Here is a 55,731-nt window from a genome sequence, read left to right as displayed (position 1 = left end):
TGGCGCCACTGAGGCCATTCAAGAGCGGCCCGTTGATCGTTTCGCATTGGATTCGGCGCCCGTCAATGCGCCAAAAATCATGCCAAATGTTGCAAAACCGCCCGCTGCGCCGCACCTGCCAGCCATTGACGCGGTTGCTGTTGCGCATGGGCTGGCAGAGCACTCGCAAACTTTGGAGGATTTGGCCGCCGCGCTTGGTGGGTTTGAGCTTTGTGATTTGCGAAAAGGCGCGCGCAATCTGGTGTTTGGTGAGGGACAAACCGGATGTGATGTGATGATTATAGGGGATGTTCCCGGGCGCGAAGACGATCTGCAAGGAAAGCCCTTTTTGGGGCCATCCGGGCAGCTATTAGATAAAATGCTTGGGGCGATAGGCCTATCGCGGCCATCGGCGGGAAAGCCCTCTCACGTTTACCTTGCGCCATTTTTGCCTTGGCGGCCGCCGCAAAGCCGGCGCCCCAGCCCTTCCGAGATAGCGATGATGGCACCGTTTATGCGCCGGCACATCGCTTTGGCGGCTCCGAAAACTCTGGTTTTGATGGGGGGAATTGCTTGTGATGGGCTTTTGGGCAAATCCAACCTCACCGATCTGCGCGGGCAATGGTTTGAGTTCGAGGGCATTCCGCTGCTTCCCATGCTGTCTCCTGATTATTTACTGCGCATGCCATCGGCGAAAAAATTAGCGTGGAAAGATCTTTTGGCGCTTAAAAAAAGGTTGGAATTGGAATGAGCCGAATTGATAACACCGCACCGTTTATTCCTGTGCGCATCGCAGTGTTGACAGTTTCAGATAGCCGCAGCCTTGAAACGGATAAATCGGGCCAAACCTTGGTGGATCGGCTGTGTGAGGCCGGCCATCATTTGGCAGATCGCATGATCTTACCCGATGAGCGCGATCAAATCGTAGCGCAGCTACGCGCCTGGATCGCGCGCCAGGATGTGGATGTGGTGATTTCAACCGGTGGAACTGGGTTAACCGGCCGCGACGTGACGGTTGAGGCGCATAAAGATGTGTATGAAAAAGAAATTCAGGCTTTTGGCATCGTGTTCACGATGATCAGCATGCAAAAGATTGGTACATCGGCGGTGCAAAGCCGCGCGACAGCAGGCGTGTCGGGGGGAACCTATCTATTTGCTCTGCCGGGAAGCCCCGGCGCTTGCCGCGATGCGTGGGATGAAATTTTGGCAAAGCAGCTCGATTTTCGACATCGGCCCTGCAATTTCGTTGAAATCATGCCAAGGCTTGATGAACATTTGCGCCGTAAATAGGCAGCGGTTTATGCTGCCGAATTAGGTATGCGTGCTTTGTTGAGCTAGTACATGCTCTGCGAGGCGGGAAACTAGCTATAAAACAAACGCCACAACAGATTTGCATAAGACGAAAAACAAGACCCACTATGAGTGGTGACGTTTTTGGGCCTTGGCGCGGCGGAATGTCACGCTATTTATAGAGTAACCTCTTAAAAGCTGTGGAGCCGCGATGCGATTTTTTCGAAAAAGTTTGATTGGCCTTTTGTTGTTATCCATTAGCCTTGGGTTGATCGCCTATGCGGGGCACATGGTGTCAACGGCGTTGGATGAGCGCATGGCAAAACCGGCGCGCAAGGCCAAGCAGCGCGAGCGCATCTTTACTGTGAACGTGGTCGCGGCCGAGGCGAAAACAGAAACGCCTATGTTGAGCGCGTTTGGTGAAATTCAAAGCCGTCGTACCTTGGATCTGCGGATGGGTACGGCGGGGCAAGTTGCTTATGTATCGGATAATTTCGTAGAGGGCGGTCAGGTGCAGGCGGGCGAGCTGTTGCTGCGGTTGGATGAAGCGAATGCCCGCTCTGAATTGGCGCGGGCTGAGGCCGATTTGCAGGATGCGCGGATTGAAGCAGATCAGGCGCTTAGGGCATTGGGCTTGGTGCAAGATGAACTGACCGCGGCAGTTGATCAGGCTGATCTACGTCGACGCGCCTTTGAGCGTCAAGCAGATCTGAAACAGCGCGGCGTGGGCACTGCATCCGCCGTTGAATCGGCCGAAATTGCCAGTTCATCAGCGAGTCAATCTGTATTAAGTCGCCGCAGCGCGCTGGATCAAGCAGAATTGCGCCGCGACCAAGCCACCACACGGCTTGCCCGGGCACAATTGATGTTGGAAGATGCCCAAAGGCGTTTGCAAGATACCAGTTTATTCGCCGAGTTTCCCGGCACATTGAGCGGGATTCGCCTTGTGCAAGGTGGGTTGGTCAGCCCGAATGAAAAATTGGGTAGTTTGATTGATCCCGGCCGGCTCGAAGTGGCGTTCCGCATCTCGACCGCGCAATATGCGCGTTTGATTGATGATGATGGGCGCTTGTTGGCCGCGCCGGTTCTGGTTTCGTTAAGCAGCTCTGGGGGGATCTTACGTCAAAAGCCGTGTTGAGCCGCGATAGCGGGTCGGTGGGTGATGGGCTCACCGGGCGTGTGGTGTTTGCCACGCTCGCGGATCCGCGCGGTTTAAAACCCGGCGATTTTGTGACCATTGAAGTGGAAGAGCCAGAATTGCCCTATGTGATCAGGTTACCTGCCTCTGCCGTGGATGCGGCAGGGCGCGTTCTTGTTTTGGAAGAGGATGACCGTCTTGACTCGCTTGAAGTGCGGGTGCTGCGCCGTCAGGGCGATGATGTTCTTGTCCGTTCGCGGGCTTTATCGGGGCGCGAGGTTGTTGCGCAGCGCAGCCCGGTTCTGGGCGCAGGTATCAAAGTAAAGCCCCTGCGCGCCGCCGATGGTAGGCAAATAGAAGAGCCAGCTTTGGTTGAGTTAACCTCTGACCGGCGGGCCAAGCTTATGGCTTATATTGAGGGCAATGGTTATATCCCGGCCGATGCCAAGAAGCGCATTCTAACCCAATTGCAGCAAGAAAAAGTACCCGCGCAGGTGGTTGAGCGGATTGAAAGCAGGATGGGAGGTTAAAGGATGGTGCGCGATCTTCCCAAAGCGGCTGGTGGCATTCTGGTCTATTTTACGCGGCATAAAACGGCTGCAAATCTTTTATTGGTGATTTTGATTGTGGCTGGCTTGGTGAGCATGCCGCGAATGCGATCGCAGTTTTTTCCTGATGTTGTCGTCGACAACATTGCTGTGGATGTCAAATGGCAAGGCGCTGGTGCCGAAGATGTTGACGATGGGATTGTGCAAATTTTAGAGCCGGCGCTTTTGTCGATCGAAGGCGTGACCGAGGTCAGCAGCCTGTCACGCGAAGGGCGCGCCAGCATCAGTTTGGAATTTGAACCCGGTTGGGATATGGCGCGCGCCTCGAGCGATGTTGAAACCGTTTTGGACCAGGTCAATACATTGCCCGAAGACGCGGATGATCCGAAGGTTCGCCGCGGCTCCTGGCGCGATCGCGTTACCGATTTAATCATTTCTGGCCCGTTAGAGATCGATCAATTGGCGTTGTTCGCCGATGAGCTGGTGTTGCGTTTATTTGCCGAAGGCGTCACCCGCACGACCATTCGTGGAATTGCGGCACCGCAAACGATGATTGAAGTGCCCTCGATCAATTTGATCGCCTTTGATGTCACCATGGCGCAGATCGCCGCGGCGGTTGCAGGAGAGGTCAATGCGGATCCGGCTGGCGATGTAGCCGGCGCCAATGCGCGCGTGCGCACCGGCGTTGAAAAGCGCACAGCCGCCGATATTGGCAATGTTATTTTACGGGTTAATCCGGACGGGTCAAAGCTTATGATCGGTGATGTGGCAGAGGTGCGGGTGGAAGGCACCGATCGCGAGCTTGGATATTTTGTTGGCAACAATCAGGCAATTTCAATCCGCGTTGACCGGTCTGAAAAAGGCGATGCAATCGAAATTCAAGAAACGGTTCAAAGAATATCGGACAGTCTGGCGCTAACCCTGCCAGAGGGGGCGCAGATCGAGCTTATTAGGGCGCGGGCAGATTACATATCTGGGCGTTTGAAAATTCTTCTGGAAAACGGGTTAAGCGGTCTTGGTTTGGTTTTAATTCTGTTATTTTTGTTTTTGAATGCGCGCACCGCCTTTTGGGTGGCGGCCGGCATTCCTACCGCGATGCTGGCCGCTTTGGCGATGATGTATGCTGCGGGGATCACGATTAATATGATTTCCCTATTTGCGCTGATCATCACGCTTGGCATCGTTGTGGATGATGCGATCGTGGTTGGCGAACATGCGGATCAACAGGCCCGTAAAGGCTTGGGCGCCGTGGCCGCCGCAGAAACCGCCGCCCGCCGTATGGCCTTGCCGGTTTTTGCCGCAACCACCACAACGATTATTGCTTTTTTTGGGCTGGTGGTGGTGGGAGGCCGGTTTGGAGACTTAATCGCCGATATACCCTTTACGGTTGCGGTGGTGCTTGCGGCCTCTTTTGTAGAGTGTTTTTTAATCTTGCCCAACCATATGGCGCATTCCTTAAAGCATGGCGATAAACAGCATTGGTATGATCTGCCCAGCCGGGTTGTGAATAGGGGGTTTGAATGGGTGCGTGAACACCTGTTTCGCCGGCTCATGGCTTTGGTTTTAAAGGCGCGCTATGCTATTTTGGCGGGCGCGGTTGTGTTGCTGGCCTCGCAAATTACCCTGTTTCTCTCAGGCGAGGTAAAATGGCGGTTTTTCAATGCGCCCGAGCGCTCTTCGGTCAGTGGCAATTTTTCAATGGTATCCTCGGCATCGCGCGAAGATTCATTGGCCATGATGCGCGAGATGCAGCGTGCCACGGAAGAACTGGGGCGCGAATATGAGGAGCGCCACGGGCTTAACCCTCTGGCCTATGTTGTGTCGCAAATCGGCGCCAATTCGGGCTATCCGCTCGCTAGCGCGGATACCAAAACGCCGGATCAGCTTGGGGGCATTTCAATCGAGTTGATCGATCCTGACTTGCGCTCTTATTCAAGCTTTGCCTTCGTGGGCGAGCTTCAGGATAAGGTGCGCCGGCATCCTTTGGTGGAAGAGGTGTCGTTTCGCGGGTGGCGCTCTGGTCCTGGGGGGGATGCGCTGGATGTTCAGTTTTACGGAGCTGATGCGGACACATTAAAATCAGCCGCAGAAGATTTAAAAACCGCGCTGTTGCGGTTTCCGGCCGTCTCCGCTGTCGAGGATGATTTGTCCTACGATAAAGAAGAGTTGATTCTGGAACTGACGCCGCAGGGGCAAGCGTTGGGCTTTACCATCGATGGCCTTGGACAAGTGATGCGCGGGCGGCTCAATGGGATTGAGGCGGCAAGTTATCCAATGGGCCCCCGCAGCGCCACGATACGCGTCGAGCTGCCCGAAAATGAGCTTACTGCAGATTTTATCGAACGTATGCAATTGCGTGCAAGCAGCGGCGCTTATGTGCCTTTGGCGGATATTGTCAGCGTGGTACGTCGATCGGGCTTTTCAACGGTTCGCCGTGAAAACGGCATTCGCTTGGTGTCGGTGACAGGGGATGTTTCAGAAGATAATCCTGCCGATGCACAAGAGGTTATGAGCCGCTTGGAAGCAGAGATTTTGCCAGAGATTGCCAGCTTGCGCCAAGTGGAATGGCGTCTGTCGGGCTTGGCCGAGCAAGAAGAACAGTTTTTAAATGATGCGCGTACGGGGTTGATCCTTTGCCTTACGGGGATCTACCTTGTCTTAACCTGGATCTTTTCCAGCTGGACGCGGCCAATCGTGGTGATGTCGATCATTCCGTTCGGGTTGGTTGGCACGATTTACGGGCACTATGTTTGGGATGTGCCGCTCTCAATGTTCAGCGTTGTTGGGCTGCTTGGTATGACGGGTATTATTATCAATGACTCGATCGTTTTAATAACCTCAATCGATGAATATGCAAAAGACCGTGGGCTTATTCCTTCTGTGATTGATGGGGCTGCAGACCGGCTGCGACCGGTTATGTTGACCACATTGACAACGGTATTGGGCCTCTCGCCGCTGCTTTATGAGCGATCCTCACAAGCGCAGTTTTTGAAGCCCACGGTGATCACATTGGTGTATGGGCTTGGCTTTGGCATGGTGTTGGTTTTGCTGGTTGTGCCGGCTTTGATTGCCGTTCAGCATGATATCAAACGTCATTTTGGATCGCTTTGGCGCGGTATTTCAGGGCGCGCTTTGGGTTTGAGGCGGGCCTTGCAAGGCCTAACGGCGCTGATTGTGGTTTGGTTCGGGCTCACGATGGGGGCTACTTTTCAGGGAAAAAAATTACCCGCATTTATACCCGACACCCCGCAATTCTTGTATAATTTGCCACCGGTGTTGGGGGCCTTGCTGCTGTTTTTATTGGGAACCATTTCCTTGATTGCGGTCGCATTTTTCGCCAGCTATTTGCGCGGTAACCGGCGGGGAAGTTCGGTTTAGCCGATTATTTGGGTTGCGCGGTGCAATCGCCAAGATCTGCCGCGCCCAGGCTGCCAATCACGGTGATCTGGATTTTTTGTCGGCTAATGCTGAGGGGCGCGGCGCCGGTTTCATCCGTCAGATAGCCCAGCGCCTGCAGTAGCGGGCCTTCTCGCCGCGTTGGTTCCATCATTACCCAATGATTTTGCTGCTTATATTCTATTATCAGCGTTTCACGCGCGCCCAATGAGGGGATCGCAGCGCCGATGGTGATCAAAATTGCATCTTCATGGGGTGTGAAGGCGCAGTCTAAATGTTGCAGATTTGACTGAGCCCGCGGGACGGGCTGATTTTCCAATGCAAGCAGGGTTGCCGGATCAGCGCTTCGCTGTACAGGGTCAAGCTGTTGGCTGAGGGACAAGAAGATTGGCACGCAAATATCTAGGCAAATGCCCAGCTGCGCCGAAAGTTCAAGCTTGATCGGGTGTGCGGCGTCAACAGGTGTTAATTTGATTGGCAAAACAAGATGTTCTGCATAGCCAATGGTCTCCATGTTCTCTGAGCCAAAGACAATTGGCGCGGGCCAAATCGGTTCGGCTTTTTGCAGGTTTGTTGACCCGTTGTATTCAATTTTGGGCGGATATCCATATTCGCCGGGGGCCCGCCAATAGGTTTTCCAGCCTTTGCTGAGCGTTAAATCTAAAGCTATGTAATAGTTGCCGTCACTGGCCAGCCAGCCTGGGCGCAACATCGCATTGCGCAGCCCCTCTGCCTGTGCGGGGGCAATCGAGGCAAAACATAATATAGCGGTCAAAACCGTAGACGCTATTGCCAAGTGCACATATCGTTTTAGGTATTTCATACGCTGTGCATGAAGGAAAAAATCGAATTTGCCAAGTCACGTTACGGCGAGCTATTGTGGTACAACGATCTAATAGAGTTGTTTTAGGCGGTGCGGCAAAAACGGGAAAACTGGGTTAAATGGTGAGTGTTACACAAACTTTTGACTTAACGGGCAAATTGCTCATCGCCATGCCAGGGATGGGTGATAAGCGGTTTGACAATTCCGTGATCTACCTATGTTCATATTCTGCGCAGGGCACGATGGGCTTGATATTGAACCAGCCGATGGCGCAAGCCTCTTTTGGTGGCCTATGCAAGCAGCTCTCAATTGAAAATAGCGCGCAGCGAGATATTCCGGTGCTGTGCGGTGGGCCGGTGGAGGCCAATCGTGGATTCGTGTTGCATTCGCGTGATTATCACTCGGCTGAATCGACCCAGCATCTGGGCGCGCAACTGGCCTTAACTTCTACGCGGGATGTGATTGAGGCTTTGGCCCAGGAAATAGCTCCTAATCAGGCCAGTTTGTTCATGGGATATGCAGGATGGGGTGCCGGCCAGCTTGATGCGGAAATAGCCCGCAATTCTTGGCTTTTGGCCGATGCGGAGGAAGATAAAATCCTGCATGAAGAGTATGGAAATATGTGGCATGCGGCGCTTGAGTCGATTGGCATTGATGCGCGGCTTTTATCCACGCAAGGCGGGCGCGCATAGCCAGGCGCATTATCGCGGTGCGGCGGCTCTTCGCAAACGATCATTAATCGCTTGCCCCAAGCCAATTTCGGGAATCGGCGAGACAGCGATAATTGTTTCAGGGCCTGAATCTAGGAGATGTAAGCAATGAAACAGATTGCAGGCCGCCTCGGTCAAGTTTCCGCTGGTGGATAAATTCAAGTCGCAGGCAACATCGCCGAACCCCAGCCGATTTTCATCGCCAGTCCAATCCGTTGCGTTCAGGCGCAGGCGCGCTTTTGGCGCATAATGAGAGGCCAATTGCCCGGGCGCTGAAATTAGCCCAGGCGTTTGATAGGTTTCCAAAGCTACGCCCAGATGCTGCTCAATGTCTTCGCGCGTCAGCCCGCCGGGGCGCAGCAACCGCAGCGTTGATCCTGCATTTTCAATCCCAACAATCGTGCTTTCCAAACCAACGTCGCAGGGCCCCCCATCCAAAACTGCAGAAACTGTGTTCCCCAACCCTTCAATCACATGCGCGGCGCGGGTGGGGCTGATCTGTCCTGAGGGGTTGGCAGAGGGGGCCGCAATGGCCCCGTCAAACTGTTTTAGCAAACGTTGCGCCACAGGATGGGCCGGCACACGAATGGCAACCGTTGCTGCGCCCGCCGTGACCAAAGATGAAAGAGAGGCGGCTGCAAGGCGCGGCAAAACCAAAGTCAGCGGCCCCGGCCAAAAAGCCTGTGCAAGATTTTCAGCTTGCGCATTCCACTCGGCATAGCGTTTAGCAGTGGTGATATCGCTGACATGCACGATTAAAGGGTTAAAGCTGGGGCGGCCCTTGGCTTCGAAAATATTAGCAACTGCATGCTTGTTGCTGGCATCAGCGCCCAAGCCATAAACCGTTTCGGTGGGAAAGGCCACCAGCGCGCCCTCGCGTAGCCTTTGGCTGGCGCGCGCGATGGCCGAGGGTGTGATCGGCAGTAATTCGGTTTGCGTGGATTTCATATTATGACGCCGCGTTTTCCCAAACGGTGGCTTCCTCCGCTCTGGCATTTAGGTTTTAAAATGCCCATAAAGCGAAATGCACTCTATGCCAAGCCTGCAATAAAGGAGAGATCATGCCCTATCGTGCCCCGCTCGAAGAATACCGGTTTTTACTTGATCACGTGGTGGATTATGCGCAGATCGCTGACGCGGATCGCTTTTGCGAGGCCTCAAGCGATGTGGTTGAGGCGGTGTTGAGCGAGGCCGGCCGCTTATGCGAAGAGGTGCTTGATCCGTTGCAGCGCAACGGTGACACAGATCCAGCGCGGCTGGAAAATGGCATCGTGCGCACTTCTAAAGGCTTTGCAGAAGGCTATCAGGCGATCGCAAATGGTGGCTGGGTATCGATATCTGCGAGCCCTGAATATGGCGGAATGGGGCTGCCCCTCACGGTGACCACAGCGGTGAATGAAATGATGGCCGGCGCTTGTTTGGCTTTGCAGCTCAATCCGCTGATGACGCAGGGTCAGATCGAGGCGCTTGAACATCATGCCAGCGCGCAGATTAAAGCGCTTTATCTGCCCAAATTGATTTCAGGCGAATGGTGTGGAACCATGAATCTAACCGAGCCGCAAGCCGGGTCGGATGTGGGGGCTTTACGCTGTCAAGCCAAAGATAATGGCGATGGGACCTATGCAGTCACCGGGCAGAAAATTTATATTTCTTGGGGGGATAATGATTTTTCTAAAAACGTGTGCCATTTGGTTTTGGCGCGGCTGCCGGATGGGCCCAGCGGCACGAAAGGGATTTCATTATTTTTAGTGCCCAAGTTCATTCCGGATGCTGCTGGGCAGCCCGGAGTGGCCAATAGCCTTAAAGTGATCAGTTTGGAACATAAAATGGGTTTGCATGGCAGCCCTACGGCGGTGATGCAATATGAGGGGGCACGGGGGTGGTTGATTGGGAAACCGCATGATGGCATGCGCGCCATGTTCACGATGATGAACAACGCCCGTTTGGGCGTTGGCGGGCAAGGCATTGGCGCTGCTGAGGGGGCCTACCAAAAAGCGCTATCCTACGCCAAAGAGCGCCGTCAGGGGCGCAGCATGCTGGAAAACGGCAGCGGTACGATCTTAGATCATGCCGATGTGCGCAGAATGCTCTTGACCATGCGCAGTGATATTTTTGCAGCCAGAGCGATTGCACTGGCCAATGCGGTTGCCCTTGATATGGCCTGCGCGAGCGATGATCCCGCTTGGGCGGCGCGCGCGGCTTTGTTAACGCCGATCTCTAAGGCCTTTGGTACGGAAACCGGCATCAATGTAGCGGATCTTGGTGTTCAAGTGCATGGAGGAATGGGATTTATTGAAGAAACCGGGGCCGCTCAATTCAGCCGTGATGTGCGGGTGACCGCGATATACGAGGGCACCAATGGCATTCAGTCTATGGATCTTGTGGCGCGCAAAATGATGGATGGCGGCAGAGCCGCTTATGCGCTTTTGGATGAAATCGCGGCGCATGCTGCCTTGGCAAACGCGCGGTTGCCGGATTTGGCGGCGCCGCTGGCCACTGCCTGCGAAGCGCTGCGCAGCAGCGTTGATTGGCTCGTCGAGCAACCCGATTTAAAGGATCGTTTTGCGGGCTCGGTTTCCTTCTTGAAAGCGTTTGCCCGCGTTTTGGGGGGGCATTATCATCTGAAAGCTGCCTTGGTTACGCCAGATCACGGGCCCAATTGTAAATTGGCGCGGTTTTACATGAACGCGTTATTGGGTGAATATATTGGCCTTTTGCAGCAAGCGCAGCAAGGCGCTGCAGATCTTTATGCGTTCAGTTTTGAAGAACTGACGGCGTGATGGCCAACTCTTTGCGCGCGCTTGTCACGCCTTGGGCGGAGCCGCCCGGTTTGGGAGACATGTTGGAAGTGGCACCGCGGGTGTTTTGGGCGCGGATGCCGCTGCCAATGACATTGGATCACGTGAATGTTTACGCGATAGATGATGCTAAGGGTTGGACGATCATCGACACGGGCATCAGCTCATCAAAATCGCGCGATATATGGAAAAGTTTATTGGCAGGGCCGATGGGCTCAAAACCGATAAAGCGGGTGATCGTCACGCATCATCACCCAGATCATGTGGGCCTTGCCGGATGGTTTCAAACGGAATTTGGAGCCGATTTATGGATGACGCGAACGGCATGGTTGATGGCGCGGATGCTGCGGCTTGATCCTCAGGAACGGCCCTCGCGCGAAACACTGCGCTTCTGGCAACGGGCAGGGATGCCGCAGGATATGTTTAACAGACGGGCAGCTGAACGCCCGTTTAACTTTTGCGATATGGTGTATCCGATGCCTTTGGGGTTTCGGCGGCTTCAAGATGGGGCAGAGATACAGGCCGGGGGCCGCCGCTGGCGCATTCATATCGGCCATGGTCATGCACCCGAGCATGCCACCCTCTGGAGCCAAGATGACGGTTTGATTTTGGCAGGAGATCAAATTATTTCGTCGATCAGCTCGAATTTGGGGGTGTATGCCACAGAGCCAGAGGCAGATACGGTGGGCGATTGGCTCGAGAGCTGCCAGCGTTTTAAAGAAATCGCCCGCGCGGATCATATGGTATTGTCGGGGCATAAACTGCCTTTCATTGGCTTGCCGACGCGATTGCAGCAATTGATCGACAATCATCATTCGGCCTTAAACCGTTTGCGGGCCTATCTCATTGCGCCAGCCAGCGCCCATGAGGTGTTAAAGCCCTTGTTCAAGCGCGCGATAAAAACATCTGAATATGGGTTGGCCCTAGGAGAAGCGGTTGGGCATCTAAACCATCTTTATCAGCTGGGAAAAGTCACCCGCCACCTTGGGCCGGATGGAGCCTATAGATTTCAAACGCTTGAGGAGCAGGGCTGAAACTTGGCTGCGACATTGCTACGCTTCTGCTGCGTGCGAAGAAGGGATGACACTGGCCCGTGAATCGTTTAAATGAAGAATAAATCGCGAAAGGGAAACGCAATGTCTGATCATGAACACGGTAGCATGGATACCAGCGAGCAAGAGAAAACCTTTGAAGGCTTTTTAAGCTTTTCAACCAAAACAGCAATTTATTGCATTCTGGCCCTTGTTGTTGTGGCTTTGGTAAACGGCTAAACCAGTTAAACGCTGAACGCCGTCACGGGGCCAGACAAACCCGTAAAGCGGCAGGCGCGTTGTGAACAGCCGGTGCTCTACCCCCAAAAAGATAGAATATAGAGCACGAAAAGGCCTGCCAACATCGATGCCAAAACTTTCTTGGTAAAATACGCCACAGCAAAAGTTGCCCCGGCAGCCACAAGCCGCACTGGGTCAATCGCTTCGCTTGAGGCAGGGGATATGAAAAGCATCGGTGCCACCAAGGCGGGCATGATGGAAACCGCGGTGTAACGCAGATGCCGCTTCAACCAATCGGGCAATCTGCGATCCCCAATCAAACCAAGAAATAGAAATCGCAGCGCAAAGCTGCCAAAGCCCAGCAAGATAATGACCGTCCAGATCTGAGAGCTGCTTAAAATCATGGCCGATTCGGTCTCGCAAGCAGATGGCGCTCGGTTGCAGCCCCCAGGCTCATTCCAACAAAACCTGCCATAATAAGCCCTAAATTGAAGGGCACGTCGTTAAAAACCACAGCGGCGATCGTGGCAGAGAGCGCAGCAGAAATATGCGCCGCGCTGCGCAATAACGGGGCAAAAAGCGCAATGAAGGTTAAGGGAATCGCAAAATCTAGCGGCAAATCAGCAGGAAAAGATTTCCCCAAAAACGCTCCGGCAAAGGTTGAAATATACCAAGTTGGGATAACGGGTGCAGCGGCGCCCAAGAAAAAGCGCATGCGCGCCTGCAAGGTCATTTGGGGTTCGGTCTCAAATTGCTGAAGGCTCAGCGCATAGCTTTGATCTAACGTGCTATAGGCCGCTAGGATGCGCTGTTTTAAAGGTGCTTCGCCAAGATAGGGGGTGAGCGAGGCAGAATACATCATCATTCGCAGGTTCACCGCCAAGGCCGAAAGCACAACGATAAGCGTTGGGCTGCCATCCAGCATCAATTGAAGCGCGGTCAATTGTGCAGAGCCTGCCATAACGAAAATACTAAAACTTAACGCCTCGATAACGCTGAGTCCGGCATTGCTGGCGATCGTTCCAAATACCAGGCCAAAAGGTCCGACGATGAAAATGAATGGCAGGGCTTGCTTAAGACCCAATTGGAAATAATTTTTTGCATGGGCCATGGACTTGCGCCGGATGTAAGGTCAACGTAGATATTGGACTTACCGCTTAACAGGCAGGGTTGCAATTGAGCGTCACGAAATCACAATCAGAGTATTTAATCGCCCCGCAGCAGGGCGGTAGCGGGCTCACCCGCGTGGTACGGGGCATTGATCATTTGGGAGCAGAGCAATCGCTTGAGGTTGTGGAAGAGCGGCCCTTAACCATCTTTTTGAATGCTCAGGAAATCGTGACGGCGATGACCATCGGCGATTATCCGCATTATTTGGCGTTGGGTTTTCTGCGCAATCAAGGCATGCTTTTGGCCGATGATACGGTCACTGACATCGCCTATGATGAGGATTTGGAAACTGTTGTAATACGCACTGCAAGGACCACGAATTATGAAGAAAAGTTGCGCAAGAAAACGCGTACCAGCGGCTGCGCGGTGGGCACTGTTTTTGGCGATATGATGGAAACGCTGCAGGGGATTGAGCTGGCAAGCTCAACCTTGCACACGTCGTGGCTTTATACGTTAAGCGCAAAAATAAACCGTACGCCCTCACTTTATCTATCGGCGGGCGCGATCCATGGCACTGTTTTATGCCATCAAGATAGACCGCTGGTGTATATGGAAGATGTGGGGCGTCATAATGCGGTGGATAAAATCGCCGGCTGGATGCTAAGCGAGGCGGTGAAACCGGATGATAAAATCTTATACACAACAGGGCGATTGACATCTGAGATGGTGATCAAAACAGCTGCAATGGGCATTCCCGTTTTAGCATCGCGATCTGGCTTTACGGCCTGGGGCGTTGAGCTTGCGCAGCAAGTTGGTTTGACGCTGATCGGGCGTTTGCGCGGCAAACGGTTTATATGTTTGTCTGGCGCCGAGCGTTTGATTTGGGACGCAGATCCAGAACAGGTTCCAGAAGAGCCTCATGCGGCCAAGCGCAAAGGCGGGCGATCATGATCCAAGCGGTTGGAGTGATTTTGGCCGGCGGGCAAGCCCGTCGTATGGGAGGGGGCGATAAAGGCCGTTTGCTGCTCGAGAAGAAAAGTCTGTTTCAACATGTGATCAACCGGCTTGCTCCGCAGGTGGACCGTATCGTTTTGAATGCGAATGGGAATCCAGACCGGTTTAAGGATCTGTCGTTGCCGGTTATTGCGGATAATTTTGGCGATCATGCGGGGCCTTTGGCCGGAGTTTTGGCCGGGCTGGATTGGGCCCAACAGCATGGCGCGCATCATATCGTTACGGTGGCTGCCGACACGCCATTTTTCCCAAAGGGGTTGGTTGAAGCCTTGTTTCATGCCAGCCAAGGGCAAAAGCATAAGCTGGTTTTGGCCGCCTCGCAACATGGCCAAGACGAACCCAAGCGCCATCCCACTTTTGGGCTATGGCCCGTAGCTTTAGCGGAGGATTTGCGCAAAGAATTAAGCGGGGGATTGCGAAAAGTTGTGCGCTGGAGCGATCAGCATGAAGGTCGCATAGCGCTTTTTTCTGCCATGCCATTTGATCCGTTTTTCAACATCAATACGCCGCAAGATTTGCAAAAAGCGGCTGATTTTATGCAGTATAGCTAATGCGGGTTTATGGAATCACCGGGTGGAAAAATTCGGGCAAAACAGGGCTGATGGAGCGCTTGGTCGAGGAATATTGCTACCGTGGTTTGACCGTCTCAACCATCAAACATGCCCATCACAGTTTTGACGTGGATCAACCGGGGCGCGACAGCTATCGCCATCGCGCGGCCGGCGCGCAGCAAGTCCTTTTGACATCCCGCAATCGCTACGTTTTGATGCATGAGTTGCGCGGGGCGGATGAGCCCAGCTTAGACGAGCTGCTGAGCAAGTTGGCGCCGGTTGATCTGGTTCTGATTGAAGGTTTCAAGGGCGCAGCGCATCCCAAAATAGAGGCGGTGCGCGCAGCAACAAACCAGCCGCTGCTGGCGCCGCAAAACCCAACGATCAAAGCCGTTGCCAGCGATGCGCCTTTATCGGTGCAGCAGCCGGTTTTTGATCTGAACGACACTGCGGGGATTGCGGATTTTATTGTGGAAGAGGTTGGATTGTGAGCTTTGATACGGTGATTGCCGTGGATTGGTCGGCGCGCTCTTCCTTATCGCCGCGGCGCCCTGTTGCAGATGCAATCTTCATATGTTGCAAACATCGCGCAGAGCAGCCCGAGCATCCCCTGTATTTTCGGGGGCGCGCCTCTGCTCTGGCCTATCTTTATGATCTGTTGGAGCGCGCGTTAAACCGGGCTGCGCGCGTTTTGATCGGGTTTGATTTTGGCTTTGGATATCCGCGTGGCTTTGCAAAAGCCCTGACCGGCTCAGACAGCGCATTGGCCGTTTGGAACTGGTTGGCCGAACGGATTGAGGATCGCCCTGATAATTCAAATAATCGATTTCAGGTGGCTGCGGAAATCAATAATCGGTTCCCAGGAATAGGGCCGTTTTGGGGTGCGCCTGCGGGGCAAACTTACGCCGGCCTTCCGCATCGCGGCAGCCTGCGGGTTGGGCATGGCTTGCCTGATTTGCGCCTTACAGAGCAAGCCTCGGGCAGTGCGCAAAGCGCGTGGAAGTTGTTCACCACCGGCGCGGTCGGATCGCAAACATTGCTGGGGATAAGCCATTTGGCAGGCTTGCGGCATTGGCTTGGCAAACGCGGGGGCGTTTGGCCTTTTGAAACGCAGGCAAAGCAAAGCTCAGCTTCCGTTATATTGACGGAAATTTATCCATCATTGCTCTCTATCCCCTCGGCTGAAAGCCTCACTGCCGCGTATCCCGATGAACCCTATCATGTGCTAGATGCCCGACAAGTTTGGGCCGCTTGCAATTTTATGAGCAGCCTAACCGATAGGTCCCAAAATGCGGCCTCCGCCCTGTCCGAAATGGTGGCGGCTGTGCCAAAGCCGGTTCTAAAAGAAGAGGGCTGGATTTTTGGCCTTTCGGCACAGGGGGCGATAGGATGTTAAGCCCTCCGCCCTTGCGCAATGATTGTTTTGCCCTGCCAGAGGGTGTTGATTGGATGCCTGTATCGCTTGCCTTGGAGCGGTTGAAAGAACGGATGCAATGCTGCGTTAAGGTTCAAACCTTACCCCTCGATCAAGCGCTCGGGGCGTTTCTAGTGCAGGAGGTCAGCGCTCCAAATGCCCATCCACCGCATGCTAATGCGGCGGTAGACGGGTATGGCTTTGATGGTCGGCTGAGCCAAGAGGCCGGCGCGCTGCACATGCCTTTGGCCCAAGGCCGCGCCGCTGCAGGGCACCCATTTGACGGCGCGCTGCCCTATGGCGAGGCCTTGCGGGTGTTGACTGGGGCGCCACTGCCCGCCGGCGTCGATACTGTTATCCTGCAAGAAGATGTGAGCAGCGATGGCGAAAGAATTGCCTTTAACGGCCCTTTGAAACGTGGCGCCAATACCCGCAATGCAGGAGAGGATGTGACGCAAGGCACGAAACTTTTCAGCGCTGGACACCGCCTCGAAGTAGGTGATTTGGCGCTTCTGGCCTCGGTTGGGGTGGGGCAGGTGCTGGTGTTTCAACGTTTGAAAATCGGTATTCTGTCCACCGGGGATGAGCTTCAAGAGATCGGGCAACCGCTTGCGCAGGGTCAAATCTTTGACGCCAATCGGCCGATGTTATTGGCGTTGATCGACCGGCTTGGCTATCAAGCGATTGATCTGGGGCGCGCCTCAGATGAGCGCGATCACTTGCGCGCTATTTTGGACGCGGCCGCCCAAAGCTGCGATGTTATGCTCAGCACGGGCGGCGCGTCAGATGGGGATGAAGATCATATGTCGGGCCTGTTAAATGAGGCAGATAGTCTGGCTATTTGGCGGGTCGCGGTAAAGCCAGGCCGGCCCATAGCAATGGGGGTTTGGAACGCGATGCCGGTGTTCGGTCTGCCGGGCAATCCGGTTGCGGCTTTGGTCTGTGCCTTGATTTTTGCTTCACCCGCGCTGCGGGTGCTTGCAGGGGGGGGCTGGGTGTCACCGCAGCCTTTTCTCGTGCCGGCCGGTTTTCGTAAAACCAAAAAACCGGGCCGGGTTGAATATCTTCGGGCCCGGATAGAAGCGGGGCGGGTTGTTATATTCCCATCCGAAGGTTCGGGGCGTGTAAGCGGTTTGAGTTGGGCGCAGGGTTTGGTCGAACTTGGCGCGGGCGCACAAGAGATTAACGCGGGAGACCCCGTGCGATATCTTCCTTTTTCGAGCTTTCGCGCCTAACGCGGCTTCCGATATGTTTCAAAAGGGCAGAGCAAGCGGCCGGGTTATTCAAAGGTTCCCGTGACGCTGCCCAGCACCATAAACGCCCGCGCGGTGCGCGTTTGGGCGAATGCAGCCAGTTCGTCTTCGCGGGCTTGCCGCTCAAACTCCATGAATGACTTGTCAAAGATACGTAAAAAATGATGGGCGGCATCACGAAAAATCAGATCTTCGCGCATGCGCTTTTGCGTCAGCTCTAATACCGATTCTTCTTGGATGGTTGCCAAGCCCGAGAGCGCTGCGCCGCGGGCACCTTGGGAAAACAGCCGCCAATCTTTTGTAGAACTGGGCTTGGGCGTTAAATCATCCATGTAAATACCATCTTGGCTGAGCAAGGTTAAAACATCCTCGGCGGCACGAATAAGCTGGCGCGTTGTGTGATCGCGCATAGCTTTTCTTAACGCGGTGAAGCCGAGCTTATCGGTTTCATTTTGTGGAAAGTTCAACGCGCGTATGTAATCAGCTTGCGGCAAAGGAGAAGGATCATTTTGCTCAGCTTTGGTGAGGGGCAGCATGGCTTGATCTTGATCGGATTTGGACGGCTGCCATGCCGTCACCGGCACTGGGCGCGGATCTTGCGCGATATCGGCTGTCGCGGCTGCGTGGCGGCTGAGCTGCTCAACCGTTTCAAGCAAAGCTTGGATGCGCGTATGCAAGAGTTCATGCGCCAAGTTGGATTGCTGAACCTGCTCTGAGAGCGCAGAAATCTGCTGACTTATAGCGGCGATGTCTCTTTCGCCCTCCCGCGTTGGTCTCACAGCGTCAACCGCGATCGGGCGCGAAATATGGTTCTGCAGATCTCCTAAAAGATCCAATACGTAAACAAAGCCCAAAACGCATAACCCGATTAGCGCAGTTAGGCTGAGCGCGATGCCGAAACTGACATCAGCTTCATTCTTGTTTCCCCACCAAAGCGCACCAGCGCATAAAACGGGCAGGGCGAGGCCAAGTAGAAGGAGCAAGCGCCGCCCTTGGATCAGCTTCGATTGAAGCCTGTTCAGATCTTTTGGATCACGTGACATGCGTTATGATCTCTTGAGAAAAGGTAACTGTGGTGGCGTCGTTTAAATGAATTTAACGTCGATCACTTCGTAGGATTTTCCACCGCCGGGAGTTTTTACATCGACGCTGTCGCCTTCTTCTTTGCCGATCAAGGCCCGTGCGATTGGAGATTTGATATTTAACAGACCATTTTCGATGCTCGCCTCATGTTCGCCTACAATTTGCCAAGTATGTTCTTCATCTGTGTCTTCATCGATCAAAGTGACGGTGGCCCCAAACTTAATCGTACCAGACATTTTGCTCGGGTCCAAAACCTCCGTCAAAGATAAAATGCCCTCGAGCTCTTTGATCCGGCCTTCGATAAAGCTCTGTTTTTCCCGCGCAGAATGGTATTCAGCGTTTTCAGATAGATCTCCGTGTTCGCGCGCCTCTGCGATGGCTTTCACGATGGCATGTCGCTCAACAGATTTTAACTGCTTCAATTCCGCCTCAAGCGCATCATAGCCCGCCCGGGTCATAGGTATCTTTTCCATAATCTTGTTCATCGCTTTTTAAGGTGCCGGATCGCATCGGCTTTTGTCCGTCGGCATGTGACCAAAGCCGCCCAAGAAATGCAAGCAAAACTATGCGATACGGCGTGTTTTTGCCGGAGAAATCTTTCTTATTAGGCAGTTCTTTCTAAGGTTTTAACACAAAGCACCGGCGCATAATGAATAATCACTCAAAGCGCATTGACGGCGGGCTTTTGCGCGGGTTAAGCGTTTGGGTAACAATATTTCAAGGCATGCAGCTGGAGAAGCAGATGAGCGAAATCGAACGCGAAACAATGGATTATGATGTTGTGATTGTCGGTGCCGGCCCGGCAGGTTTATCGGCGGCAATTCGCTTGAAACAGCTGGACAGTGAACTTGATATTGTTGTGCTTGAAAAAGGCTCTGAGGTTGGCGCACATATTTTATCGGGGGCCGTTTTAGATCCCAGCGGGCTAGTCCGCTTATTTCCAGATTGGAAGGCCAGAAATGCGCCTCTGACAGTGCCGGTAAAAGAAGATAATTTTTATGTTTTGGGTGAAGCGGGTCAAATTCGTTTGCCCAATGCGCTGATGCCGCCGCTGATGAACAATCATGGGAATTATATTGTTTCTATGGGAAATGTCTGTCGTTGGTTGGCCGAGCAAGCCGAGGCGCTTGGCGTAGAGATATTTCCGGGCATGGCCTGTTCCGAGTTGGTCTACGGCGCGCAGGGTGAGTTGCGCGGCGTGGTTGCCGGTGAATTTGGTAAATCGGGCGATGGGTCGATCTCTGAGGCTTACGAGCCGGGTATGGAGCTGTTGGGCAAATATGTTTTCTTATCCGAAGGGGTGCGCGGATCGCTTTCAAAGCAGGTGATTGAAAAATACGATTTGGCTGCAGGCTGCGATGTGCCAAAATTTGGCCTTGGCATGAAAGAAATTTGGGAAGTGGATCCCGAGCGCCATAATGAAGGCGAAGTCACGCATAGTTTGGGGTGGCCTTTGGGCTTTAAAAATTCGGGCGGCTCCTTCATTTATCATCTGGATAACAATCAGGTTTATGTGGGCTATATTGTCGATTTGAATTATAAGAATCCTTATCTTTCACCCTATATGGAATTCCAGCGCTTTAAGCATCATCCCAAAATTGCAAAATTGTTAGAAGGCGGCAAACGCATTGCTTACGGAGCTCGAGCCGTTACCAAAGGCGGTGCGCAATCTCTTCCCAAAGTCGCGTTTCCAGGCGGGGCGTTGTTGGGATGTTCTGCAGGGCTGGTGAATTTACCACGTATCAAGGGCAACCATAACGCGATGCATTCGGGGATTGAGGCTGCTGAAGCGGCCGCAGCGGCCATAAAAGCAGGGCGCTCGGGGATCAACTTGACGCCTATGATCATAGCTTGCGGACGGGCGTGGTTGGCAAAGATCTGAAGAAAGTGCGCAATGTTGCGCCTCTTAATGCGCGTTTTGGTCCTTTGGGCGGCCTGTCTCTTGGCGGTTTTGATATGTGGTGGCAAACCGTTTTTGGGTTTTCTTTATTCGGCACATTGTCGCATGGCAAAACGGATGCACAAGCCACTGAGCCCGCCGCGCAGCATGCCGAAATCACTTATCCAAAGCCCGATGGCAAACTCAGTTTTGATCGGCTGACCAATGTGGCATTTTCGATGACCAACCATGAAGAAAGCCAACCGGCGCATTTGCAACTTTCGAATCCTGATCTGCCGATTTCGGTGAATTTGCCGAAATTTGCGGAACCTGCGCAACGGTATTGTCCCGCGGGCGTTTATGAAGTGGTTCAGGAAGAGGCGAAAGATCCCCGGTTTGTGATTAATTTTCAAAACTGTGTGCATTGCAAAACCTGCGATATAAAAGATCCAAGCCAGAATATCACTTGGGTCACGCCTCAGGGGGGCGATGGTCCTAACTATCCCAATATGTAAGTTCTGCGCGCACCCTTCTTGAGAATATCAACCAACGCCTTACATTTGATTTATCAAATCTTGCGTTTTCACCAAGGCATTGCTTTGGCTGGGCACGCAGCCTAAGTTAACGGAAAACGGGTAGGTTTTTATTTTGCGGTTTATTTTAGGGTTTGCATGCATAGTAAGCATGTTTGGCGCCCCGTCTTTTGCGGAGGGGTTGGCCGGGCCGTATCTTGCGGGCCGTCAAGCCAGTTTGGATGGTCGGCTGGACGCGTCTGTTCAGTATTTCTCAAAAGTTGTTGCGCAGGATAGCGCTAATATAATGGCGCTTGAACAGCTGATTTTGGCGCAGGGTGCATTGGGGCGGTTTGAGCAGGCCTTACCCGCTGCTCAAGCCTTCATAAATCAAGGCGCCAATGGCCAATGGGCCAATTTGGTGGTGATTGCAAATACTGCCAAGTCTCAAAATTATTCAGCCCTGTCGAGGCTGTTGCAAGAAGAGCGCGGGATTGGTCATCCCCTTATTGATGATTTGATTGAAGCTTGGTCATTGGCCGGTAGCGAGGATTATGAAGCAGCGATCGCGAAGTTGAAAGTATTGTCTAAGCAGGATCAGGAACGCGGGCTCGCTAATTATCATCTGGCGTTGATTTATAAAGTGTCAGGCGATTATCAGGCTGCCGATGACCGCTTTGAAGCATTGTCAAAAGATGGCGCGCAAGTGACGCGCAGAGCGATTTTAATCAGGCTCGAGGCTTTGATGCAGGATGGTCAGTTTGATAAGGCTGGTACAATCTTTGACAGATTTTTCACCGAGCAATCTGACCCTGAGCTTGATCGGCTGAAAGCTGATATTGGGGGGAAACGATCGCCAAAACCTTTGCTGATGAAAACGGCTGAGGATGGGCTGGCTGAGGTCTTCTTTGCGGTTGCGCAAATCCTCAACCAAGAGCAAAAAGATGAATACAGCTTGTTTCACGCGCAATTGGCGCAGTTTCTCTCTGCTAAATACACCCCGGCCGCGCTGCTGAGCGCCGAAATTTTAGTGGCAATGCGGCAATATGATCTGGCGATAGAGGCCTATCGGACAATTGCCCCCGTTTCCGCGCTGTTTCCCTTGGCTGAGCTGGGGCGCGCGGATGCATTGCGCGACAGTGGAATGACCGAGGCGGCAATCGAGGTATTGCGCGGATTATCCCGTAGCCATGAAAGATTAGTGCCGGCCCATCAGGCGTTGGGCAATTTGCTGCGCAGTCAAGAACGCTATGATGAGGCGGTTATGGCCTATACGGCTGCCTTAGATCTTTTGAACCCCACCATGAAAAGCGCGTGGCGGCTGTTTTACGCGCGCGGCATGGCCAATGAGCGGATGGGCGATTGGCCCGCGGCCGAACAGGATTTCCGGCAAGCGCTGGCGTTACAGCCCGATCATCCTCAGGTTTTGAATTATCTTGGCTATTCGTTGGTGGAAAAGCGTCAAAAGCTTGATGAAGCTCTGGAGATGATCCAAACTGCGGTCGATAAGCAGCCAGAAAGTGGTTATATTGTCGATAGTTTGGGCTGGGTTTTTTATCGCCTTGGCCGCTTTGAGGAGGCCTTGCCGCATTTGGAAAGAGCGGCAGAATTGATGCCGATCGATCCGATCGTGAACGACCATCTTGGGGATGTATTTTGGGAGGTGGGGCGCAAGCGTGAGGCGGTGTTTCAATGGCGGCGGGCTTTGTCATTCGATCCTGAAGAAACAGATCGAAAACGGATTCTGCGCAAGTTAGAGGTCGGATTGGAGCGCGTTTTGGAAGAAGAGGCAGAGGCGTTGCTCTCGACGGCCAATCAAGATGGCTAAGGCCTTCGCAGCGGCCAAACTCAACTTGATTTTACACGTTACAGGTCAGCGTAGCGATGGCTATCATCTTTTGGATTCATACGTTGCTATGGCTGATATTGGCGATCGGATTACTGTTTCACCGGCGGATGAGCTGTCTTTAAACTGCACTGGCCCTTTTGCACCTGATATTTCTTCGGGGCCGGACAACTTAGTGATGCGGGCTGCTCATTTGTTTGATATCTCCAAGGGCGCGCATATTCAGTTGGAAAAAAACCTTCCCGCGTCGTCTGGAATTGGCGGCGGCTCAAGCGATGCCGCAGCGACGATACGGGCCTTATCACAGCTGTGGTCCCAGCCTGTGCCCGCCCTTGCCAAACTGCTGCAGCTTGGCGCTGATATACCGGTTTGCATGTCGCCGCAGTTAACCCGGATGCGGGGGATTGGCGATCAATTAGAGATGTTAGGGCCACCGCCGCAATTTCCCATAATTTTGGTCAATCCGCGGCAGGGGGTATCGACGCCGGCGGTGTTCAACGCGCTTGCTTCAAAAGAAAATCCTCCGGTCTTAGAGGCGATGCCTGATCCGCGAAACCGTGAGGCCTGGTTGCTTTGGTTGTCCAAGCAACGCAATGATCTAGAGGTGCCGGCGCAGAACTTGGTTCCAGTTATCGGGGATGTGCTGGCCGCGTTGCGCGCTGCACCCGGCGTGGCTTTGGCGCGTATGTCCGGCTCTGGTGCCACGTGTTTTGCCTTGATGCAAAATGATGCGGCGCGCGATGCGCTTGCTGTAAAGCTGGCGCAAACCCATCCAGATTGGTGGATCGCATCAACCCAGATATGTTTGGACAGGTTTAAGTAATCCGTTCGACCACATAGGTCGCAAGCGTCGCCAAAAGCGCCTTCATCGGGTGGTCGGGCAGCGGGGCCAAGGCGTCTTGGGCCCGGCGCGACCATTGCAAAGCATCTTGGCGGGTATCTTCGATCGCATGATGGGTTTTTAAGAGTTCCAGAGCCCGTGCCAGGTCACCCTCTTGCTGGTCGCCCTTTTCGATCGTGCGTTTCCAAAATGCCTGTTCATCGGCAGTGGATTTCGCAACGGCTTTGATGAATGGTAAGGTCAGCTTGCGTTCGCGAAAATCATCCCCAATATTCTTGCCCATCACGTCAGGATCGCCGCTAACATCTAATAGATCATCGACAATTTGAAACGCGATTCCCAGAGCATCGCCGTAATCAAACAAAGCGGTTTGAACCGCTCTAGGTGCATTTGCAATCACCCCGCCGACTTCCGTGGCGGCTGAAAACAGGGCGGCGGTTTTACCTCTGACCACTTGCAGATAAATCTCTTCGTTGGTGTTCAGATCGCGCGAGGCGCTGAGTTGCAAAACTTCGCCCTCTGCGATTGTGGCAGAGGCGTTGGATAAAATGGCCAATACGTCAAGAGACCCAGTATCTACCATCAATTGAAAGGCCCGCGAAAACAGATAATCGCCCACCAATATGGATGATTTGTTATCCCAGAGTAGATTGGCTGTGGGTCGCCCGCGCCGCTGCGCGCTTTCATCGACAACGTCATCATGCAGCAGGGTGGCGGTATGGATAAATTCGACCGTTGCCGCCAAATGAATATGAAAGCCGCCCGTATAGCCGCAGATAGAAGCGCTTGCTAGGGTCAGTAAGGGGCGCAGACGCTTGCCACCTGCATTAATCAAATGCGCGGTCACTTCGGGAATGCGCGGCGCGTATTGTGAGGCCATGCGCTGTGAAATCAGCTCATTGACCTGTGCCATCTCTTTCGACAGCAAGTTTGCCAATGCATCTTGGGGTTTGGTCACGATGTTCCCTTGATCGCCCATTTTTCAGTTTCCTAAGCTCGACAAGGCGCAGTGATATTACTAAATGTAAGGCCATGCAAGAACTGCTCAGAAGCACCGACATCACTTTAATTGCCTATGCGCAGGCGATTCTGAAAGATGCGGAAATTGCTTTTTTTGAATTGGATACAAATACCTCGGTGCTTGAAGGATCTCTGGGGATTTTGCCGCGTCGTTTGATGGTGCGCGAAGACGATCACGCATCGGCGCTGCGCTTGATGATCGCGCATAAGATTGAGCTGCGATGACCTTTGATTCGGATTTGCATAGCCATGACCAGTTTCTAGGTGGCCGTTTGATGGTTGCTCAGCCCAAGACAGGGTATCGCGCGGGGGTTGATCCTGTTTTGCTTGCCGCCTCGGTTCCCGCGGTCAGGGGGGAAAGCGTTTTAGAACTTGGTTGCGGTGTTGGCGTGGCCAGTCTGTGTCTGGCGGCCCGCGTCCCCGGCTTGGCAATAACCGGAGTTGAAATTCAGCCTGATGCCGCGATCCTTGCCTCTCAAAATGCGCAGCAAAATGGTTGCAAATTAACAGTTATCACGGCAGATATCGCCTCCCCTCCAGCCGCGCTACGGGGTGAAAACTTTGATTTCGTGATTGCCAATCCCCCTTATTTTGATCGCGCGCAGAGCAGCCCCGCCCCGCATCAGGCGCGCGAACGCGCCCTGGGAGAGCAAACGCCATTGAAGATTTGGGTTAAGCTTGCCGCCAAACGGTTGCGCCCAAAGGGCTATGCCCATTTTATTTTTCGCAGCGAAAGGCTGCAGGATTTTATGGCTGTCTTACCCGATGATCTGGGCAGCTTACAAGTTGTGCCCATCGCACCGCGCAAAGGACGCGAAAGCGGATTGATGCTTTTGCGCGCGCGCAAAGCCGGCCGAGCCAATTTTCGTCTGATGGCGCCTTTGATACTGCATGAGGGCGATCGCCACCGCCATGATGGTGACACCTATACTGGTTTGGTCAGTTCAGTGTTGCGCAACAGCGCAGATTTGGTGTCGATTTGGGAATAGACTGAAGCGGCTCGGCGAAACTTCTCCTATTTTGCGAGAATAAAATTTTTCTAAGTGACAGGGTGATAAATTTATGCTGCCATCGAAGCATGTCTACATAGGAGGTTGAGCAATATGACAGTTGTTTCGCATGTGCGGGAACTAAGAAAAAAGCACCAAGCTTTGTCAGAGGCAGTTGAAGAGGCACAAAAATCCCTGGCGATTGATGACTTGCAGGTCGCAACCATGAAAAAACAAAAATTACGGATCAAAGAAGAAATTCACAAATTATCGAGTTGAGCTTTAGCCCTTTTTATTGTCGGTATTCCGTTCCTTTAGCCGGATAGATTGGCTTCTTCCAAAATATGAAATTGGCCGTTTCTATCCTCTCCCATTAAGGCAAGATGCGCGATAATAAAGGGGCGGTCCAACTCATGAGCCAACAAATTCTTTAATGCTGGTATGATCGTTTCGCGCTGTAAAATGCTCAAGAACGACGTTAACGTAATGTGAAACTGGAACTCTTGCAGCACATAGGGATAGCCCCATTGGTGTAAAAACTGGTTTTGGCGCGGGCTCAGGCGAGCGTTGCGGCGACGGTCTAGATCGCTCTGCTCTAAAGGCGCGCGAAACGGGTCAAACGCTTCAAGGCAGTGTTTGCCAAGCTCAAAGAGGGCAGCGGATTGCATTTGGGGCCTTAACGAGAGGAACCCGCCCCGTTCAGAGAGCATTAAATTGCCCGAAGCTGTTGGTTTTTGATGATTGCAAAAGCCGCGGAATGCGCTGCGCAGGGCGGTTTCACTCTGCGTTGCTTGCAGTCGAAAAGGGGCTTTTAAGGTTGCGTGAAGCCCATATTTCCGCGGTTTTTTTGTATAATATTCTCGGTCAGCCAGCGGCTCTGCAAATGCTTTTTCAGAGCTTATATATTGACCTTTGCTGCAATCCCAGCCCAGCCATGCCCGTCCAAACTTGGCCAATTCCCCCTTGGGAACAAAATAAATCGCATATCTTTTGAACATAGTTTGGTCGGTCATTTCGCTTTCTTTGAAGTTAAAGCGTTGGGCAAAAAACCACGCGATTTCTTCACGATTAGGCCGATCGCAGCGTGTCACCCGGTGAAAGCGTTGGCGTCAGTTCAACGATTTTTTCACCCAATGTCAAGGCGCCCGAAATCCGATGGCAAATGATTTGTGCGGCCTGCCGGCCGATCTGCAAGCGACAGGCATCCATCGTGGCCAATTGCAGTGGTAGGCCTTGCAGCAACTCGACACCATTAAAGCCTGCTAAACCAATTTTTTGCGGAATATCGGCCTTTTGTTTCAAAAGATGCAACAGACCGCCCGCACCAATCATATCGTTTGAGAAATATAAAAAATCTAAATCCGGTGAGCGCATGAGCATATCATTGGTCATATCGCGCCCTTTCGCCAAGGCAGAGCCCCCCGAATAAAATTCTTTATCAGCGATTTCTACACCGGATTGCAAAAGTCTTTCTGAAAAGCCTTCAAAGCGTTTGCGGGCGCGATGGTCGAGAGGCATTTTTGTGCCCATAAATCCTATTTTGCGATATCCTGCATCCAGAATAACCTGCGCCATTTCGCGCCCGGCGCGCCAGTGCGAAATACCCACGGCGCAATCGGTGGCGGTGCCGTCAATATCCATAATTTCAACGATTGGTATTCCAGAAGATTGCAGCATTTTTTGCGACCGTTCAGAATGTTCTAAGCCCGCGATAATAACGCCAGACGGGCGCCATGAGAGCATTTTGTATAATACGCTTTCTTCGGTTTCTGGCAGGTAGTTTGTGATCCCAATAACCGCTTGCAGCTCGGTATTTTCCAGAACTTCATTTATCCCCATAATGACTTCGGGAAAGACCATGTTGGACATGGACGGAATGATAACGGCGATCAGATTCACCCTTTGGCTTGCCAAAGCGCCGGCTATTTTATTTGGTACATAGCCCAAATCATGGGCGGCTTTGAGCACCTTTTCGCGGGTGGTTTGCGAGACATCGCCGCTGTCGCGCAGAACGCGGCTGACGGTCATTTCAGAAACGCCGCAGGCTTCTGAGACATCTCGTAACGTCAATGAGCGTGGTGGAGTTTTTGACACGTCGCGATTTCCTTTTTGGGCGTTCAGGTAAGGGTAGCCGAGAATTTCCTTCTGGATCAAGCTATATGCCTGTTTTTGTAAGACGCAAGGCGCCGCCGCTGCAAATGTTTTGAGTGGGCTTAACCAAGCCGGTCCATCAATAGGCTTTTCGGTGCGGATGGTTTTTTTGCCCTGGTCTTTTTTGCGCTATGGCGGTTCATTTGCTTGCCGGCGCTGAACGCGGCCTAGCGGGGCGTCTCATTGAGCACTTTGCGGGCTGCACGAAAACATTCTAAAGCCTGTGGCACGCCACAATAGATACCCACAACATGAATGATTGCGCGAATTTCCTCTGGGGTCACGCCGTTATTTAAAGCGCCTTTACAATGCAGTTCCCATTCATGCATTTTGCCCAATGCCGCAATCATGGACAGGTTCATCATGCTGCGGGTTTTGGCATCAATCACATCATCGCCCCAGCCAAAACCCCAACACCAGGCGGTCATGGCTTCTTGGAATGGACGCGTGAGCTCATCGGCTGCAGTCAAGTTGGTCTCTACATACTCAGCTCCTAAAGTGGCTTTTCGCTGTTCTAAGCCCTTCAGAAAAAGGTCTTCGTCAAATAGGCTCATCTGGGTCTCCAAATCTTAATGTTGAGGGTCTGATGTGATGTGTCTACTTGGCACGATTGTCGATGACCAGCCCCGGTTGGCTGGCCCATATCTGCTAGCCCTTTTCAAAATGCTTTGGGCTTTTGGCGGATGCCCTGCCGAAGAAAGACAGCATATCGAGGGTCTTGGCGCGATGTAAAGCCGGTCAACCCCCGTAACTTTTATCTGGCATTTTCCAATATTCAAGCTGCGTAAAAAACGATGAGCGCAAATGTTGTTGAAAGACATTCAAGCCTGCGCTGAGACATATAAAAGACCCTGAACAGGCCTCTGTGCCAGATCATAATAGTGATCGGTGCCTGTCGCGATAAAAACTCCCGCCACGCGGCATTTCATGAAATACAGGGCCTCAAAGCACCGTTGGGGCGGCGTGATATTCGCCGGTGGGATCAAGACTTGGGTGGGGCGCAAAGCCAGAGTGTATCTTTTCGGGTGTCAAAAGACTGAAAGGGCCGCTGTTTAGATAACTCGGATCCAAATGGCCGTTATAAGGATCAGTCAAGGCTTATATTCGAGCCGCAAAATAGGCCCGCAGAGTTAATTGAGTTTGACATGGCAATCCCAAAATGTAGGGTTTTGGGGGAAGAATAATCTTATTGGTTTTTGTAATGGCACGCCCGTTTGATTTATTATTGTCCGAACTTCGGACTGTTTATGAAAACCACCAAGAGCTGATGGCTTTTGCGCCGTTCTGCCAAGATGTCACAACTCAAGAGATCGAGCCAAATCCATTGCTATGCGGGCAGGGATTGGCACGCGAAAAGAATGAATTTTTTGAAACGCAATATCAGACACTTTGTAAGGCTGTTGTGGCAGCAGGAGCTCAAGCGCATTGGCGCGAAACCTATAAACATACCAAGGTTGGGCAAGATTTTTTAGATCGATTTGGGTGTTTTACAATCATTGGTCCAGAAGGAGGGTTTCAAAGTGGTCAACTTTGGGCATGGGTCGTATATATGCCACCCCGTCTATATTACCCATGGCATGAGCACCCAGCCGAAGAATGCTATTTGGTGATTGCTGGTGAGGCCGAGTTTATGCGGGCTGGGCAGGCGCCGCGTTTTTTACATCCCGGAGATGTTATTTTTCACGCCGCGCAGCAACCGCATGCTTTGCAAACACGTGAAGCTGGGGTGTTGGCGCTGGTGTTTTGGCGCAACGGCTTTGGTATCTTGCCCGTGCTAAGCGAAGACACGTCATAAAGCGCATCACAAATTTTAAGGCCTTCCCTTTGGCAGGCCGCAAAAATTTCTAAATATAAAGCGTGTCGCTGCAATGGTGTGGTGGTACGAACTTCAAGAGAAAACGATGATCCAAAACATTCAAATTCTTGGCCTAGTGGGCCTAGCAACAGTGAAGCCTATCTGGATCATGCTAAACCAATCGTCAATGTCTCTAATCATAGTTTCATTACTTTTAATTCTTAACTGGGTTGGGATTTCATATTTGATAAAACAGGCGAACAAATAAATACGACAAATACTTCTTAGATAATGACTAAGTGGATATCATCTTTCGCCTAATGCGCTAAAAACGGCATCCACAATAGGTGCGAAGAAATAACTGATAAGACGTCGTTTATCTGTTGCGATATCTACAGAAGTGGTCATGCTTGGACGAAGGGCAAATTGATCTCATCCACTCATCAACTTGTTTTCCTGGGGGGTGATACGCACTTCAAAAGACCAGACACCTTTTGTTGCTTCGGTTGAATCAGCCGCCACATCAGCCACTATACCCGTTAAAAATCCAAAACGCTCTGATGGGTAGGCTCCTAGATTGATATTGGCCTGTTTTATATCAGAGGTAGAATTGGCTTGTTAAAGTTTACGATCCTCAAGATGGGTGCATGGGATAAAGCAGATGCAGCAGCCTGATAACCTAGATGCAAGCTTTTAGGTTGGCATTGATTGTGCTAACTCCTATCACGAATAGGCTGAACGGCCCCGTGGCTCAACTGGATAGAGCAGCCCCCTCCTAAGGGGCAGGTTACAGGTTCGAATCCTGTCGGGGTCACCATTCTTTACAAGAACGTTTTATAATTTTCCACATCATGGGTAAATATGAAGAGGTTTCCTAGAGTTATTTCTTTGACTCTGGCGCACTTTTGTTACGCGCCGCATATTGTTTGATGAACGGGTTTAGAAGTATCGCCAAAGTCACACCTATTAGAACACCCACAAAATCCGGCCAAAATTCTGAGAAATCGCCAAACCGGTTTACATAGCGTTGGATGCGTTCGATAGCGCTGCTAAAAACCAGCGCCAGCGGTGCCATCACCAGGCCGCTTTTCAGACGCACCATCAGCATATGCATTACCAGCAAGGCAAAGCCTGCGGTATGAAGCAGCTTATCGGCACCCTGAGGGGCAAGTTTGCCGGCCCAAGGTGTTAGGGTCGTGACCGCGATCACAACTGCAATGCACAGCGCAGTAAAAAGCGCAATATTTTGAAGATTACCGCTACGTTTTATAAATGACACCATAGCGTCACCCGACATGAATATGCGCGCGATCGGATCCTCAGCTGACCGTAAAATGCCTATGTTATTCTTTTTGGCGTTTGAGGATTTGATAGCAGCGCAAGCGGTTCAAGCCTGTAGGCGGGTGGGCAGGTTGTTGCGACGGTTTGACATCTTTAGGGGTTGCCACCGTGTTGTGAAAACTTTATTCACGACCTCACCTCGGGGCGCCTTGTTGGCTGAGACGCATTTTGCGAACCCGTCGAACCTGAACCGGTTAAGACCGGCGGAGGAAAGGTCAGCTTCACGCTACACGCTCTCCGCCCGTCGCAAATATGGAGAGAACATGAAGTACTTCACATTCGCAGCGGGTCTGTTCACTGCCAGCATGACGTTGGCGCAGACTCCGATATTTACAATTTATGCCCCAGATTATTTTGCGTCAGAATGGGGGCCAGGACCCGCGATTGAGGCCGCTTTTGAGGAAAGCTGCAGCTGTGACTTGCAGTTTAAAACGGGTGATGTCATGTCACGGATCATTCTGGAGGGTGAACGCACCGAGGCAGATGCCGTGATCGGTCTGAACACAGACATTACAAAAAAAGCGCGCGAAACGGGTTTGTTCGCGGCCCATGGCCAAGACAATGCGCAGCTCACATTGCCGATAGAGTGGAGCGATGAAATATTCCTGCCCTTCAACTATGGCCATACTGCGTTTATCTACAATACTGAAAAAGTGGCCAACCCGCCCGCGTCTTTTGATGCTTTGGTGAATTCTGGCACAGACTTGAGCTTGGTGATCCAAGATCCGCGCAGCTCAATCTCGGGCTTGGCCTTGGTGCTCTGGGTGAAGGCGGTCTATGGTGAGCAAGCAGAAGCAGTTTGGCAAAAGCTTGCGCCGAAAATTCTAACCGTCACCAAAGGCTGGTCAGAATCCTATGGGCTGTTTTCAGATGGCGAAGCCGATATGGTGCTCTCTTACACGACCTCACCGGCCTATCATATTGTGGCAGAAAACGATCTTACCAAAAAGGCAGCGATATTTCCCGAAGGGCATTATTTCATGGTCGAGTTAGCGGCGAAAATAGCATCCACAGATGTGCCCGATTTGGCGGATGCGTTTTTGGCTTTCATCATGACGGATCAATTCCAAAACATAATTCCAGAGGGCAATTGGTCTTTGCCTGCAGCCCTGCCAAAATCGCAATGGCCGCAAGCGTTCCAAGACTTGCCTTTGCCTGAAAAAGTGTTGTTCTATTCTGAAGAAGAAGCCGCAAACCTGCGCAAAGAGACGATTGAGGAATGGCGCCGCGCATTGTCCAAATAAGCACTGGGGCGCTGATTTGTAGCTTTGTACTTCTACCGCTTTGGGCGGTTTGGCGTCAGGCGGATGGGCCTACCAGCTTGGGGCCTGCAGATTGGTCAGCTTTGCGCTTTACCATTTTACAGGCTGCGCTTTCGGCGCTCTTGTCCACTTTATCAGCGGTTCCGCTGGCACGAGCGCTTGCGCGCGCGCAGTTTTGGGGCCGTGCTGCGGTGATTAGGCTGATGGGCGCGCCTTTTATTTTGCCCGTTATTGTCGCCATTCTTGGTTTGATTGCGGTTTTCGGTCAAAATGGTTGGCTCAATACGGGGTTGCGCAGCTTGGGCTTTGGCAGCTTTTCGATCTATGGGCTGCAGGGCGTGCTGTTGGCGCATGTGTTTTTTAATTTGCCCCTTGCCACACGGATGATTTTATTGGGCTGGGCAACAATCCCCCAAGAGCGCTTGCGGCTGGGGCAGAGCTTGGATCTTCGCGGTTTTGCGCGGTTTCGTTTGATTGAGTTTCCGATGCTGATGACGATTTTGCCTTCGGCCGCGGCGGTCATCTTTGTGATTTGTTTATCAAGTTTTACCGTGGCGCTGGCTTTGGGAGGGGGGCCCAAATCAACAACGTTGGAATTGGCAATTTATCAAGCTTTTCGATTTGACTTTGATTTTGCAAAAGCCGCTCTTTTGGGGCTGGTGCAATTGGGGCTGTCTGCATCGGCTGCCGTTTTCGCGCTGGGCTTTGCCTGGGGGCATCAGCTGGGCATTGGGCTTGATCGTCCAATTGCGCTGGGCCGCCATTCTACCTTGCAAAAATATCTAGATGGGGTGGTGATTGGCGTGGCCCTGCTATTTTTAGGCCTGCCTTTACTATTGGTCTTGGGCAATGGGCTTGGCAGTATAACCAGCCTGCCGGCTGCAGTGTGGATGGCGGCGCTGCGCTCGGTTTTGATTGCTTTGGGGGCCACAGCGCTGTGCATGTTACTGTCGCTCAGTTTGCTGAGCCGCGGTGGAGAAGCCATCGCAACGTTGAGCATTACGGTATCGCCGCTTGTCTTGGGGACCGGTTTGTTTTTGATTGCCAGTCCTTATGTGAACCCGTTTGAGATAAGTCTTTGGGTAACGCTATGTGTGAATGCTCTGATGTCATTGCCCTTTGCAGTGCGTATTTTACGCCCGGAAATGAGCCAGGTAGACGCCAATTTCTGCTGGTTATCGGCTTCTTTGGGGCTGTCTAGGTTGGGGTGGTGGCGCTGGGTGGTTTGGCCTAGATTACGGCGCCCATTCGGATTCGCCGCGGGATTGACCGCGGCGCTTTCGATGGGCGATCTGGGCGTTATCGCGCTGTTTGGCGATGCCGAGCGCGCGACCTTGCCGCTAAAGCTGTATCAATTGATGGGGTCGTACCGTATGGAGCAAGCCGCGGGCTGCGCCAGCCTTCTTTTGATATTAAGTTTTGGATTTTTCTGGGTATTTGATTTTTTAGGGCGTCGTAATGCTTGATTTGCAAAACTTAAAAATTCGTCAAGGCAGTTTCCAACTGACCGCTTCATTGCGTGGTTTGGATGCAAAAATTTATGCCATTATGGGCCCATCAGGCGCTGGAAAATCTACTTTTTTGGCCGCGCTTGCGGGGTTTTTGCCGGTGTCTTCTGGCGCCGTGCTCTGGAACGGGCAGAATATCACCGGGCTGCGCCCGGCAGAGCGGCCTATGGCGATGCTGTTTCAAGACAATAATTTATTTCCGCATCTTAGCGCAAAACGGAACGTGGCTTTGGCGCTGACCCAGCGCCGATATCTGTCATCGATCCAACAAGAGCAGGTGAAGGCGGCGTTGTCACGCGTGGGATTGGCTGGTTTTGAAACCTCTAAGCCCGGTGAATTATCAGGGGGGCAGCAAAGCCGCGTGGCGCTGGCGCGGGTGCTTTTGCAAGATAAACCAATCCTTTTATTGGATGAGCCCTTCACCGCATTGGGGCCTGCTTTGAAAAATGAGATGCTGGATTTGCTGCAAACGTTGGCGCAAGAGCGGCAGGCTACGGTGCTTATGGTGACGCATGATCCCAACGACGCGCTGCGGATCGCTGATGAGACATTGCTGCTAAGCGATCAAGTGCTCAGCTCACCCCAACCGACGCAGCAAGTGATGGCAAGCCCACCGAAAGCCTTGGCCGCTTATCTTGGGTTAGAGTGATAAAAACAAAGCTTAGCGGATCCTGCCCTATGCGATATAGTGTAAAAGCTGACGATTATTTTGCTCTTTGGCCGCCACAAAACATATCGATCATCCTTTTAAGCAAGCTTTTAGAACGCGCGGTTTTAATCAAGTGGTTTAAAGTTAGGGCTTGTTGGATTTAATCTGGTCAATAGATTAGGCTGGGCAAAGCCTCGGATGGAGCTGGTTCAAACCGCCCATCGTTTTGAATAGGGAACTTATTATGCTGACCAATGAAACGCGTCTTGCTGACTGCGCCCGCCTTAGCGATTTTTGCCGTTTTATTTTAGAAAAAGCTGGGGCAGATCAGCCCAGCGCGCTGGCGGCGACGCGCGCAATGATGCATGGCTCTGTGCACGGTATCGACAGCCATGGCGTGCGTTTGCTGGGGCATTATGCGCAGGCGTTTCAGGGGGGACGATTGAACGTTGCGCCCAAGATTGTGCTGGATCAAACGCGCAGTGGCACGGCGCTGCTGAATGCTGATAATGGGCATGGGGCGGTGGCCACATTTGCCGCGATTGATCATGCTGTGGATCTTGCGCAGACATCTGGGATTGCAGCGATCGGTATTCAAAACACCTCGCATTTCGGACCAGCTGGTGCTTTTTCTAAAGCGGCAGCGGATAAAAATATGATCGGGATTGTGTTTGGGAATTCTGATAGTTTCGTACGATTATTTGATGGCGCTCAGCGCTTTCATGGCACCAACCCGATTTCAGTCGCGGTGCCGACGGCCGAGCCAAACCCGTGGCTGTTGGATATGGCGACCAGCTCTGTTCCTTATAATCGGGTTCAATTACACCAATCGTTGCAACAGGATTTACCGCAGGGCGTGGCATCTGATCCGCAAGGCATAGATACTGTGGATCCGAATATTGCCGAAATGCTGACTCCGATAGGGGGGGCTGATTTTGGCTTTAAAGGGGCTGCGCTGGGTGGTTTGGCCGAAATCTTTTCAGCGGTGTTGACGGGTATGAAGTTGAGCCCCGATATCGCCCCTATGGCGGGCCCTGATTTCACAACGCCGCGGGGCATGGGCGCTTTTGTGATCGTGATAGATCCCAGTGCCTTTGCAATAGGAGAGGTGGTCCGCGCTGGAATGCTTCGGTATTTAAAGCTTTTGCGCGGGTCAAAGGCGCGAAAGGGGGCCAGCGTTATGGCGCCGGGTGATCGCGAATGGGCGCGGGCGGCCGGGCGCATTGAGCAGGGCATTCCACTGGATCCTCTCTCAGTCAAAAGCTTTACGGATTTGGCGTTAAAATGGGATACCAAACTGCCTTGGTGATCAGCTCTATATATGCTGCTAAAGCTTAAATCGCGCGTGATAGCGGTTTTGGATGTCTGAAAAATTTAACCGGCAGGGCGCGTGCTTGCCACGCATCTGGGGGTTGACCTTGCTGCAAGCATCCCATCCATTTCGAACCAGCAGGGTGAGAAACTATATCAAAATATAACGCGCGTTTATGTGAAGCGCTTATATCGTTTCTTAGAGTCACGAAACGCGTGGAATTTTAGGCAGTGTATTACAGAGCTTTTGCTGGCACTGCTGTTAGAAACTTTTACTTTGAAATTTTTATATTTTTTACTATGGTTTTCCCTCTGACGGGAAACAGAGTGTCGACTTATCGATATTGATCAAAAATTTCGGGAGAATTTCGAATGGCGCAAATGATGAACTGCATCAAATTCAAGCCAAAAGCGGGCTCACATGATGCGCTATATACGGCCATTGCGATATATCTTCGAGATTACCCTTTGCCCGATACGGTGCGCCTGTCAGCGCATGATATTGGAGATGGTGAACATGCATTGATCGGGTTTTGGGATGATCTTGAAGATCTTGCCGATGTTTTATCCAACCGCATTGACAATCGCTTTTCAGATGTGATCAAGCCTTTTGTAACCTCTTATCCAAGTGGAGATGAGTTCCAAAGCTTTTCAGGCCCTGGCATTGATTATAATGCCTTTCTCGAAAGTGAAGGTTAACCGGGGCGTTTTTGTGAAGGTTTAACCTTAGCCGGTGGTTTGCCGTTGCCGTTGCGGGCGCATGTTTTGCAATGCCAAAACCACAAGGGCGCCTGCACAACGCAGCGCATGGGCTGGGCTTCTTTCTGCAAATTAAACCAGAGATTTCTAACAAGTCAAAACGATAGCAATAAACCGTTTCAGGGTTGGTTGATCATTGAGATTAGGGCAGGTGAATGAATAATTTAAGCAATGGGCTGATGCTGGCGCTGGCAGGGGCTTTGTTATTAACACCCGATACGCTTTTAATGCGCCTGTCCGGATTGGATGGTGGAGCCATGTTGGCGTGGCGCGCATGTTTGGCTGGATTGGTGTTTCTATCGATCGGGTTGATCGCGCGCTTCAAGGAAGAAAAAGAGAACCGCGCGCGCGTTGCGTCTTTTGGGTTTTGGTCTTTGGTGATTTGCCAGATTGGAAATGCCTCATTCTTTGCCTTTGGAATCGCGCTTGCGCCCGTGGCTGTGGTTTTGTTGGCCGTTGCTACCGTGCCGGTTATTGCGGCTTTGCTGGGTTATTTTCTGTTGGGGGAGCTGGCGGATCGCCGCGTTTGGGCAACCATAGCCTTGGTGTTTTCTGGAATTCTTATGTCGGTTGTTGGCGATATCGAACGGGGTATGAATACTGATTTTGAAACGCTTTTGGGGGCGTGTTGCGGGCTTGCGGTTGCCGTCAGTCTGGCCTTTAATTTTGTGATTATTCGGAAAAATAAAACTGTGCCATTTGAATTAGCGATTGGTCTAGGCGCGCTGACCGCGGGGTGTACCGCCTTTTATCTTTGGCCCGCGGCTTGGCAGGTGAGAGGCGCGAGCCTAATCTATATTTCGGTCACCGGATTGATTATTCTACCCGTTTCTTTTTTCTTGCTGTCAAAGGCATCGCGGCTGACATCGGCAGCCAATGTGAGCATGATTATGCTGTTAGAAACGGTTTTGGGCCCTTTATGGGTTTGGCTTGGTATCAAAGAAACGCCGAGCCCGCTGACCTTGTTTGGTGGTGTTTTGGTGGTAGGGGCTTTGGGGTTTTTTCTCTACAGACAAGCAGATTTGCCTGCCCTTGAGCGGGCAGGCAAATAACAGTATAGGCCGTTGCGCTTTATATCCCTGAGGCGATTAACTGGTTTACATTTTGAATGAACGATGTGGGATCTTCGGGCATTTCACCATCTAAAATGCGCGCTTGTTGAAACAACACTGAAGCCAGCGCATCTAGGCCCTGATCGGTTTCTTCGGGCTGTGCCTTTAGCTTTTGCATTATCGGATGCGTTGCGTTCAGTTCCAACACTTTGGCGCTGCCCGTATAATCCGGGTTTTGCGCTTTCATGATGCGCTCGAGGTTGAAATCAAGGCCTCCATCTGCGGCGACCAAGCGCACAGGGCTCGAGGTCAAGGTGCTGGACACCCGAATATCCGACACTTTTTCACCCAATGCAGCTTTCAGTTTTACGATAACATCAGACATATCGGAATTTGGATCTTCGGCTTCATCCGGGTCACCCTCTTTGGCGAATTTGGACAGGTCGACGTTTTCGCGTGCAATAGAGACCAAAGATTTTTCTGAATATTTCGGACTTGTTGAAATCCAGAACTCATCAATCGGGTCGGTCATCAATAAAACGTCAATGTCTTTTTCCGCAAAGCCTTCAATATGTGGGCTACGCTTTGCGGCTTTAACAGAGTCGGAGGCTAGGTAATAAATATCGTTCTGGGTCTGAGGCATCGCATCGATATAGTCTTCAAGCGAAATCATCTTATCTTGCTGTAAAGAATAAAACCGGCAGATTTTCAAAATGCGGTCGCGATTATCCGCATCCTCATAAATGCCTTCCTTCAAAACGCGGCCGAAATTTGCCCAAAACGCTTCATAGGATTGCGGATCCTTTTTAACCTTTTTGGCCAATTCGGACAGCACGCGCTTGGTCACGGCTTTGCGAATTTTAAGCAGCGTTGCATTATGCTGTAGCATTTCCCTACTGACATTTAGATCAAGGCTGACCGTATCAATGATGCCGCGCACAAAGCGCAGCCATTCTGGAATTAGATCCTTCAATTCATCGGTGATGAACACGCGGTTTACATAAAGCTGAACTTTTGTTTTGCGTTCTGGGTCAAAAAGATCGAAAGGCTTTTGGCTTGGTAAAAACAGCAGGTTGGTAAATTCCACAGCGCCTTCGGCTTTGTTATGCAGGGTCAAAAACGGCGTGTCATATTGGCCGCTATGGTTTTGATAAAAATTATTATACTGCTCTTGCGTGATGTCTTTTGCAGGTTTAGTCCAAAGCGCCTCCACTGAGTTTATCACTTCAGAGGTTTGATCGTCTTTCACCAATCGGATTGCATAGGCGATATGATCTGAATATTTCTTTACGAGGGTTTGGATTCGGATGTCTTCCAGAAATTCTTTCGCCTCTTTTTTAAGATGCAAAACAACCGTGGTACCAACGGTGTCGCGGGCGCTGCTTGCGTTGATTTCATAGCCGGATTGGCCGTCGCTTTGCCAAGAATACCCTTGATCCTGACCTGCTTTTAATGTGTGCACTTCCACTTTATCGGCCACCATGAATGAGGCGTAAAAGCCAACGCCAAATTGACCGATAAGGCTTATTGCATCCTTATCTTTTTCCGCGGCCTGTTCAATTTGTTCGATAAAGGCTTTGGTGCCAGATCGGGCGATTGTGCCCAGAGCTTCGATCAAATCTTCCTGATCCAAGCCAATACCGCTATCGCTGATCGCGATGGTTTTGCACTTTTTATTCAATGCAATCGAAATCTCGGCCGCGTCGGAGCTGAGCAATTTGCTATCCGTCTGACCTAGATATTGCCGCTTGTGAAGGGCGTCTGACGCGTTGGAGAGGAGCTCTCTCAAAAAGATTTCTTTGTTGGAATAAAGTGAGTTGATAACGATGTTTAGTATTTTTCCGGTATCGGCTTCAAATTTGCGCGTGGTGCTCGCCATTGGGGGGTCCTTTGGTCAGATGACATATCGTTGGGGGATGTAATCATTTTGGGCCATTGTTCAATAACCCATCGGCCTCTGGCATCAAATTCTTTGCATTAGTTTGAGCTGCTAGTTTACAGGCTGGTGTAATGCTGAATATGCCGCGCGGTTCAACGTTCGAGCTGCGCTGGCAGACGGGCCTTGAGGCAGTTTTTACAGATCGAGTGTTTGCTTTTTATCAAACAGTTCGGACACGGAGATATGTAACATCTTCGCAGCCAGTTCCACATCATTTTCGGCGGCCACTAAGGCCGCGGCCACCACTTTGCGCTCTACAGTTTTTAAATGCTCTGCAATCATCAGCTTGCCATTTGATACAAAAAAGCTTCTGTAATCGGTTACAGAATCCAGCGGTGATCTGTTTGACTCTTCGGCTTTCAAGGCTTGCTGCGCCGGAGATCCTTGGTCATTTAAGCCTTGTTCATTCTGTTCACGCAAAACCTGCTGCACTTGGATTGCGTTGATCGCCTGACCACCCGAGCGAATAATCAAACATTCGATAACGTTCCGCAGCTGGCGCACATTTCCGGGCCAAGAGAAGGTTTTCAGCAACCAAAGCGCATCACCTTCAAGCTCAAATTTAATATTTGACTGACCTGACAGGGTCAGTTGCTGCGCCAAATGATAGACGAGGTTTTCAATATCGCCTGGGCGATCTTTCAGTGCAGGCACACGAATCGGAAAGGCGCTGATCCTGAAAAACAGGTCTGAGCGGAAATTTTTAAGGACAACTTGCTTGTATAGATTTTTATGTGTTGCGCAGATCAACCGGAAGTCTACTTCGATTTCGCGCGATGAGCCGACCGGTGAGAAGCATTTGGTTTCCAAAGCCCGCAACAATTTTGATTGTAAATCAAGCGGCATATCGCCGATTTCATCTAAAAAGAGGGTTCCGTTATGTGCCTGTTCAAACTTGCCTTTGTGGGTTTTGATTGCGCCTGTAAACGCCCCTTTTTCATAGCCAAAAAGCTCAGCTTCGAGCAGAGATTTGGGAATAGAGGCGCAATTCACTGAAATCAACTTACCAGATCTACCTGATAAATCGGCCAAGGATTGAGCAACGACTTCTTTGCCAGATCCGCTGGGACCAAGGATTAATACTGGGATATTATGTTCGGCGACATCCATCACCGATTTTCGAAGCGCCATCATAGCGTCTGAAGACCCCACAATATTGCGGGACAAATTATCCACGAATGACATCGTTGACCTCTACAAAACCTACCTTTACGTGCTCGCTTGCTCTCATTCTAACGATAAGATGCAAATTTAGCGCCTCACTTGAAAAGTTATGATATTTACGGATGGAGTTCAGTAACCAGTTGGGATAACTTTCTGGTCCATTAGGCGATGTTTTTGAATAAATTGATACTTTCGGATGGTATTTGGGGTGATTTTCGATCGCGGAACATGAAACAATATTTCAAACGATGCGGCTATAATCCCTAATGCATGTCGCCCTGTAAGCTCATGAAAAACATTATAATTTTTCGCATAAAAATTGTTGCCGTAAGTTTTCTTCCTCGTCTTTTCTTAGTATTTTGGAGGCGTGATACTAAAATTGCTCGATTAGTAGTAAACTTGCCAGAAAGCGGGTAATTCCTACTATATCTTGTGGTTCAATGGCGCAGCTTGGTTTCTAATTCTGCTTCCTCGCGCAGCACAGATAGTACATCTGCGGTATAGGCGCGCCGTGTTGCGGGCCCAAGCGATGGTAAAGGAGCGTGTTGCGCCGCTTGGGTTTTGATTGCGTAATTTCTGCGTGCGGGCACAAAATTTTGCTTCCACATGTGCGTGCAGCTGCTGCACATCACGACGCGGTTTTTACTGGGAATTTTGTCTTTAGGGATCCTGTAACCTGATCCACATTTCGGGCAAAGCAGATGCATTTAAAATGCTCCTTTGTAACACGCTGACATTGTTATCTTTTTTGCTCGATTAAGCTGTGGATAACATCAGCGATGCGATTTGGCAAATATTTTGAAGCGGCGGGTATTGGTAAAGGTTTGTGCGGCGCGCCTGTGTTCCTTCTGTCGATATAAGCAGGTTTGTACCCTGCAGAGTGAATATGTCCTTCTCACCCTCTGCAGCAAAATTTGGGCCAAGCTGGCGGAGTAAGTTTGAAAAACTGAGATAGAGCTTTGCTTTACGCAATATGTCGCGGTGCCAAGAGCGTTAGGGTTAGGGTTCGCGCCAATACGGGCTTGCCAAAGATTATGGAATCGGGTTTCTCGCGTTTATGGATTGTCCGGATCTTTTCAATGAAACTGAAGCTTGGCAGGCTGGCTTTCAGCAAGTTGCGGGCGTTGATGAGGTGGGGCGTGGCCCTTTGGCAGGCCCGGTTACCGCGGCTGCGGTTATTCTGAACCCAAAGGCCATTCCCGATGGGTTGAATGATTCAAAAAAGCTGAGCGCAAAACGCCGCGAAAGCTTATTTGAGCAGATCCAAGCAACCTCAATTGTCTCTTATGCGCATATTTCCGTGTCGGTGATTGATGATATCAATATCCTGAATGCCAGCCTCTTGGCGATGAGAACGGCGGTGACAGGGCTTTCCATGGCTGCCGATTTCCTCTTAATTGATGGCAATAGAGCACCTTCTGATTTGCAGATGCCGCATCGTACGATCATCAAGGGGGATGCGAAATCCTTATCCATCGCAGCCGCTTCGATCATTGCCAAGACGGTGCGCGACCGTTTGATGAAGGATTTGGCGGCCTCATTTCCCGGTTATGGCTGGGAAAAAAATGCAGGCTATCCCTCAGCAGAGCATAAATCGGCCCTTCAGCGCCTTGGTGTGACCCCACATCATAGGGTTTCTTTCAAACCTATACACAACATCTTGTATCCTAAAAATAAATAACCCCTTGATTCAAAAAAGAAATTGACGGCGAATCAGCTTTGATTCATTTTACTGCCAAGAAAAGAGCGCAAATATGCGCCGGTTCAAGAGGCAGAAAAATGAAGACAGTAACAAAGAAGGCGGCCGCCGGGTTGCCGGTGAACAGTATTTTGGCGGGCGATTGCATCGAGGTGATGAACAGCCTGCCGGCAGAGTCAGTTGATTTGATTTTTGCAGACCCCCCCTACAATCTACAGTTAAAAGGTGATTTGCATCGCCCCGATAATAGCCGCGTTGATGCGGTGGATGATGCTTGGGATCAATTTTCTTCTTTCGCGGCCTATGACGCGTTTACAAATGCTTGGCTGAAGGCGGCCCGCCGCCTGTTAAAACCGGATGGCGCCATATGGGTGATTGGTTCGTATCATAATATTTTTAGGGTGGGCGCCGCGCTTCAGAATCATAGCTATTGGATTTTGAACGATGTGGTGTGGCGCAAAGCCAACCCCATGCCGAATTTTCGGGGCAAACGGTTTACCAATGCGCATGAAACAATGATTTGGGCATCAAAATCGGAAAACTCGAAATACACGTTTAACTATGATGCGCTGAAAGCTCTGAATGAAGGTATTCAAATGCGCAGCGATTGGTTGCTGCCAATTTGTAATGGTCATGAGAGGTTGAAGAATGAACAGGGCGATAAAGCCCACCCGACCCAAAAGCCGAAAAGCTTGCTGCACCGCATTTTGGTGGGGTCCAGTCAACCAGGTGATCTTATCTTAGACCCGTTTTTTGGCACCGGCACAACCGGTGCAGTTGCGAAAATGCTGGGTCGTAATTTTATTGGCATCGAACAAGAGGCGGCCTATCGCAAAGTGGCGGAAAAGCGGATCGCGCTGGTGCGTAAATTTGACAGCGAGGCGCTTCAGGTCACAACCGCAAAACGCGCCGAACCGCGAGTGCCCTTTGGCCAGCTTGTTGAGCGTGGTATGCTGCGCCCGGGTGAAGAGCTTCACAGCTTAAACGGGCGACATAAAGTTAAAGTGCGCGCCGATGGCACGTTGGCGACCGCCGATATTAAAGGTTCGATCCATCAAGTGGGCGCTGCGCTCGAAGGCGCGCCCAGCTGTAACGGTTGGACCTATTGGTGTTTCAAGCGCGAGGGTAAGAAGGTGCCCATCGATTTGTTGCGCCAACAAATTCGAGATGAAATGGGCAATTGGCCTAATTAACGCCGCATCGCGCATATAATTGAGCCCTGAGAGATAAACGTATTTGCCTGTGGCCTGAAAAAAGCCACCACCTCCCCGCTTTTTAAAGCGGGGATTTTTTTAATTTGGCGGCGGGTTTGTGCCTTTGTTATAAGGCTGCCAATTGCTTATTTCTGGATAATGCATGGCCCGCCATGCCTTCACTTTCGGATTCATGAATTTACGCCAAAGTCTGGGATATACTGCAATTATCCCCATGATCGGATAGCTGTAGGGAAGCTGTGGGGCAAGTTGCTTTGGATAGGTGTGCAGCAAAGGATAGGCACGGGCAGGTTTGTAATGGTGGTCAGAATGGCGCTGAAGGTTGATCAGAAGCCAATTGGTTGCACGGTGCTCTGCATTCCAAGAATGGTGTGGTTGAACCGCTTCATATCTTCCATTTCCCAAATATTTTCGGGTCAGGCCATAATGTTCCAGGTAATTTATAAGTTCGAGATGAAAAACAGCGATAAAAGCCTGAAAAACAAATAGAAGGACACCCCAAAAACCCGCCAAACCATAGGCAAAAGCCAGCATCAGCAACTGTAGGATCCAGTAGATCCAAAACGGGTTTTTGAGATCATACCAATCACGCCCCTGCCGGGTGAGGCGCTGCGCTTCTGCGCTAAATGCAGAAAGGTAGCTTGCTTTTAAAACACGGAAAAAAAACCGATGCACGTTTTCATTATAACGTGCCGTAACAGCATCACGGGGGGTGCCTACATAGCGGTGATGCACCAAAAGATGCTCGCTGCGAAAATGCGAATAGAGCACCATCGCCATCAGTATATCGGCAAGCCAACGGTCGCTTCGGCGGGGTTGATGCATAAGCTCATGCGCGTAATTGATGCCAATCGTGCCCGTCATCACGCCAAGGGAAAAAAACAACCCGGTTAATTCCCAGCCATTTAGGTCAAGCCCTTTGTGAAAAGCGATTAGCCCGAATAAAATAAAAAATTGCAAAATTGGCCAGAGTAGGAGGTTAAGCCGATGCCATTTCAAATGCATGTCTTTTTCGGATGGTGCGGGGTTTGTTTGTTCTTTGCCAAGCACCGCGTCTAGGGTTGGAAAAACATACCAAATGACGAATGGAATGCTCAAAACCCAGATGCCGCCAAGCAGCGCGGCAGCTATGATGATTGGCCCCATGGATAACCCAATCCAAAAGGGCAGGGCGGATTTAAACGCAGATGCCATGTTTAACTGTTTGCCCGATGTTCCAGCGATAACCTCAGTGGCAATCTGAGCCGCCTTTGTGGCTATTTAATGGCCAGATCAAACACTTTTCGCATCACCGTTGGAAGATCCGTGGGGCGAAATTGCGCGGGGCTTAAAAATTCGCCGCGCTCTGGCGTCATATGCATCAATAATTCAGCTTTGCGAACGGTGAGATGAAGATGAAAATGGGTGAATGTGTGGCGCACTTCACCCGGCACCTTCTGCCAAGTGGCAGTGATTGGAGGTGCTGGAACAGGGGCGTCGTTCCAATCGCTGCTGGGCCAACCCAGCATCCCTCCTAGCAAGCCGCGCTCGGGGCGCCGCTCAAGCAGATAGGCGCCATCTTCGCGCCGGGCCACATAGGCAATACCAAAGCGCGTTGGCTTGGGCTTTTTGGGAAGCTTCTTCGGCAATTGCGCCATCGTGCCGGCCCGAAAGGCGCGGCAAGGGCCCCGCCACGGGCACAGGCCGCAGGTTGGATTTTTGGGGGTACAGATCGTGGCGCCTAAATCCATCACGGCTTGGGCGTAATCGCCGGGCCTTTCATGCGGTGTCAGATGGTTGGCTTTTTCGGTCAGTTCGGGTTTGGCCGTAGGCAGCGGGGTATGGATATCAAACAAGCGCGCCATCACCCGCTCTACATTGCCATCCACCACGGTCTCGCGCCGATCAAAGGCAATCGCTCCAATCGCCGCTGCCGTATAGGGACCGATTCCGGGCAGCGCGCGCAAAGTGGCATGATCGCTTGGAAAAGCGCCTGCATATTCTGCAGAGATGACGCGCGCGCATTTTAATAGATTGCGCGCCCGCGCGTAATATCCAAGACCGGCCCATTCGGCCATGACGGCTGCGTCTTGCGCTGCTGCAAGATCGCCAACCGTTGGCCAAAGCTGGGTGAAGCGCAGGAAATATTTTTTGACGGCGGCAACGGTGGTTTGTTGCAGCATGATTTCTGAAAGCCAAATGCGATAGGGATCAGGTATCTGCCCGTTTTTGCGATCTTGCGGGCCTACGCGCCAGGGCATTTCGCGTGCATGAGCGTCATACCAAGACAGAAGATCGCTTGCTTTGGCGTTAGGCGGCATGATCTGCTTCACTTTTTTGTATAGGGGCTGGCAAGATCATTCGAAGGCCTTATGCTAGGGCTCATGTCGGTAAGCGAAAAGAAATCGGGCAAGAAACGCGCTATGCAGGGGTTTAAGCAGACCTCTGCCTTGTTGCAATCCCACATTCGAAAACTGGGCGAAAGCCGTGGGTTTGCCCAGCCCCGCGTGCTGACCCATTGGCGTGAGATCGTTGGTGAAGATCTGGCCGATGTGACCTACCCGACCGAGGTCAGTTATGCCAAACAAGGGTTCGGGGGCACGTTGACGATACTGACAATGGGCGCGCATGCTCCGATGATCGAAATGCAAAAGGCAAGCTTACGCCGGCGCGTCAACGCCATCTATGGTTATAACGCAATTCGGCGCATTCGAATTACGCAAACCTCCGCGCATGGATTTGCCGAGGCGCAAGCCGTCTTTGCCCCGCAATCCAAGCCAGCGCCAAAGCGCGCGCACAAAGCCGCAGAGGCACAGGCGCAAACCCTAGCAGAGCCGGTGCGTGATGCAAACCTGCGCCGCGCTCTTGAACAGTTGGGGCAGAATGTTCTAACACAGTCTCAAGAAGAGAAATAAATCGAAAAATAAGGATAAAAAATGCGCAAATTTGCTTATATGTTTGTGGTGTTTGGCCTCGCGGTCGGACTGGGGGTTTGGCTGAATCAATCCCCCCAAACGGCTGCTTTGGATCAAGAGTTTGCCTTACCCTTCGCCGCAAACGCGCAAAGCAGCGATGCCGATGCGGGTGCAGCTGAGATTATCGATATGGTACAAGGCGCCGAAGATGCCCCGATCACTGTGATCGAATATGCGTCATTCACCTGCCCGCATTGTGCCCGCTTCCATTCTGATGTGTATAAGTTATTGCGCAAAAATTATATCGATACGGGAAAGGTTAAATTTATTTTCCGTGAGGTTTATTTTGATAAATACGGCATGTGGGCGTCAATGATCGCGCGTTGCAGCGGCCCAGATCGGTTTTTTGGTATGACAGATTTGATCCTGAACAGCCAAAGCACATGGGCGCGGGCCGGAGATGATCTGGCCATTGTGGAAGCTTTGCGCAAAATTGGACGTTTATCGGGCATGCAGGATGCGGCGTTAGACAGCTGTTTGCAAGATGGCGACAAACTTCGGGCTTTGGTGGGGTGGTACAAGGAAAACGCGCAGCGCGACGGCATCCAATCGACGCCGTCTTTCCTGATTGATGGACAGCCTTATAAGAACATGAATTATGAAGAGTTTGCTAAAATCCTTGATGAAAAGCTTTAGTTGGAATGGCTGCGCCCCTTGACGGATTAAAGGTGGTTGAGCTCGCGCGGATTTTGGCCGGCCCTTGGGCCGGGCAAACCCTCGCCGATCTTGGCGCGGAAGTGATCAAGGTGGAAGCCCCAAACGGGGATGACACGCGGCAATGGGGCCCGCCTTTTATTCAGCGTGAAGATGAAGAGACCGCGGCTTATTTCCATTCTTGCAACCGTGGAAAAAGAAGCGTTGTGATTGATTTTCGAACGCCAGAGGGGCAAGCAGATATGCGTCGTCTGGTGCGGGATGCCGATATCCTGATTGAAAATTTTAAAGTCGGCGGATTGGCAAAATACGGGCTCGATTATGCCAGTCTTGCCAAAGAGAATCCGCAGCTGATCTATTGTTCGATCACCGGTTTCGGGCAAACCGGTCCCTATGCGCATCGCGCGGGGTATGATTATATCATTCAGGGGATGTCGGGCTTTATGTCGATCACGGGTGAGCCCGACGGCGCACCGCAGCGCGCGGGAGTGGCGATCACCGATATTTTCACGGGCGTTTACGCCACCACGGCGATCCTTTCGGCGATCCATATGCGGGCGAGCACTGGCCGGGGGCAGCATATCGATATGTCGCTTTTGGATACGGCGGTTTCTGTAATGGCCAATCAGGCACTGAATTATTTATCAACGGGAACTGCGCCGGAAAGAACGGGCAATTATCACCCGAACCTAACGCCTTATCAGGTATTTGACTGCGCCGACGGGCATATCATTATCGCCACGGGTAATGATGGCCAATATCAACGGCTATGCGACCTTTTGGGCCTCGCTGACATGGCTGAGGCGCCAGAGTTTCTAAAAAATTCAGACCGAATTACTAATCGCGATAAAATGGTCTCGCAGCTTATGCAAAAGACAAAAACGTTTTCGAAAGATGCGCTGTTAAGCGCTTGCGAAGCGGCGGGTGTGCCCGCGGGTCCGATTAATGATATGGCACAAGTTTTTGCAGATCCTCAGGTGATCGCGCGGAAAATGCAGATTAATCTTGATGGTATTCCCAGCGTGCGCTCGCCCTTTCAGTTTTCTGAGGCATCGCTGAATCTTACGCGCCCCTCGCCGAGTCTGGGCGAATATGATTGACGCTTAAGCGCGGTTGAGGGCGTTTAAAAGATAGGTCTGCACGGCTTCGAGCTCAGAGATTTCAAGCCGTACGGGCACCGTTAGAATATCGCGTTTGAAAGCCTGCGGCAGGCGCACCGCGTCCTTTTCGGTGGTGACGAGTTGTGCACCAAGCGCCCGCGCCTGATTTTGCAAGCGCTTGAGAAGCGCGGGGGTTAATGTTTGATGATCGCCCAAAGGCTGGGTGCCAACGATAGGGGCGCCAAGGCGCTTTAGCGTTGTAAAAAACTTTTCGGGCTGGCCGATACCGGCAAAGGCAAAATAACGTCCTTCAGACCAGTCCAAGCCGGTTTGAAGCGGGGTAAGCCGGGCTGTGAAATGCCTGCAAGGCACCATAGGTCCCCAGCTTCTGGCGAATATTGTTTGTGCGGCTTGCTCGCCAATTGACAAGAGGATATCGGCGCGGCGCAAACCATTGGGCACCGTTTCGCGCAGCGGTCCAGCCGGAATGCAGCGGCCATTGCCAAAGCCCAATGCGGCATCCACCACTACGATGCTTACAGTTTTTTTGATCGAAGGGTCCTGGAACCCGTCATCCAACAAAATCACGTCGGCACCAGCTTGTTGGGCCGCTTCCACGCCCGCGCTGCGCGATTTTGCAACCCAAGTCGGGGCAAACGCGGCCAAAAGCAATGGCTCGTCGCCGCTTTCTTCTGCGCGGTGTCGCGCCGGATCAACGCGTATGGGTCCTGTAAGCGTGCCGCCATAGCCTTTGCTCAGAACATGCGGGTTTCGCCCCGCCGCTATTAACATGTTCAACAGGGCGATTACGGTGGGCGTTTTGCCCGTGCCACCGGCATTCAAATTGCCAATGCAGATTACAGGGCAGCAAGGTGTAAGCGAGGCCGGGCGCGCCACGCGCCACGCGGTGGCCAGCCCGTAAATCTGACCAAGCGGGGCGAGTATGCGCGCCGAAAATCCGGGACGCTGCGGCGAATTATACCAGAAATTTGGTGCGTGCATATTTTACTTTTAGCTGCCTAATTGATCCAGCGCCAGAGCTGTCAGCGCATCTGTGACTTCTGCGCCTTGTGATACCACGGTCCAAGCGGCGAGGCTGGTTTGCGCAGCTTGCTCTGGACCGCTCATCTGCAACACGGCCGTCGCCAATTCATTTGGATCGTTTACGCGTCGCAGACCGCCTGCTTCGTCTAGCCGGTCATAATCGGCCATATGTGCGCCAACAAATGGCCCAACGATAATAGCGGCGCCCAAGGCCGCCGCCTGATAAGGGCTTTGACCCTGCCCGGTTTCAAATAAGGATTGGCCTAAAAAGCATAAGGGGGCCAAACGAAAACATGATGTCGGGTCAATCTGGGCAGGGATCATGATTACATCAAGATTTTGACCGATCTCTAGACCGGTCTGCCAGAGCGCGGCGTTCAAATCGAATCCCTGCGCAAGGGCGAGGATTTGATCAGCCTCATCGGATGGGTGCAGGGCGATCAGCAACAGCATACGATGGGCTTGCCGCATGACCACGCGCTGGGCTTGCAAGACCGCTTTCAGCTCGCGATCCATCACATTTACGGCCAGCCAGGCAGGGCGCCCGCTGACCAACCCTTTTACAATGGGTGGATCCTCTTCGTGGGTTTCTTCTAAAACATAACCCTGCTGCAAAGGGCCATTAATCTTAATTTTTGACGCCACAACCCCTAATCTGGCCAGCAATGTAGCGGCTTTGGCATCAAGTGCATAATATGTTGAGAATAACCGCACTGCTTTTGCGATTGCCGGTGTGAACAGGGTAAAGCGTCGGGTTTTTAAAGCCTCTGCAGCATCCGCGACCAGCGTCATCTTACAGCCCTCTTTATGCAAGTCGCTTATGATTTTGGGCATCACATCTCCGCCAAGCCATATTAAGCTTTTCGGGTTGAAGCGTTGCACTAGGCTGCGCGCGGTAGAGCCGCTATCATTCGTGACCATTTTCGATGAGAGGCGGGGATGCAGAGTGAGCTGGTGCTTATTGCCCCAAGTATAGGTCAGCAATACTGTAACGTTTTGATGCTTTTGCAGAATCTGTTGTGCCAGATGCGTGGTGGCTCCTAGCATCTCTCGATTGGCGGCGTGCAGCCAGATACAGTTTTGCTTTTGATCGATTAGGCTGTCTGTCTGTTCATCAAGCATCGTTACCGGCCTTTTTGACTTGGTTTGAGACAGTGGTTCGATTGCTTTTTGGCCGGTTCGAAGGAATGAAAAATTATGGCCCGGTTCACCGTGTCTTCTTAGGATATCAGGTTATGATAGAAAGCAAGATGGGTAAAGCGGGCGGCTGGCGCATTCTGCAGGCATAAAAAAAGCCGCTGCAAAAGCGGCGGCTTCCTTTGGTTCTGACTATATTGTGTTTAAAAGCCCAAGCCGTCATATTTCTGTTTAAATTTCGAGACCCGCCCGCCTGTGTCAAGCAAGCGTGCGCTTCCGCCATTCCATGCCGGATGCGCTGAGGGATCAATATCAAGCGCCAATGTGTCGCCCTCTTTGCCCCAAGTTGAACGCATTTGGACGACGGATCCATCTGTCATTTTGACATCGATGAAATGGTAGTCTGGGTGAATATCTTTTCTCATAGACCGGCTCCTTAGCTTTCAGCCGCGGCAGAAGGCGCGCGGTAGTTGGTTTGCTCGGCGATACGGGCTGATTTACCACGGCGCTCGCGCAAGTAATACAGTTTGGCGCGTCTTACTTTACCGCGACGTACAACCGTAATGCTGTCGATATTGGTCGAGAACAGGGGAAAGACCCGCTCAACGCCTTCGCCGAAGGAAATCTTACGCACGGTAAAGGATCCGGCAATACCTTTTCCGTTATTGCGGGCAATGCAGACGCCTTCGTAATTCTGAATTCTGGTTCGTGTGCCTTCTGTTACACGATAGCCAACGCGAATCGTGTCTCCAGCTTTAAAATCGGGAATGCTCTTCCCGAGTGAGGCGATCTGTTCGGCCTCTATCTGAGCGATAATATCCATCGCTATCTCCTTTTTAATACGGTTTTATCCGTTATCTTGTGCGTGCCGCAGAACTCTTGATCTTTGCTCGGGTCCCTATCATTTGATAAGCCCGTCAGAGGGTCCGGTCATCATTGTTTGTGCCATTTGGCCGCGCATCGGTAAGGTGCCAGAGCTCAAAGCGGGCGTGGCGCAGGATGCGAGGCGCGTATAACAGCCATTTGCGGTTAGGATCAAGGGGTAATTCACCGCAGAGTTAGCTGCGAAGAGGTGGTAGGCCTGCCGCTTAGCCCCACAGATCCGTAGAGAGATATTTCAAACCGCTATCGCATATTATAATCGCGATGGTTTCGCCTTTATGCGTGCGTTGCAAAAGCTTGGCGGCGGCCGCCAAATTGGCGCCTGCGGAAAAGCCCGCAAAAACCCCTTCAAGCCGGGCTAAACCGCGTGTCGCCTCTTTGGCGTCATTGCCGGTGACAGTGAGATAGCCATCGATATCGCCAGAGGCAAGCGCGGCGAGTTGTTTCATGGCATAGCCCCCGCCTTGGATTGGATGCTGGGGCTGCGTTGCGCCTTGGCCAGACAGCACCGCAGCGCCATCGGGTTCGACCACGTAGCCTTTACAAGCAGGGTTAAACGCCTTGAGCGCCTGAATTGTACCCGCATAAGTGCCCCCGGATCCAACAAAATCGACAAAGGCATCAAGTTGCCCGCCGCTTTGCTGCCAAAGTTCCGGCCCCGTTGTTGTCAGATGCGCGCCGCGATTTGCCGGATGATGAAATTGGTCTGCGCGAAAGCCGTTGCGCTCTGCCACCAATTGTTCCGCCCTCTCTTCAACCTTTGCTAGATCTGCCCCCGAAACCTGCCCCTGCTGCGCGCCGCGCACTTGATCGACCAAGATGACTTCTGCGCCTAAAGCGCGCATCATTCGCGCCCGCTCTGGCGAATTGCCGCGCGACATAACCGCGACAAAGGGATAGTTTTTAAGCGCGCAAACGATGGCCAAGCCGGTGCCCATATTGCCGCTTGTCAGCTCGATAACGCATTGTCCCGGTTGCAACGCGCCGCTGCTTTCGGCCGCTTCAATAATCGCTTTGGCTGCGCGGTCTTTTTTGGAAAAGCCGGGGTTCAAATAGTCAAGCTTGGCCAGAATGCGCCCGTCAAGTTTGTGATGGGCTACCCATCGGTCCAACCAAATTGCAGGGGTGTTTCCAATCACATTAAGCAAAGAGTGATGCGCCGGGTTTAAGCCTGCCATGCTATGATCCTTTCCGATGAACTTTCGCATCGCAATTTGCCAGAAAAAGCGAATGCGCCCAAATCCGCGTTATCAGTGGCAGTTTAACCTTTTGGATCTTTTTCCCCAAGCGCGTTTTGAAAGGCGGCCCAAAGATCTGGGCGCTTTTCTTTGGTCACCTGATGCGACATCTCCTGCCGCCATTTGGCAATATTGATATGATGTCCTGATTGCAAAACATCGGGAATACTGCGGCCGTTCCAAAGCGCTGGCCTCGTATAATGCGGATGCTCTAGCAAGCCCGCCATATGGCTTTCTTCGGCGATGGAGGCCTCATTGCCCAAAATATCGGGTAAGAGGCGCACCGTCGCATCGATCATCGCTTGAGCGGCGATTTCACCACCGGTCAAGACAAAATCGCCCAGTGAAATCTCTTCCAGCTGGTAATGATCAATCACCCGCTGATCAATGCCCTCAAAGCGCCCGCATAGCATCGTTACACCGCCAGCATTTGCCCAAGCGCGGGCCTTTGCTTGCGTAAACGGCGTTCCGCGCGGCGACAGGCAGACCATCGGCAATGGCGTTTTCTGTTGAGCCAGTGCCCGATCAAGCGCTGCGCCCGCAACATTGGGTTTCAGCACCATGCCCGCGCCGCCGCCAGCGGGCGTATCATCGACATTTCTATGCTTGCCTTCCCCAAACAGGCGCAAATCAATCGTATCGAGCGCCCATTTGCCGTCTTTTAACGCGCGGCCGGTCAGACTCTCCCCCAAAACGCCCGGAAAGGCTTCGGGAAAGAGCGTGAGAATTTGCGCTGTCCAAACGCCGGCAAGCTGCGGCGATTGGGTCATCAAGGCGCGCGGTTGCGAATTTGCACTGATGGATTTACGCCCGTGGGATTTGCTTTGCTGGCTCATGGTAAATCCGGCAAAAGTCCATCGGGTGGATCGATGATAATCTTGCCTTTTGCCAGATCAACGGTGGGCACCGCAGCGCGGGTGAAGGGCAGCAAGATGCTGGCTTTCAAATTGGGGCCTTGAATTTCAAGTAAATCGCTGGCGCCGTGGTTCTGTACGGTAATAACACGGCCCCAATCTTGACCGCCACTGTCAAAGACGTGCAAGCCTTCCAGATCGGCGTGATAAAACTCGTCATCGGGCAAGCTGGGCAGGCGGTCTCTTGGAACGAATAGTTTCACCCCCTTCAGCGCATCAGCCTGCTCTTTGCTGGTAATGCCGGATAGACGGCCGGTGAGGGCATTTTTGGTTCGCCCCGTCAGATGGACGGTGAAGCTCTGCGCGTTGTCTTGCGTTGCCAGCGGGGCATAGTCTTCCAAAGCGCTGGGGATAGCGGTGAAACTTTTCAGGCGCACGTCGCCATGCACGCCAAAGGCACCGGCGATTGCGGCCACGCAAATCATGTGTTCGGGCATTGATTACCTTTCACAAAAACCACTTTCCATATCACCACCAACGTGTTCGCAACGGGCTTTGATCTCACCCCGCTCGTATAGAATGCCAGCAACGAAGGCAATTCCAAGTAAAATCAGCAATCGAAAAGGACGAAAAAGCATCAGATATCTATGCGATCGAAAATTGGGCCATTTTTTCGCTCATGTGGGCATCAGAACTGGGTTAAAAGACGGTGGTGAAGCCTGATCTGACAAGAGAGTGACGCAAATGGGTGTTGCCCTGCCCATAATGAAGTTCATGGACAAGGCCGTGAAATAGAGGCGCCTAAAAAAAGGCTGCTCGATTTAGCTTTCTACAGCCTCAGCTGCAGGGGCCTCACTGCTGTCTTCTGCTGGGGCTTCCGCCTCATCAACGGGCGCTTCTTCCTCTTCTACTGCGGCGCTTGCCTCTGCGGCTTTTGCAGCTTTTTCTTCCGCACGATCCTGCATTTTCTTACCAGGGACCGCTTTTTTCGGGTTGTTGCGCTCTTTCTTTTCAATCACGCCGGCAGCTTCCAACATTCTTGATACGCGATCGGTGACCTGCGCGCCTTCGCTCATCCAATACTGAACCCGCTCTAGGTTCATTTTCACGCGGTCTTCGTTGTCTTTTGGCAGCAACGGGTTATATGTGCCCAGTTTTTCAACATAGCGGCCATCGCGTGGCATACGGCTATCAGCCGCGACAATGCGATAAAATGGGCGCTTTTTGCTGCCACCACGGGCAAGACGGATTTTCATAGCCATTTGATATTCTCCTTTAGAATGGCGGTTGGGGCAGAGCCCCTAGGATTGGTGTTCTTGGTGATGTCGGATGACTTCCTGAATAACAAAATTCAGAAATTTCTTGGCAAATTGCGGGTCGAGATCGGCCTGCACAGCCAAATCCTCAAGCCTTGCAATCTGCGCGGCCTCGCGCGTTGGATCTGAGGGGGGCAAGTCATGCTCGGCCTTTAATGTACCTACGGCTTGGGTGTGCTTGAAACGTTCGCCCAGCGTATAGATTAAGATAGCATCAAGCCGGTCGATACTTTGGCGATGTTCTTTCAGAACAGTGGCGGCTAATGTGACTTTATCGGTCATTCGGGTCTCCACAGATTGCGCATAGAAATCCGAAACCGGTATATCGGCCAGATTGGAACGATATATTTCGGCATCAAATCAGCGCCTCGGGGCTAGGATGGCGGTAGAGCATGTCTTCCCCCATATTCGAGTTGTAATATTTGCGCTCAAAAAAAGCGCCCATGCGTTTGGCCAATGCGATAGAGCGTTCATTGCCGGGCACAATATTGCTGGTCAAAGTGGTGAAGCCGAGATTTTCATAAGCCCAGAGGCGGGCCCGGCAGGCCGCTTCATAGGCGATACCACGCCCCTCAAAGCCCTCAAAAACCACCCAGCCAAGTTCTGGCTCGGGCCAGGTTTCGGGGTTCCAGATGCCGCTGATACCGGCAATCTCGCCGGCTTTGGTTTCAATCGTAAAATAGCCATAGCCGTGAATATGCCAATGCCCCACATTCAGCGCAAACCAGCGCCATGCTGCGCCGCGTTCGGGCAGATGTCCAAACCCTCTGGAGCGGCGTTCATCTTGCAGGAAGGCAATTATCGGCTCGGCATCCTGCAATTCAGGTCCGCGCAGGATAAGCTCTTCGCTGTGCAGGCGAGGGGCGTTGGTCAGAGGCATGTTGATGCTCCTGCTCGGGCGGTAATTGCGGTTTGAGCTTGCGGGGCAGGCAGGGCTGGGTTTGAATATTTGTAAAATGAGTAGCTTCCCGACTGCGGATTTTCAAAAGCCGGAAGACGTGCCAATAAACGGGACGGGATCGCAAAAATCATTTCTTTTTCCCGAAGCCCGAGAGGCCGGGGGGCAAGGCGCCGCCCCCCAAACCGGGCAGTCCGCCGGGCATTTTCCCAAGACCGGCACCTCCCATTTGTTTTGCTGCGGCTTCCAAAGCTTTGGGGTCCATTTGGCTGGGATCCATACCGGGCGGCATTCCGCCTTTTCCAAACATGCCCCGCATCGCCTGCTTTAGCATGCCACCTTTGC

56 protein-coding genes, 1 tRNA gene, 2 pseudogenes and 1 riboswitch (2 of these 60 running past the window's edge) are annotated in these 55,731 nt (G+C 52.0%); of the genes and pseudogenes, 32 read left to right on the top strand and 27 right to left on the bottom strand.

Going from position 1 to position 55,731, the window contains the following annotated elements; translation table 11 throughout:
• From GN241_15655 to GN241_15640, 4 genes and pseudogenes are all read left to right on the top strand, one after another.
• Positions 1-730 carry the 3' portion of a uracil-DNA glycosylase gene (locus GN241_15655; GenBank protein ID XAT58668.1) on the top strand. 59 nt of this gene lie to the left of the window's left edge, so 730 of the gene's 789 nt are visible here — the last part of the coding sequence; the start codon falls outside the window, past its left edge; the stop codon is at positions 728-730.
• Complete coding sequence (moaB, locus tag GN241_15650; GenBank protein ID XAT58667.1) at positions 727-1,269, top strand: molybdenum cofactor biosynthesis protein B; 543 nt, start codon at positions 727-729, stop codon at positions 1,267-1,269. The genes GN241_15655 and moaB overlap by 4 nt, the downstream gene beginning before the upstream one ends.
• A gap of 211 nt (positions 1,270-1,480) precedes the next feature.
• Positions 1,481-2,937: pseudogene (locus tag GN241_15645) on the top strand (efflux transporter periplasmic adaptor subunit).
• A 3-nt stretch (positions 2,938-2,940) separates the two neighbouring features.
• Positions 2,941-6,333 carry an AcrB/AcrD/AcrF family protein gene (locus GN241_15640; protein ID XAT58666.1) on the top strand — a complete coding sequence of 1,131 codons (3,393 nt, stop codon included), beginning with the start codon at positions 2,941-2,943 and terminating at the stop codon, positions 6,331-6,333.
• A gap of 4 nt (positions 6,334-6,337) precedes the next feature.
• Here the strand turns inward: GN241_15640 and GN241_15635 are convergent, their stop codons facing one another.
• Complete coding sequence (locus tag GN241_15635; protein XAT58665.1) at positions 6,338-7,174, bottom strand: hypothetical protein; 837 nt, start codon at positions 7,172-7,174, stop codon at positions 6,338-6,340.
• Positions 7,175-7,293: 119 nt separating this feature from the next.
• Here GN241_15635 and GN241_15630 point away from each other — a divergent pair, with 119 nt between their 5' ends.
• On the top strand, positions 7,294-7,866 hold the full coding sequence (locus tag GN241_15630) for a hypothetical protein (protein XAT58664.1): 573 nt from the start codon (positions 7,294-7,296) through the stop codon (positions 7,864-7,866).
• A 9-nt stretch (positions 7,867-7,875) separates the two neighbouring features.
• Here GN241_15630 and GN241_15625 read toward each other — a convergent pair whose 3' ends face one another.
• Positions 7,876-8,832: a threonylcarbamoyl-AMP synthase gene (locus GN241_15625; protein ID XAT58663.1), complete on the bottom strand. Its 957-nt coding sequence runs from the start codon at positions 8,830-8,832 to the stop codon at positions 7,876-7,878.
• A 113-nt stretch (positions 8,833-8,945) separates the two neighbouring features.
• Here GN241_15625 and GN241_15620 point away from each other — a divergent pair, with 113 nt between their 5' ends.
• The 3 genes from GN241_15620 (at position 8,946) to GN241_15610 (ending at position 11,953) form a co-directional block, all read left to right on the top strand.
• On the top strand, positions 8,946-10,664 hold the full coding sequence (locus GN241_15620) for an acyl-CoA dehydrogenase (protein ID XAT58662.1): 1,719 nt from the start codon (positions 8,946-8,948) through the stop codon (positions 10,662-10,664).
• Complete coding sequence (locus tag GN241_15615) at positions 10,664-11,716, top strand: MBL fold metallo-hydrolase (GenBank protein XAT58661.1); 1,053 nt, start codon at positions 10,664-10,666, stop codon at positions 11,714-11,716. Before GN241_15620 ends, GN241_15615 begins: the two co-directional genes overlap by 1 nt.
• 102 nt (positions 11,717-11,818) lie before the next feature.
• On the top strand, positions 11,819-11,953 hold the full coding sequence (locus GN241_15610; GenBank protein ID XAT58660.1) for an aa3-type cytochrome c oxidase subunit IV: 135 nt from the start codon (positions 11,819-11,821) through the stop codon (positions 11,951-11,953).
• Positions 11,954-12,030: 77 nt separating this feature from the next.
• Here the strand turns inward: GN241_15610 and GN241_15605 are convergent, their stop codons facing one another.
• A complete protein-coding gene (locus GN241_15605; GenBank protein ID XAT58659.1) occupies positions 12,031-12,357 on the bottom strand; it encodes an AzlD domain-containing protein in 327 nt (108 codons plus the stop codon).
• A complete protein-coding gene (locus GN241_15600) occupies positions 12,354-13,064 on the bottom strand; it encodes a branched-chain amino acid ABC transporter permease (GenBank protein ID XAT58658.1) in 711 nt (236 codons plus the stop codon). Before GN241_15600 ends, GN241_15605 begins: the two co-directional genes overlap by 4 nt.
• 59 nt (positions 13,065-13,123) lie before the next feature.
• Between GN241_15600 and GN241_15595 the strand changes: the two genes are divergently transcribed.
• Genes GN241_15595 through GN241_15575 form a run of 5 tightly spaced genes read left to right on the top strand, consistent with a single transcriptional unit; the run spans position 13,124 to position 17,277 of the window.
• A complete protein-coding gene (locus GN241_15595) occupies positions 13,124-14,014 on the top strand; it encodes a sulfurtransferase FdhD (protein ID XAT58657.1) in 891 nt (296 codons plus the stop codon).
• A complete protein-coding gene (gene mobA, locus GN241_15590; GenBank protein XAT58656.1) occupies positions 14,011-14,628 on the top strand; it encodes a molybdenum cofactor guanylyltransferase MobA in 618 nt (205 codons plus the stop codon). Before GN241_15595 ends, mobA begins: the two co-directional genes overlap by 4 nt.
• A complete protein-coding gene (mobB, locus tag GN241_15585) occupies positions 14,628-15,119 on the top strand; it encodes a molybdopterin-guanine dinucleotide biosynthesis protein B (GenBank protein ID XAT58655.1) in 492 nt (163 codons plus the stop codon). Before mobA ends, mobB begins: the two co-directional genes overlap by 1 nt.
• Positions 15,116-16,024 carry a molybdopterin guanine dinucleotide synthesis gene (locus GN241_15580; GenBank protein XAT58654.1) on the top strand — a complete coding sequence of 303 codons (909 nt, stop codon included), beginning with the start codon at positions 15,116-15,118 and terminating at the stop codon, positions 16,022-16,024. The genes mobB and GN241_15580 overlap by 4 nt, the downstream gene beginning before the upstream one ends.
• Complete coding sequence (locus GN241_15575; GenBank protein XAT58653.1) at positions 16,018-17,277, top strand: molybdopterin molybdenumtransferase MoeA; 1,260 nt, start codon at positions 16,018-16,020, stop codon at positions 17,275-17,277. The genes GN241_15580 and GN241_15575 overlap by 7 nt, the downstream gene beginning before the upstream one ends.
• 44 nt (positions 17,278-17,321) lie before the next feature.
• On the opposite strand, the gene GN241_15570 is transcribed toward GN241_15575, so the two are convergent.
• Together GN241_15570 and greA are read right to left on the bottom strand one after the other, a co-directional pair.
• Positions 17,322-18,338 carry a hypothetical protein gene (locus GN241_15570; GenBank protein ID XAT58652.1) on the bottom strand — a complete coding sequence of 339 codons (1,017 nt, stop codon included), beginning with the start codon at positions 18,336-18,338 and terminating at the stop codon, positions 17,322-17,324.
• A gap of 42 nt (positions 18,339-18,380) precedes the next feature.
• On the bottom strand, positions 18,381-18,851 hold the full coding sequence (gene greA / locus GN241_15565; GenBank protein ID XAT58651.1) for a transcription elongation factor GreA: 471 nt from the start codon (positions 18,849-18,851) through the stop codon (positions 18,381-18,383).
• A 269-nt stretch (positions 18,852-19,120) separates the two neighbouring features.
• Between greA and GN241_15560 the strand changes: the two are divergent.
• From GN241_15560 to GN241_15550, 3 genes and pseudogenes are all read left to right on the top strand, one after another.
• Positions 19,121-20,772 (top strand): annotated as a pseudogene (locus GN241_15560) (FAD-binding protein).
• Positions 20,773-20,941: 169 nt separating this feature from the next.
• The gene (locus GN241_15555) at positions 20,942-22,597 is read left to right on the top strand and encodes a tetratricopeptide repeat protein (protein ID XAT58650.1); all 1,656 of its coding nucleotides are present in this window, start codon (positions 20,942-20,944) and stop codon (positions 22,595-22,597) included.
• Entirely contained in the window at positions 22,590-23,438 is an 849-nt protein-coding gene (locus GN241_15550; protein XAT58649.1) for a 4-(cytidine 5'-diphospho)-2-C-methyl-D-erythritol kinase, read from the top strand. Before GN241_15555 ends, GN241_15550 begins: the two co-directional genes overlap by 8 nt.
• Here the strand turns inward: GN241_15550 and GN241_15545 are convergent.
• Positions 23,431-24,435, bottom strand: a complete 1,005-nt coding sequence (locus GN241_15545; protein XAT58648.1) for a polyprenyl synthetase family protein — start codon at positions 24,433-24,435, stop codon at positions 23,431-23,433. The two genes, GN241_15550 and GN241_15545, sit on opposite strands and share 8 nt — an antisense overlap.
• Positions 24,436-24,488: 53 nt before the next feature.
• On the opposite strand from GN241_15545, the gene GN241_15540 reads away from it, so the two are divergent.
• The 3 genes from GN241_15540 (at position 24,489) to GN241_15530 (ending at position 25,744) form a co-directional block, all read left to right on the top strand.
• Entirely contained in the window at positions 24,489-24,701 is a 213-nt protein-coding gene (locus GN241_15540) for a DUF2007 domain-containing protein (protein ID XAT58647.1), read from the top strand.
• A complete protein-coding gene (locus tag GN241_15535) occupies positions 24,698-25,465 on the top strand; it encodes a methyltransferase (GenBank protein ID XAT58646.1) in 768 nt (255 codons plus the stop codon). Before GN241_15540 ends, GN241_15535 begins: the two co-directional genes overlap by 4 nt.
• Positions 25,466-25,579: 114 nt before the next feature.
• Positions 25,580-25,744, top strand: a complete 165-nt coding sequence (locus GN241_15530; GenBank protein ID XAT58645.1) for a DUF465 domain-containing protein — start codon at positions 25,580-25,582, stop codon at positions 25,742-25,744.
• A gap of 35 nt (positions 25,745-25,779) precedes the next feature.
• Here the strand turns inward: GN241_15530 and GN241_15525 are convergent, their stop codons facing one another.
• From GN241_15525 to GN241_15515, 3 genes are all read right to left on the bottom strand, one after another.
• The gene (locus tag GN241_15525) at positions 25,780-26,478 is read right to left on the bottom strand and encodes a DUF1045 domain-containing protein (GenBank protein ID XAT58644.1); all 699 of its coding nucleotides are present in this window, start codon (positions 26,476-26,478) and stop codon (positions 25,780-25,782) included.
• Positions 26,479-26,533: 55 nt separating this feature from the next.
• Positions 26,534-27,559 (bottom strand): LacI family DNA-binding transcriptional regulator, encoded by a 1,026-nt coding sequence (locus GN241_15520; protein XAT58643.1) that lies wholly within the window; start codon positions 27,557-27,559, stop codon positions 26,534-26,536.
• A 224-nt stretch (positions 27,560-27,783) separates the two neighbouring features.
• A complete protein-coding gene (locus GN241_15515; protein ID XAT58642.1) occupies positions 27,784-28,170 on the bottom strand; it encodes a gamma carboxymuconolactone decarboxylase in 387 nt (128 codons plus the stop codon).
• A 647-nt stretch (positions 28,171-28,817) separates the two neighbouring features.
• On the opposite strand from GN241_15515, the gene GN241_15510 reads away from it, so the two are divergent.
• Both GN241_15510 and GN241_15505 read left to right on the top strand, forming a co-directional pair.
• The gene (locus GN241_15510; protein XAT58641.1) at positions 28,818-29,411 is read left to right on the top strand and encodes a cupin domain-containing protein; all 594 of its coding nucleotides are present in this window, start codon (positions 28,818-28,820) and stop codon (positions 29,409-29,411) included.
• 740 nt (positions 29,412-30,151) lie between these two features.
• Positions 30,152-30,228: transfer RNA gene (locus GN241_15505), tRNA-Arg, on the top strand.
• Positions 30,229-30,291: 63 nt separating this feature from the next.
• Here GN241_15505 and GN241_15500 read toward each other — a convergent pair.
• Complete coding sequence (locus GN241_15500; GenBank protein XAT58640.1) at positions 30,292-30,693, bottom strand: hypothetical protein; 402 nt, start codon at positions 30,691-30,693, stop codon at positions 30,292-30,294.
• A gap of 189 nt (positions 30,694-30,882) precedes the next feature.
• A riboswitch (TPP riboswitch) is annotated at positions 30,883-30,981 on the top strand.
• A 34-nt stretch (positions 30,982-31,015) separates the two neighbouring features.
• Here GN241_15500 and GN241_15495 point away from each other — a divergent pair.
• The 6 genes from GN241_15495 to GN241_15470 all read left to right on the top strand — a co-directional run bounded on the left by GN241_15495 (position 31,016) and on the right by GN241_15470 (position 37,293).
• Positions 31,016-31,996, top strand: coding sequence for a thiamine ABC transporter substrate binding subunit (locus tag GN241_15495; protein ID XAT58639.1), 981 nt, complete (start codon positions 31,016-31,018; stop codon positions 31,994-31,996).
• A complete protein-coding gene (locus tag GN241_15490) occupies positions 31,972-33,480 on the top strand; it encodes a thiamine/thiamine pyrophosphate ABC transporter permease ThiP (protein XAT58638.1) in 1,509 nt (502 codons plus the stop codon). The genes GN241_15495 and GN241_15490 overlap by 25 nt, the downstream gene beginning before the upstream one ends.
• Positions 33,473-34,171: an ATP-binding cassette domain-containing protein gene (locus GN241_15485; protein XAT58637.1), complete on the top strand. Its 699-nt coding sequence runs from the start codon at positions 33,473-33,475 to the stop codon at positions 34,169-34,171. Before GN241_15490 ends, GN241_15485 begins: the two co-directional genes overlap by 8 nt.
• A gap of 244 nt (positions 34,172-34,415) precedes the next feature.
• On the top strand, positions 34,416-35,480 hold the full coding sequence (locus GN241_15480; GenBank protein XAT58636.1) for an Ldh family oxidoreductase: 1,065 nt from the start codon (positions 34,416-34,418) through the stop codon (positions 35,478-35,480).
• Positions 35,481-35,854: 374 nt separating this feature from the next.
• Positions 35,855-36,181: a hypothetical protein gene (locus GN241_15475; protein ID XAT58635.1), complete on the top strand. Its 327-nt coding sequence runs from the start codon at positions 35,855-35,857 to the stop codon at positions 36,179-36,181.
• A 215-nt stretch (positions 36,182-36,396) separates the two neighbouring features.
• Entirely contained in the window at positions 36,397-37,293 is an 897-nt protein-coding gene (locus GN241_15470; GenBank protein XAT58634.1) for an EamA family transporter, read from the top strand.
• A gap of 19 nt (positions 37,294-37,312) precedes the next feature.
• Here the strand turns inward: GN241_15470 and htpG are convergent, their stop codons facing one another.
• The 3 genes from htpG to GN241_15455 form a co-directional block, all read right to left on the bottom strand.
• Positions 37,313-39,172 carry a molecular chaperone HtpG gene (htpG, locus tag GN241_15465; GenBank protein XAT58633.1) on the bottom strand — a complete coding sequence of 620 codons (1,860 nt, stop codon included), beginning with the start codon at positions 39,170-39,172 and terminating at the stop codon, positions 37,313-37,315.
• Positions 39,173-39,367: 195 nt separating this feature from the next.
• The gene (locus tag GN241_15460) at positions 39,368-40,417 is read right to left on the bottom strand and encodes an AAA domain-containing protein (GenBank protein ID XAT58632.1); all 1,050 of its coding nucleotides are present in this window, start codon (positions 40,415-40,417) and stop codon (positions 39,368-39,370) included.
• 416 nt (positions 40,418-40,833) lie between these two features.
• The gene (locus tag GN241_15455) at positions 40,834-41,103 is read right to left on the bottom strand and encodes a hypothetical protein (protein ID XAT58631.1); all 270 of its coding nucleotides are present in this window, start codon (positions 41,101-41,103) and stop codon (positions 40,834-40,836) included.
• A gap of 350 nt (positions 41,104-41,453) precedes the next feature.
• On the opposite strand from GN241_15455, the gene GN241_15450 reads away from it, so the two are divergent.
• Positions 41,454-42,077 (top strand): ribonuclease HII, encoded by a 624-nt coding sequence (locus GN241_15450; protein XAT58630.1) that lies wholly within the window; start codon positions 41,454-41,456, stop codon positions 42,075-42,077.
• A gap of 98 nt (positions 42,078-42,175) precedes the next feature.
• A complete protein-coding gene (locus tag GN241_15445; protein XAT58629.1) occupies positions 42,176-43,288 on the top strand; it encodes a site-specific DNA-methyltransferase in 1,113 nt (370 codons plus the stop codon).
• Positions 43,289-43,387: 99 nt separating this feature from the next.
• Here GN241_15445 and GN241_15440 read toward each other — a convergent pair whose 3' ends face one another.
• A complete protein-coding gene (locus tag GN241_15440) occupies positions 43,388-44,503 on the bottom strand; it encodes an alkane 1-monooxygenase (GenBank protein ID XAT58628.1) in 1,116 nt (371 codons plus the stop codon).
• A gap of 62 nt (positions 44,504-44,565) precedes the next feature.
• Complete coding sequence (gene mutY, locus GN241_15435) at positions 44,566-45,609, bottom strand: A/G-specific adenine glycosylase (GenBank protein XAT58627.1); 1,044 nt, start codon at positions 45,607-45,609, stop codon at positions 44,566-44,568.
• A 63-nt stretch (positions 45,610-45,672) separates the two neighbouring features.
• On the opposite strand from mutY, the gene GN241_15430 reads away from it, so the two are divergent.
• The 3 genes from GN241_15430 to GN241_15420 are packed head-to-tail and all read left to right on the top strand — an operon-like array spanning position 45,673 to position 48,017.
• Positions 45,673-46,203, top strand: coding sequence for a DUF721 domain-containing protein (locus GN241_15430; GenBank protein ID XAT58626.1), 531 nt, complete (start codon positions 45,673-45,675; stop codon positions 46,201-46,203).
• A 39-nt stretch (positions 46,204-46,242) separates the two neighbouring features.
• Positions 46,243-46,899 (top strand): thioredoxin domain-containing protein, encoded by a 657-nt coding sequence (locus GN241_15425; protein ID XAT59318.1) that lies wholly within the window; start codon positions 46,243-46,245, stop codon positions 46,897-46,899.
• A 5-nt stretch (positions 46,900-46,904) separates the two neighbouring features.
• Entirely contained in the window at positions 46,905-48,017 is a 1,113-nt protein-coding gene (locus GN241_15420; GenBank protein XAT58625.1) for a CoA transferase, read from the top strand.
• A 3-nt stretch (positions 48,018-48,020) separates the two neighbouring features.
• Here GN241_15420 and GN241_15415 read toward each other — a convergent pair whose 3' ends face one another.
• The 11 genes from GN241_15415 to GN241_15365 all read right to left on the bottom strand — a co-directional run.
• Positions 48,021-49,019 carry a tetraacyldisaccharide 4'-kinase gene (locus GN241_15415; protein ID XAT58624.1) on the bottom strand — a complete coding sequence of 333 codons (999 nt, stop codon included), beginning with the start codon at positions 49,017-49,019 and terminating at the stop codon, positions 48,021-48,023.
• Between the two features lie 9 nt (positions 49,020-49,028).
• Positions 49,029-50,183, bottom strand: coding sequence for a hypothetical protein (locus tag GN241_15410; GenBank protein ID XAT58623.1), 1,155 nt, complete (start codon positions 50,181-50,183; stop codon positions 49,029-49,031).
• A gap of 218 nt (positions 50,184-50,401) precedes the next feature.
• Entirely contained in the window at positions 50,402-50,623 is a 222-nt protein-coding gene (gene rpmE, locus GN241_15405) for a 50S ribosomal protein L31 (protein XAT58622.1), read from the bottom strand.
• 11 nt (positions 50,624-50,634) lie between these two features.
• Positions 50,635-51,021, bottom strand: a complete 387-nt coding sequence (gene rplS, locus GN241_15400; protein ID XAT58621.1) for a 50S ribosomal protein L19 — start codon at positions 51,019-51,021, stop codon at positions 50,635-50,637.
• 265 nt (positions 51,022-51,286) lie between these two features.
• Positions 51,287-52,258, bottom strand: a complete 972-nt coding sequence (locus GN241_15395; GenBank protein XAT58620.1) for a pyridoxal-phosphate dependent enzyme — start codon at positions 52,256-52,258, stop codon at positions 51,287-51,289.
• Between the two features lie 83 nt (positions 52,259-52,341).
• Positions 52,342-53,154: a tRNA (guanosine(37)-N1)-methyltransferase TrmD gene (gene trmD, locus GN241_15390; GenBank protein ID XAT58619.1), complete on the bottom strand. Its 813-nt coding sequence runs from the start codon at positions 53,152-53,154 to the stop codon at positions 52,342-52,344.
• Positions 53,151-53,657, bottom strand: coding sequence for a 16S rRNA processing protein RimM (rimM, locus tag GN241_15385; GenBank protein ID XAT59317.1), 507 nt, complete (start codon positions 53,655-53,657; stop codon positions 53,151-53,153). Before rimM ends, trmD begins: the two co-directional genes overlap by 4 nt.
• 336 nt (positions 53,658-53,993) lie before the next feature.
• Entirely contained in the window at positions 53,994-54,434 is a 441-nt protein-coding gene (rpsP, locus tag GN241_15380; protein XAT58618.1) for a 30S ribosomal protein S16, read from the bottom strand.
• Positions 54,435-54,473: 39 nt separating this feature from the next.
• Complete coding sequence (locus GN241_15375) at positions 54,474-54,770, bottom strand: chorismate mutase (protein ID XAT58617.1); 297 nt, start codon at positions 54,768-54,770, stop codon at positions 54,474-54,476.
• Positions 54,771-54,843: 73 nt separating this feature from the next.
• Positions 54,844-55,368, bottom strand: a complete 525-nt coding sequence (locus GN241_15370) for a GNAT family N-acetyltransferase (GenBank protein ID XAT58616.1) — start codon at positions 55,366-55,368, stop codon at positions 54,844-54,846.
• A 148-nt stretch (positions 55,369-55,516) separates the two neighbouring features.
• On the bottom strand, positions 55,517-55,731 hold the final stretch of the coding sequence (locus tag GN241_15365; protein XAT58615.1) for a signal recognition particle protein. It continues 1,303 nt past the right edge of the window; the window shows 215 of its 1,518 coding nt (coding positions 1,304-1,518); its start codon lies beyond the right edge, outside the window — the gene reads right to left on this strand; its stop codon occupies positions 55,517-55,519.

Source organism: Rhodobacteraceae bacterium IMCC1335, from assembly GCA_039640495.1.
Taxonomy (GTDB): Bacteria; Pseudomonadota; Alphaproteobacteria; order Rhodobacterales; family Rhodobacteraceae; genus Thalassovivens.
Note: the sequence above shows the minus strand (reverse complement) of the source record. Positions and strands in the feature narration are given on the sequence as shown.

What these genes read in the sequence shown, in the direction of transcription:
- moaB (XAT58667.1), top strand. Translation starts at nt 727, where the DNA reads ATGAGCCGAATTGATAACACCGCACCGTTTATTCCTGTGCGCATCGCA.
- GN241_15640 (XAT58666.1), top strand. Translation starts at nt 2,941, where the DNA reads ATGGTGCGCGATCTTCCCAAAGCGGCTGGTGGCATTCTGGTCTATTTT.
- GN241_15635 (XAT58665.1), bottom strand. Translation starts at nt 7,174, where the DNA reads ATGAAATACCTAAAACGATATGTGCACTTGGCAATAGCGTCTACGGTT.
- GN241_15630 (XAT58664.1), top strand. Translation starts at nt 7,294, where the DNA reads ATGGTGAGTGTTACACAAACTTTTGACTTAACGGGCAAATTGCTCATC.
- GN241_15625 (XAT58663.1), bottom strand. Translation starts at nt 8,832, where the DNA reads ATGAAATCCACGCAAACCGAATTACTGCCGATCACACCCTCGGCCATC.
- GN241_15620 (XAT58662.1), top strand. Translation starts at nt 8,946, where the DNA reads ATGCCCTATCGTGCCCCGCTCGAAGAATACCGGTTTTTACTTGATCAC.
- GN241_15615 (XAT58661.1), top strand. Translation starts at nt 10,664, where the DNA reads ATGGCCAACTCTTTGCGCGCGCTTGTCACGCCTTGGGCGGAGCCGCCC.
- GN241_15610 (XAT58660.1), top strand. Translation starts at nt 11,819, where the DNA reads ATGTCTGATCATGAACACGGTAGCATGGATACCAGCGAGCAAGAGAAA.
- GN241_15605 (XAT58659.1), bottom strand. Translation starts at nt 12,357, where the DNA reads ATGATTTTAAGCAGCTCTCAGATCTGGACGGTCATTATCTTGCTGGGC.
- GN241_15600 (XAT58658.1), bottom strand. Translation starts at nt 13,064, where the DNA reads ATGGCCCATGCAAAAAATTATTTCCAATTGGGTCTTAAGCAAGCCCTG.
- mobA (XAT58656.1), top strand. Translation starts at nt 14,011, where the DNA reads ATGATCCAAGCGGTTGGAGTGATTTTGGCCGGCGGGCAAGCCCGTCGT.
- mobB (XAT58655.1), top strand. Translation starts at nt 14,628, where the DNA reads ATGCGGGTTTATGGAATCACCGGGTGGAAAAATTCGGGCAAAACAGGG.
- GN241_15575 (XAT58653.1), top strand. Translation starts at nt 16,018, where the DNA reads ATGTTAAGCCCTCCGCCCTTGCGCAATGATTGTTTTGCCCTGCCAGAG.
- GN241_15570 (XAT58652.1), bottom strand. Translation starts at nt 18,338, where the DNA reads ATGTCACGTGATCCAAAAGATCTGAACAGGCTTCAATCGAAGCTGATC.
- greA (XAT58651.1), bottom strand. Translation starts at nt 18,851, where the DNA reads ATGGAAAAGATACCTATGACCCGGGCGGGCTATGATGCGCTTGAGGCG.
- GN241_15555 (XAT58650.1), top strand. Translation starts at nt 20,942, where the DNA reads ATGTTTGGCGCCCCGTCTTTTGCGGAGGGGTTGGCCGGGCCGTATCTT.
- GN241_15550 (XAT58649.1), top strand. Translation starts at nt 22,590, where the DNA reads ATGGCTAAGGCCTTCGCAGCGGCCAAACTCAACTTGATTTTACACGTT.
- GN241_15545 (XAT58648.1), bottom strand. Translation starts at nt 24,435, where the DNA reads ATGGGCGATCAAGGGAACATCGTGACCAAACCCCAAGATGCATTGGCA.
- GN241_15540 (XAT58647.1), top strand. Translation starts at nt 24,489, where the DNA reads ATGCAAGAACTGCTCAGAAGCACCGACATCACTTTAATTGCCTATGCG.
- GN241_15535 (XAT58646.1), top strand. Translation starts at nt 24,698, where the DNA reads ATGACCTTTGATTCGGATTTGCATAGCCATGACCAGTTTCTAGGTGGC.
- GN241_15530 (XAT58645.1), top strand. Translation starts at nt 25,580, where the DNA reads ATGACAGTTGTTTCGCATGTGCGGGAACTAAGAAAAAAGCACCAAGCT.
- GN241_15525 (XAT58644.1), bottom strand. Translation starts at nt 26,478, where the DNA reads ATGACCGACCAAACTATGTTCAAAAGATATGCGATTTATTTTGTTCCC.
- GN241_15515 (XAT58642.1), bottom strand. Translation starts at nt 28,170, where the DNA reads ATGAGCCTATTTGACGAAGACCTTTTTCTGAAGGGCTTAGAACAGCGA.
- GN241_15510 (XAT58641.1), top strand. Translation starts at nt 28,818, where the DNA reads ATGGCACGCCCGTTTGATTTATTATTGTCCGAACTTCGGACTGTTTAT.
- GN241_15500 (XAT58640.1), bottom strand. Translation starts at nt 30,693, where the DNA reads ATGGTGTCATTTATAAAACGTAGCGGTAATCTTCAAAATATTGCGCTT.
- GN241_15495 (XAT58639.1), top strand. Translation starts at nt 31,016, where the DNA reads ATGAAGTACTTCACATTCGCAGCGGGTCTGTTCACTGCCAGCATGACG.
- GN241_15490 (XAT58638.1), top strand. Translation starts at nt 31,972, where the DNA reads ATGGCGCCGCGCATTGTCCAAATAAGCACTGGGGCGCTGATTTGTAGC.
- GN241_15485 (XAT58637.1), top strand. Translation starts at nt 33,473, where the DNA reads ATGCTTGATTTGCAAAACTTAAAAATTCGTCAAGGCAGTTTCCAACTG.
- GN241_15480 (XAT58636.1), top strand. Translation starts at nt 34,416, where the DNA reads ATGCTGACCAATGAAACGCGTCTTGCTGACTGCGCCCGCCTTAGCGAT.
- GN241_15475 (XAT58635.1), top strand. Translation starts at nt 35,855, where the DNA reads ATGGCGCAAATGATGAACTGCATCAAATTCAAGCCAAAAGCGGGCTCA.
- GN241_15470 (XAT58634.1), top strand. Translation starts at nt 36,397, where the DNA reads ATGAATAATTTAAGCAATGGGCTGATGCTGGCGCTGGCAGGGGCTTTG.
- htpG (XAT58633.1), bottom strand. Translation starts at nt 39,172, where the DNA reads ATGGCGAGCACCACGCGCAAATTTGAAGCCGATACCGGAAAAATACTA.
- GN241_15460 (XAT58632.1), bottom strand. Translation starts at nt 40,417, where the DNA reads ATGTCATTCGTGGATAATTTGTCCCGCAATATTGTGGGGTCTTCAGAC.
- GN241_15455 (XAT58631.1), bottom strand. Translation starts at nt 41,103, where the DNA reads ATGCATCTGCTTTGCCCGAAATGTGGATCAGGTTACAGGATCCCTAAA.
- GN241_15450 (XAT58630.1), top strand. Translation starts at nt 41,454, where the DNA reads ATGGATTGTCCGGATCTTTTCAATGAAACTGAAGCTTGGCAGGCTGGC.
- GN241_15445 (XAT58629.1), top strand. Translation starts at nt 42,176, where the DNA reads ATGAAGACAGTAACAAAGAAGGCGGCCGCCGGGTTGCCGGTGAACAGT.
- GN241_15440 (XAT58628.1), bottom strand. Translation starts at nt 44,503, where the DNA reads ATGGCATCTGCGTTTAAATCCGCCCTGCCCTTTTGGATTGGGTTATCC.
- mutY (XAT58627.1), bottom strand. Translation starts at nt 45,609, where the DNA reads ATGCCGCCTAACGCCAAAGCAAGCGATCTTCTGTCTTGGTATGACGCT.
- GN241_15430 (XAT58626.1), top strand. Translation starts at nt 45,673, where the DNA reads ATGTCGGTAAGCGAAAAGAAATCGGGCAAGAAACGCGCTATGCAGGGG.
- GN241_15425 (XAT59318.1), top strand. Translation starts at nt 46,243, where the DNA reads ATGTTTGTGGTGTTTGGCCTCGCGGTCGGACTGGGGGTTTGGCTGAAT.
- GN241_15420 (XAT58625.1), top strand. Translation starts at nt 46,905, where the DNA reads ATGGCTGCGCCCCTTGACGGATTAAAGGTGGTTGAGCTCGCGCGGATT.
- GN241_15415 (XAT58624.1), bottom strand. Translation starts at nt 49,019, where the DNA reads ATGCACGCACCAAATTTCTGGTATAATTCGCCGCAGCGTCCCGGATTT.
- GN241_15410 (XAT58623.1), bottom strand. Translation starts at nt 50,183, where the DNA reads ATGCTTGATGAACAGACAGACAGCCTAATCGATCAAAAGCAAAACTGT.
- rpmE (XAT58622.1), bottom strand. Translation starts at nt 50,623, where the DNA reads ATGAGAAAAGATATTCACCCAGACTACCATTTCATCGATGTCAAAATG.
- rplS (XAT58621.1), bottom strand. Translation starts at nt 51,021, where the DNA reads ATGGATATTATCGCTCAGATAGAGGCCGAACAGATCGCCTCACTCGGG.
- GN241_15395 (XAT58620.1), bottom strand. Translation starts at nt 52,258, where the DNA reads ATGGCAGGCTTAAACCCGGCGCATCACTCTTTGCTTAATGTGATTGGA.
- trmD (XAT58619.1), bottom strand. Translation starts at nt 53,154, where the DNA reads ATGAGCCAGCAAAGCAAATCCCACGGGCGTAAATCCATCAGTGCAAAT.
- rimM (XAT59317.1), bottom strand. Translation starts at nt 53,657, where the DNA reads ATGATTTGCGTGGCCGCAATCGCCGGTGCCTTTGGCGTGCATGGCGAC.
- rpsP (XAT58618.1), bottom strand. Translation starts at nt 54,434, where the DNA reads ATGGCTATGAAAATCCGTCTTGCCCGTGGTGGCAGCAAAAAGCGCCCA.
- GN241_15375 (XAT58617.1), bottom strand. Translation starts at nt 54,770, where the DNA reads ATGACCGATAAAGTCACATTAGCCGCCACTGTTCTGAAAGAACATCGC.
- GN241_15370 (XAT58616.1), bottom strand. Translation starts at nt 55,368, where the DNA reads ATGCCTCTGACCAACGCCCCTCGCCTGCACAGCGAAGAGCTTATCCTG.